55 protein-coding genes and 4 pseudogenes (1 of these 59 only partly in view) are annotated in these 55,734 nt (G+C 63.3%); 21 read left to right on the forward strand and 38 right to left on the reverse strand.

Annotated elements, in window-relative coordinates:
- The 3 genes from AC1DT6_RS04625 to AC1DT6_RS04635 all read right to left on the reverse strand — a co-directional run.
- On the reverse strand, positions 1-1,098 hold a 1,098-nt coding region (locus AC1DT6_RS04625; RefSeq protein WP_477111160.1), incomplete at its 3' end, for a porin.
- Between the two features lie 552 nt (positions 1,099-1,650).
- The gene (locus tag AC1DT6_RS04630; protein ID WP_441627889.1) at positions 1,651-2,493 is read right to left on the reverse strand and encodes a GntR family transcriptional regulator; all 843 of its coding nucleotides are present in this window, start codon (positions 2,491-2,493) and stop codon (positions 1,651-1,653) included.
- Positions 2,494-2,655: 162 nt separating this feature from the next.
- On the reverse strand, positions 2,656-3,699 hold the full coding sequence (locus AC1DT6_RS04635) for an AraC family transcriptional regulator (protein WP_441627891.1): 1,044 nt from the start codon (positions 3,697-3,699) through the stop codon (positions 2,656-2,658).
- Positions 3,700-3,828: 129 nt separating this feature from the next.
- Between AC1DT6_RS04635 and AC1DT6_RS04640 the strand changes: the two genes are divergently transcribed.
- Both AC1DT6_RS04640 and AC1DT6_RS04645 read left to right on the forward strand, forming a co-directional pair.
- The gene (locus AC1DT6_RS04640) at positions 3,829-4,740 is read left to right on the forward strand and encodes a TauD/TfdA dioxygenase family protein (RefSeq protein ID WP_441627893.1); all 912 of its coding nucleotides are present in this window, start codon (positions 3,829-3,831) and stop codon (positions 4,738-4,740) included.
- Positions 4,741-4,749: 9 nt separating this feature from the next.
- Positions 4,750-5,310 (forward strand): RBBP9/YdeN family alpha/beta hydrolase, encoded by a 561-nt coding sequence (locus AC1DT6_RS04645; RefSeq protein ID WP_441627895.1) that lies wholly within the window; start codon positions 4,750-4,752, stop codon positions 5,308-5,310.
- Between the two features lie 199 nt (positions 5,311-5,509).
- Here the strand turns inward: AC1DT6_RS04645 and AC1DT6_RS04650 are convergent, their stop codons facing one another.
- Positions 5,510-6,505 carry a Bug family tripartite tricarboxylate transporter substrate binding protein gene (locus AC1DT6_RS04650; RefSeq protein WP_441627897.1) on the reverse strand — a complete coding sequence of 332 codons (996 nt, stop codon included), beginning with the start codon at positions 6,503-6,505 and terminating at the stop codon, positions 5,510-5,512.
- Positions 6,506-6,660: 155 nt separating this feature from the next.
- Between AC1DT6_RS04650 and AC1DT6_RS04655 the strand changes: the two genes are divergently transcribed.
- Positions 6,661-7,245, forward strand: coding sequence for a hypothetical protein (locus AC1DT6_RS04655; protein WP_441627899.1), 585 nt, complete (start codon positions 6,661-6,663; stop codon positions 7,243-7,245).
- A 208-nt stretch (positions 7,246-7,453) separates the two neighbouring features.
- Positions 7,454-8,725: an MFS transporter gene (locus AC1DT6_RS04660; protein ID WP_441628023.1), complete on the forward strand. Its 1,272-nt coding sequence runs from the start codon at positions 7,454-7,456 to the stop codon at positions 8,723-8,725.
- A 75-nt stretch (positions 8,726-8,800) separates the two neighbouring features.
- Here the strand turns inward: AC1DT6_RS04660 and AC1DT6_RS04665 are convergent, their stop codons facing one another.
- Positions 8,801-9,754 carry a LysR family transcriptional regulator gene (locus AC1DT6_RS04665; RefSeq protein ID WP_441627901.1) on the reverse strand — a complete coding sequence of 318 codons (954 nt, stop codon included), beginning with the start codon at positions 9,752-9,754 and terminating at the stop codon, positions 8,801-8,803.
- Positions 9,755-9,805: 51 nt separating this feature from the next.
- On the opposite strand from AC1DT6_RS04665, the gene glaH reads away from it, so the two are divergent.
- Both glaH and AC1DT6_RS04675 read left to right on the forward strand, forming a co-directional pair.
- The gene (gene glaH, locus AC1DT6_RS04670; RefSeq protein WP_441627903.1) at positions 9,806-10,735 is read left to right on the forward strand and encodes a glutarate dioxygenase GlaH; all 930 of its coding nucleotides are present in this window, start codon (positions 9,806-9,808) and stop codon (positions 10,733-10,735) included.
- Positions 10,736-10,852: 117 nt separating this feature from the next.
- A complete protein-coding gene (locus AC1DT6_RS04675) occupies positions 10,853-12,088 on the forward strand; it encodes an alpha-hydroxy acid oxidase (protein ID WP_441627905.1) in 1,236 nt (411 codons plus the stop codon).
- Here the strand turns inward: AC1DT6_RS04675 and AC1DT6_RS04680 are convergent.
- The 6 genes and pseudogenes from AC1DT6_RS04680 to AC1DT6_RS04705 form a co-directional block, all read right to left on the reverse strand.
- Positions 12,043-12,162: pseudogene (locus AC1DT6_RS04680) on the reverse strand (IS5/IS1182 family transposase); the annotation flags it as partial. The gene AC1DT6_RS04675 and the pseudogene AC1DT6_RS04680 sit on opposite strands and share 46 nt — an antisense overlap.
- Positions 12,163-12,926: 764 nt before the next feature.
- A complete protein-coding gene (locus AC1DT6_RS04685; protein ID WP_276289740.1) occupies positions 12,927-13,907 on the reverse strand; it encodes a quinone oxidoreductase family protein in 981 nt (326 codons plus the stop codon).
- A 498-nt stretch (positions 13,908-14,405) separates the two neighbouring features.
- The gene (locus tag AC1DT6_RS04690) at positions 14,406-14,789 is read right to left on the reverse strand and encodes a Rieske (2Fe-2S) protein (protein ID WP_441627908.1); all 384 of its coding nucleotides are present in this window, start codon (positions 14,787-14,789) and stop codon (positions 14,406-14,408) included.
- Complete coding sequence (locus AC1DT6_RS04695; protein ID WP_441627910.1) at positions 14,782-15,483, reverse strand: DsbA family protein; 702 nt, start codon at positions 15,481-15,483, stop codon at positions 14,782-14,784. The genes AC1DT6_RS04690 and AC1DT6_RS04695 overlap by 8 nt, the downstream gene beginning before the upstream one ends.
- The gene (locus tag AC1DT6_RS04700; protein ID WP_441627912.1) at positions 15,470-15,691 is read right to left on the reverse strand and encodes an alpha/beta hydrolase; all 222 of its coding nucleotides are present in this window, start codon (positions 15,689-15,691) and stop codon (positions 15,470-15,472) included. Before AC1DT6_RS04700 ends, AC1DT6_RS04695 begins: the two co-directional genes overlap by 14 nt.
- Before the next feature lie 3 nt (positions 15,692-15,694).
- Positions 15,695-16,687 carry a Bug family tripartite tricarboxylate transporter substrate binding protein gene (locus AC1DT6_RS04705; RefSeq protein WP_441627914.1) on the reverse strand — a complete coding sequence of 331 codons (993 nt, stop codon included), beginning with the start codon at positions 16,685-16,687 and terminating at the stop codon, positions 15,695-15,697.
- Between the two features lie 193 nt (positions 16,688-16,880).
- Between AC1DT6_RS04705 and AC1DT6_RS04710 the strand changes: the two are divergent.
- A pseudogene (locus AC1DT6_RS04710) lies at positions 16,881-17,257 on the forward strand (transposase); the annotation flags it as partial.
- Positions 17,258-17,260: 3 nt separating this feature from the next.
- Here AC1DT6_RS04710 and AC1DT6_RS04715 read toward each other — a convergent pair.
- The 6 genes from AC1DT6_RS04715 to AC1DT6_RS04740 all read right to left on the reverse strand — a co-directional run bounded on the left by AC1DT6_RS04715 (position 17,261) and on the right by AC1DT6_RS04740 (position 22,252).
- On the reverse strand, positions 17,261-18,118 hold the full coding sequence (locus tag AC1DT6_RS04715) for a transcriptional regulator (RefSeq protein WP_441627916.1): 858 nt from the start codon (positions 18,116-18,118) through the stop codon (positions 17,261-17,263).
- A 579-nt stretch (positions 18,119-18,697) separates the two neighbouring features.
- Positions 18,698-20,020 (reverse strand): NAD(P)/FAD-dependent oxidoreductase, encoded by a 1,323-nt coding sequence (locus AC1DT6_RS04720; RefSeq protein ID WP_441627918.1) that lies wholly within the window; start codon positions 20,018-20,020, stop codon positions 18,698-18,700.
- A 185-nt stretch (positions 20,021-20,205) separates the two neighbouring features.
- Entirely contained in the window at positions 20,206-20,529 is a 324-nt protein-coding gene (locus tag AC1DT6_RS04725) for a hypothetical protein (protein WP_441627920.1), read from the reverse strand.
- 307 nt (positions 20,530-20,836) lie between these two features.
- Positions 20,837-21,076, reverse strand: a complete 240-nt coding sequence (locus AC1DT6_RS04730; RefSeq protein WP_441627921.1) for a hypothetical protein — start codon at positions 21,074-21,076, stop codon at positions 20,837-20,839.
- A 48-nt stretch (positions 21,077-21,124) separates the two neighbouring features.
- Positions 21,125-21,349 (reverse strand): hypothetical protein, encoded by a 225-nt coding sequence (locus AC1DT6_RS04735; protein WP_441627923.1) that lies wholly within the window; start codon positions 21,347-21,349, stop codon positions 21,125-21,127.
- A gap of 246 nt (positions 21,350-21,595) precedes the next feature.
- Entirely contained in the window at positions 21,596-22,252 is a 657-nt protein-coding gene (locus AC1DT6_RS04740) for a DsbA family protein (protein WP_441627925.1), read from the reverse strand.
- A 124-nt stretch (positions 22,253-22,376) separates the two neighbouring features.
- Here AC1DT6_RS04740 and AC1DT6_RS04745 point away from each other — a divergent pair, with 124 nt between their 5' ends.
- Positions 22,377-23,288: a LysR family transcriptional regulator gene (locus AC1DT6_RS04745; protein WP_441627927.1), complete on the forward strand. Its 912-nt coding sequence runs from the start codon at positions 22,377-22,379 to the stop codon at positions 23,286-23,288.
- Between the two features lies 1 nt (position 23,289).
- Here the strand turns inward: AC1DT6_RS04745 and AC1DT6_RS04750 are convergent, their stop codons facing one another.
- From AC1DT6_RS04750 to AC1DT6_RS04770, 5 genes are all read right to left on the reverse strand, one after another.
- Complete coding sequence (locus AC1DT6_RS04750) at positions 23,290-23,757, reverse strand: RidA family protein (protein ID WP_477114527.1); 468 nt, start codon at positions 23,755-23,757, stop codon at positions 23,290-23,292.
- Between the two features lie 603 nt (positions 23,758-24,360).
- Positions 24,361-24,780, reverse strand: a complete 420-nt coding sequence (locus tag AC1DT6_RS04755; RefSeq protein ID WP_477101719.1) for an organic hydroperoxide resistance protein — start codon at positions 24,778-24,780, stop codon at positions 24,361-24,363.
- Positions 24,781-24,864: 84 nt separating this feature from the next.
- A complete protein-coding gene (locus tag AC1DT6_RS04760; RefSeq protein WP_441627933.1) occupies positions 24,865-25,254 on the reverse strand; it encodes a hydroxyquinol 1,2-dioxygenase in 390 nt (129 codons plus the stop codon).
- Between the two features lie 436 nt (positions 25,255-25,690).
- Entirely contained in the window at positions 25,691-27,016 is a 1,326-nt protein-coding gene (locus AC1DT6_RS04765) for an ATP-binding protein (protein ID WP_441627935.1), read from the reverse strand.
- Entirely contained in the window at positions 27,013-27,753 is a 741-nt protein-coding gene (locus tag AC1DT6_RS04770; protein WP_441627937.1) for a response regulator, read from the reverse strand. Before AC1DT6_RS04770 ends, AC1DT6_RS04765 begins: the two co-directional genes overlap by 4 nt.
- Positions 27,754-28,229: 476 nt before the next feature.
- On the opposite strand from AC1DT6_RS04770, the gene AC1DT6_RS04775 reads away from it, so the two are divergent.
- Both AC1DT6_RS04775 and AC1DT6_RS04780 read left to right on the forward strand, forming a co-directional pair.
- Positions 28,230-28,931: a cytochrome c biogenesis CcdA family protein gene (locus AC1DT6_RS04775; RefSeq protein WP_441627939.1), complete on the forward strand. Its 702-nt coding sequence runs from the start codon at positions 28,230-28,232 to the stop codon at positions 28,929-28,931.
- Positions 28,932-28,934: 3 nt separating this feature from the next.
- Positions 28,935-29,462: a thioredoxin family protein gene (locus AC1DT6_RS04780; protein WP_477111161.1), complete on the forward strand. Its 528-nt coding sequence runs from the start codon at positions 28,935-28,937 to the stop codon at positions 29,460-29,462.
- 131 nt (positions 29,463-29,593) lie between these two features.
- Here the strand turns inward: AC1DT6_RS04780 and AC1DT6_RS04785 are convergent, their stop codons facing one another.
- Positions 29,594-30,646, reverse strand: coding sequence for an alpha/beta fold hydrolase (locus AC1DT6_RS04785; RefSeq protein ID WP_441628025.1), 1,053 nt, complete (start codon positions 30,644-30,646; stop codon positions 29,594-29,596).
- Between the two features lie 620 nt (positions 30,647-31,266).
- Here AC1DT6_RS04785 and AC1DT6_RS04790 point away from each other — a divergent pair.
- Complete coding sequence (locus tag AC1DT6_RS04790) at positions 31,267-31,977, forward strand: SDR family NAD(P)-dependent oxidoreductase (protein ID WP_441628027.1); 711 nt, start codon at positions 31,267-31,269, stop codon at positions 31,975-31,977.
- Between the two features lie 98 nt (positions 31,978-32,075).
- Here the strand turns inward: AC1DT6_RS04790 and AC1DT6_RS04795 are convergent.
- Positions 32,076-32,306 (reverse strand): annotated as a pseudogene (locus tag AC1DT6_RS04795) (alpha/beta fold hydrolase); the annotation flags it as partial.
- 16 nt (positions 32,307-32,322) lie between these two features.
- Here AC1DT6_RS04795 and AC1DT6_RS04800 point away from each other — a divergent pair.
- Positions 32,323-33,195, forward strand: a pseudogene (locus AC1DT6_RS04800) (redoxin domain-containing protein); the annotation flags it as partial.
- A gap of 40 nt (positions 33,196-33,235) precedes the next feature.
- Here the strand turns inward: AC1DT6_RS04800 and AC1DT6_RS04805 are convergent.
- Positions 33,236-34,171, reverse strand: a complete 936-nt coding sequence (locus AC1DT6_RS04805; protein ID WP_441628029.1) for a LysR family transcriptional regulator — start codon at positions 34,169-34,171, stop codon at positions 33,236-33,238.
- Positions 34,172-34,421: 250 nt separating this feature from the next.
- Here AC1DT6_RS04805 and AC1DT6_RS04810 point away from each other — a divergent pair, with 250 nt between their 5' ends.
- The 3 genes from AC1DT6_RS04810 to hmpA all read left to right on the forward strand — a co-directional run bounded on the left by AC1DT6_RS04810 (position 34,422) and on the right by hmpA (position 37,866).
- Positions 34,422-35,708 carry an MFS transporter gene (locus AC1DT6_RS04810; RefSeq protein ID WP_441627943.1) on the forward strand — a complete coding sequence of 429 codons (1,287 nt, stop codon included), beginning with the start codon at positions 34,422-34,424 and terminating at the stop codon, positions 35,706-35,708.
- 56 nt (positions 35,709-35,764) lie between these two features.
- Entirely contained in the window at positions 35,765-36,514 is a 750-nt protein-coding gene (locus AC1DT6_RS04815; protein ID WP_441627945.1) for a creatininase family protein, read from the forward strand.
- A gap of 140 nt (positions 36,515-36,654) precedes the next feature.
- Entirely contained in the window at positions 36,655-37,866 is a 1,212-nt protein-coding gene (gene hmpA, locus AC1DT6_RS04820) for an NO-inducible flavohemoprotein (protein WP_441627947.1), read from the forward strand.
- 112 nt (positions 37,867-37,978) lie between these two features.
- On the opposite strand, the gene AC1DT6_RS04825 is transcribed toward hmpA, so the two are convergent.
- On the reverse strand, positions 37,979-38,872 hold the full coding sequence (locus AC1DT6_RS04825) for a substrate-binding periplasmic protein (RefSeq protein WP_477114528.1): 894 nt from the start codon (positions 38,870-38,872) through the stop codon (positions 37,979-37,981).
- Between the two features lie 86 nt (positions 38,873-38,958).
- Positions 38,959-39,438, reverse strand: a complete 480-nt coding sequence (pedF, locus tag AC1DT6_RS04830) for a cytochrome c-550 PedF (protein WP_441627951.1) — start codon at positions 39,436-39,438, stop codon at positions 38,959-38,961.
- Between the two features lie 261 nt (positions 39,439-39,699).
- On the opposite strand from pedF, the gene AC1DT6_RS04835 reads away from it, so the two are divergent.
- Entirely contained in the window at positions 39,700-41,730 is a 2,031-nt protein-coding gene (locus tag AC1DT6_RS04835; RefSeq protein ID WP_441627953.1) for a sigma-54-dependent Fis family transcriptional regulator, read from the forward strand.
- Between the two features lie 28 nt (positions 41,731-41,758).
- On the opposite strand, the gene AC1DT6_RS04840 is transcribed toward AC1DT6_RS04835, so the two are convergent.
- Both AC1DT6_RS04840 and AC1DT6_RS04845 read right to left on the reverse strand, forming a co-directional pair.
- A complete protein-coding gene (locus AC1DT6_RS04840) occupies positions 41,759-42,694 on the reverse strand; it encodes an MBL fold metallo-hydrolase (protein WP_441627955.1) in 936 nt (311 codons plus the stop codon).
- Positions 42,695-42,717: 23 nt separating this feature from the next.
- Positions 42,718-43,647, reverse strand: a complete 930-nt coding sequence (locus AC1DT6_RS04845) for an alpha/beta fold hydrolase (RefSeq protein ID WP_441627957.1) — start codon at positions 43,645-43,647, stop codon at positions 42,718-42,720.
- 86 nt (positions 43,648-43,733) lie between these two features.
- Here AC1DT6_RS04845 and pqqA point away from each other — a divergent pair, with 86 nt between their 5' ends.
- The 5 genes from pqqA (at position 43,734) to pqqE (ending at position 46,964) form a co-directional block, all read left to right on the forward strand.
- A complete protein-coding gene (gene pqqA / locus AC1DT6_RS04850; protein WP_081862055.1) occupies positions 43,734-43,808 on the forward strand; it encodes a pyrroloquinoline quinone precursor peptide PqqA in 75 nt (24 codons plus the stop codon).
- 112 nt (positions 43,809-43,920) lie between these two features.
- Positions 43,921-44,838: a pyrroloquinoline quinone biosynthesis protein PqqB gene (gene pqqB / locus AC1DT6_RS04855; protein WP_441627959.1), complete on the forward strand. Its 918-nt coding sequence runs from the start codon at positions 43,921-43,923 to the stop codon at positions 44,836-44,838.
- Positions 44,835-45,527: a pyrroloquinoline-quinone synthase PqqC gene (gene pqqC / locus AC1DT6_RS04860; RefSeq protein ID WP_441627961.1), complete on the forward strand. Its 693-nt coding sequence runs from the start codon at positions 44,835-44,837 to the stop codon at positions 45,525-45,527. The genes pqqB and pqqC overlap by 4 nt, the downstream gene beginning before the upstream one ends.
- On the forward strand, positions 45,524-45,796 hold the full coding sequence (pqqD, locus tag AC1DT6_RS04865; protein WP_035862268.1) for a pyrroloquinoline quinone biosynthesis peptide chaperone PqqD: 273 nt from the start codon (positions 45,524-45,526) through the stop codon (positions 45,794-45,796). The genes pqqC and pqqD overlap by 4 nt, the downstream gene beginning before the upstream one ends.
- Positions 45,768-46,964, forward strand: coding sequence for a pyrroloquinoline quinone biosynthesis protein PqqE (gene pqqE / locus AC1DT6_RS04870; protein WP_441627964.1), 1,197 nt, complete (start codon positions 45,768-45,770; stop codon positions 46,962-46,964). The genes pqqD and pqqE overlap by 29 nt, the downstream gene beginning before the upstream one ends.
- Positions 46,965-47,117: 153 nt before the next feature.
- Here the strand turns inward: pqqE and AC1DT6_RS04875 are convergent, their stop codons facing one another.
- The 9 genes from AC1DT6_RS04875 to AC1DT6_RS04915 all read right to left on the reverse strand — a co-directional run.
- Positions 47,118-47,402 (reverse strand): c-type cytochrome, encoded by a 285-nt coding sequence (locus AC1DT6_RS04875; RefSeq protein WP_441628031.1) that lies wholly within the window; start codon positions 47,400-47,402, stop codon positions 47,118-47,120.
- Between the two features lie 152 nt (positions 47,403-47,554).
- Positions 47,555-49,297, reverse strand: a complete 1,743-nt coding sequence (locus AC1DT6_RS04880) for a PQQ-dependent methanol/ethanol family dehydrogenase (RefSeq protein ID WP_441627966.1) — start codon at positions 49,295-49,297, stop codon at positions 47,555-47,557.
- Positions 49,298-49,489: 192 nt separating this feature from the next.
- A complete protein-coding gene (locus tag AC1DT6_RS04885) occupies positions 49,490-50,422 on the reverse strand; it encodes a quinoprotein relay system zinc metallohydrolase 1 (RefSeq protein WP_441627968.1) in 933 nt (310 codons plus the stop codon).
- The gene (locus AC1DT6_RS04890; RefSeq protein ID WP_477114529.1) at positions 50,419-51,183 is read right to left on the reverse strand and encodes a quinoprotein dehydrogenase-associated SoxYZ-like carrier; all 765 of its coding nucleotides are present in this window, start codon (positions 51,181-51,183) and stop codon (positions 50,419-50,421) included. Before AC1DT6_RS04890 ends, AC1DT6_RS04885 begins: the two co-directional genes overlap by 4 nt.
- Positions 51,180-52,004 (reverse strand): ABC transporter permease, encoded by an 825-nt coding sequence (locus AC1DT6_RS04895; RefSeq protein WP_441627970.1) that lies wholly within the window; start codon positions 52,002-52,004, stop codon positions 51,180-51,182. Before AC1DT6_RS04895 ends, AC1DT6_RS04890 begins: the two co-directional genes overlap by 4 nt.
- Positions 52,005-52,022: 18 nt before the next feature.
- Positions 52,023-53,204 carry an ABC transporter substrate-binding protein gene (locus tag AC1DT6_RS04900; RefSeq protein WP_441627972.1) on the reverse strand — a complete coding sequence of 394 codons (1,182 nt, stop codon included), beginning with the start codon at positions 53,202-53,204 and terminating at the stop codon, positions 52,023-52,025.
- Positions 53,197-54,156, reverse strand: coding sequence for a PQQ-dependent catabolism-associated beta-propeller protein (locus AC1DT6_RS04905; RefSeq protein WP_477101771.1), 960 nt, complete (start codon positions 54,154-54,156; stop codon positions 53,197-53,199). Before AC1DT6_RS04905 ends, AC1DT6_RS04900 begins: the two co-directional genes overlap by 8 nt.
- Positions 54,157-54,203: 47 nt before the next feature.
- Positions 54,204-54,992, reverse strand: a complete 789-nt coding sequence (locus AC1DT6_RS04910) for an ABC transporter ATP-binding protein (protein WP_441627976.1) — start codon at positions 54,990-54,992, stop codon at positions 54,204-54,206.
- On the reverse strand, positions 54,992-55,734 hold the 3' portion of the coding sequence (locus AC1DT6_RS04915) for a tripartite tricarboxylate transporter substrate binding protein (RefSeq protein WP_441628033.1). It continues 241 nt past the right edge of the window; only the last 743 of its 984 coding nucleotides appear in the window; the start codon falls outside the window, past its right edge; it ends in the stop codon at positions 54,992-54,994. Before AC1DT6_RS04915 ends, AC1DT6_RS04910 begins: the two co-directional genes overlap by 1 nt.

Genomic DNA, 55,734 nt, shown 5'->3' on the forward strand with positions numbered 1-55,734 from the left:
GGAATCCAGTCCCAGACCCGCATTCTTTGAATATGCCGTGGTCAGGTAGACATCAGTCCGCTTGGAAAGCGTGTAGTCCGCGATAAAGGCAACTTGCCATGGGTTCGGCACCGACTTGTTGGCGAAGAAGCTCTTGACGTTGTCGTAGTTGTACTCAAGCGTCAGGCCAAGCGCCGGCGTCACCTGGTAGTTGGCGCCGATCCAGTAGAAGTCGTCGCGCTCGATCAGGCTGCCATTCTGGTCCTTGTTCTGACCCCAGCGGTAGCCGCCCATGATCTTTGCCGCGCCGAACGCATAGCTTGCCGCGACCGTCGCCTTCTTGAAGCTGCCGCTGCCGAGGGCAACAGCTGTTAACGGGTTGGAAATGGTTGGATTGAACTGGTCGTACGCAACGGCCACACCGACAGGGCCAGAGATATAGGTCAACCCTGCGCCATAGGCGGTGTCGCGGCGGAACTGGCCCGGCACTTCGCCGTTGCCGCCGAGCAATGGGCCGTTGGCCACCGTCGTCGGCAATGCCAGGCCGGTACCGAAGGACCAGTGTGCCAGTGCAGAGACCGAGCCGAACCGGCCGGAGTACTTGATGGTGTTGTCCTCGCGGAAGTTCGCACCTGTCAACATCACGATCGGTTCATACTGGGTGGCAAAGGCTGCCGGCACGAAGTTCGCGATGCTCTCGAACATCGAAGTGTACTGACGGCCGAAGGTCACCTGGCCAAACTGCGTGCTTTGGATGCCAACGTAGGCCTGTCGACCGAACAGGCGGCCGCCTTGCTGCGACGTGCCGGTATCCAGGTTAAAGCCACTCTCCAGTACGAAAACGGATTTCACGCCGTTGCCCAGATCTTCCACGCCGCGCAAGCCCCAACGCGAACCGGACAGGCCGCCGGAATCCATGCGGTAGACATTGTTGGACGGGCCCGCATTGAACTTGTTGGCAGCGGTGGGAACGGCGCCGACATGATTGGCGAACTCAACGTTTATATCCGCCACGCCATATAGCGTCACGCTGCTCTGTGCGTGTGCGCCGCCGGTGCAGATTGCGCCCGCAGCGATGAGTGCGTGATTAAGCTTGCTCAGCTTTCTCAATGATCCCATTGCCTCCTCTCCTTTAGGTTATTTTTTTCGCCTGTCACAAACGATGCCATCAGCCACGCGTGTCGTGGCCATGGCGAAGAACGCCCCGAGTTACCTAGGGCTTCCCTCAACAGCAACCGCACAGACAAATCGGTGGCTCGGTCAGTTCCTTGAGTCCATGGACTGTACACCAGATATATTATTGTCGACAACAATAAATTTGAGCGCGGCAAGCCAGCCATTGGTTTCCGGACCGATGCGTCGACGCACAAGAATGGTGAGAACAGCAGATGGGGCGCGAGGCGGCCTCAACCTGACGAGGCGAGCCGACAGCTTTGATGAAGTGCCACCCCGTGTGGATGATTGCAGCATCGCGAGGGTGGAGAGAGCCGTAGACGACGGTGAAGCCAGGCAAGCGCCGTCGCTCCACGCCGTCGTCGCCCCGCGGGTAATGCTTGACAGTGCTGCTTCGCGTAGCTACCGGGGTGGCCGCCACCGGCACGAAGCATCAACAGAAGGAACTGCGTACCGCAGGCATCAAACCAGTAACCCTGATGGCCCGCGTAGGTGCAACTAGGCAGCCTTGCGCCGCCTGGCTGTTTGCGCAGTCTGCTCCCGCGTGGCCGGGCCTTTGTCGTCCTTTGAGACTACCGGAACGCCGGGCTTCATCTTGAGAGCACGCAGCGCGGCATCCCTCGCCTCATCCAGCCGCTTCTGGGCAACGGAGAGCAGCAACTTCTCGTCACGCTTCTGCGCCGCGTTTTGAAGCGCACGCCAGGTCTTCAACGAAGCAGGAATGGATTGCGGAGCGGCAGATAGTCCAAGGCGAGCGTAGCGCAACGTGCGAAGCGATATGGATTGCAGCATGTCAACCAGCAATCTGTTGGCACACAAATCGACAATCGCAAAGTTCAGCAGAAAGCTCTCGACAGCATAGGCGTCGACCGACTCCTCCGCTGCCTTGGCAAGCTTCGGCATGCGCTCGTCGAGGACGTCCTGGAGCCCGTCCGAGTTCTCGCGCATAACCTGCTCCAGCATCGTAACGTAGAGTACTGCTCGAACCTTAAAGATATCGCGAAGCTCCATCTCGCCGGGCGCGGTGACGATGGCACCGCGCCTGGCCTGAAACTCGACCAGCCGGTCTCGTTCGAGGATGCGCATAGCCTCCCTGACTGGCGCGCGGCTTACATGCAGCACTTCGCTAATGTCTTTCTCAAGCAGGCGCTGACCCGACCGGATTAGATCGAGCGTGATCACGCCCGCCAGTCTGGCGGCGATCTGTTCAGCAATGGGCGCGGATGCGCGTGCCCAGTCCTGCCCTCTTAGCACAGCGTGCTCAACTGCCAGCATCAGCTGATTTTTTGGCGTGAGGAGGCTAGAGAGATCCGGGAGGTTTTCAGTCTTACTTCTGCTCATGGTTTCGAATACCGGTGTACTGTCCTGGACGCCGCATGGCTGCTGCGTAACTTCGGTATTCTATCCTTCCCCGGTCCTCGATCCGGCGCGACGCGCTGGCCAGACGGAAGATCTCCGCGATCCAGCGCAAGGAGCGTCCGTATGCCCTGGCCTTTTGAAGGCTTATGCCCTGCTCGCCGGCGGAGGTGCTGTCTGTCGGCGCACGGTGCCGCTTGCGGCCCGGCTCTCCTTGGGGCTGCAACCGAATTGCGCGTGATACCAGCGCGAGAATCCGCTTGGCGCGGAAAAACCTAGCAGGGTCGCCACCTCGGTCAACGGACGATCGCTCTCGATGACGTGACGCGCCGCGAGTTCCGTGCGGATGTCGTTAACGATCGACGAGAAGCTCCGCCCCTGTTCCGCCAGCCGGCGCTGGACCGTGCGGCACACCACGCCCAGGTGCTCGGCCACCTGTTCGATGCTGCAGCGCCCACTGGGCAACAGCAGAAGGATCGTGCGACGCACGTCCTCAAGCATGGTCGCCTGCTGCGGCATGGCGGACGCGTCTATCAACTGCTGCGCGTAGCGCACCATGGCCGGATCGGCCGACGGGTTGCGTGCATCGAGATCGGCCTTCGCGCAGACGATGCAGTTGAAGTCGTAGTCGAACTCGACGTGAGGGCCAAAAAACCGTTGGTGTGCACTAAGGTCGCGCGGCGCCGGGTGCTCGAAGCATACGCGCCGCGGCTCCCAGTCGGGCTTGAGGAGCTGGCGTATCAACCGCACCATTACCCCTAGCGCCAGTTCAACCCTTTGGCGTGTTGGCTGATGTGCGTTGCCAGCCATTACCGCCTCGCGAATAATGACCAGTCCTCCGCATTCCTCGACCGCCAGCGACAGCGCACCATTGAGCATCGCCTGGTAGCGCATCAGCATGCCAAGCGAGTCGCGCAGCGTTGCCTGGTCGCGGATCAGCAATCCTACCGCCCCAAGATTGGACAATAGGCGCGACTCGGCCATGCACAGCCCGAAACTCTCGTTGCCTGACATGGTCGCGGACGCCTGGAGCAGACGTCCAAAACGCTCGACTGGAATCATGAGGTCCGGCTCGCGCAGTACGCTCGGACTTATCCCTGCGTCAAAGAGCATTCGCACCGGATCCAGCCCGGCGGCACGAGCGACCTCGCTGTAGTTCGTGAGGGCCGCGGCGCGGACAAGTAACGACATCGGGGAACTGACGTAGGAGGGTGACATAGAATGATAAATGCCTGTCATGTATTGTCAAGCGGGAGAAACCCGCGACGCCCAAACTCGCCAGGATCGAAGGGCATAATCGGCAATGGGAGACAAACGTTCATGATTCAACGCCTCAATGCGGCACCCGCAGCGGTCCGCGCAACCTCTCTGGGCAACTCGATCCAGGTCGAGCCAGTCACTTGCACGATCGGTGCGGAGCTCGGCAACGTCAACCTGGGCGCGGCTGCCGAAGACGACCAACTGATGGCCGAAATCCGGGCCCTGCTCTTAAAGTATCGCGTGCTGTTCTTCCGCGACCAGGACATCACTCGCGCGCAGCACGTGGCCTTTGCGCGCCGCTTTGGCGAGCTGGAGGACCATCCTGTGGTGGGCAGCCATCCCGATTACCCCGGACTGGTTCAGATCTACAAAACCCCGGACAGCCCTCCCGAACGCAACGAGAATTCCTGGCATACCGATGCCACCTGGCGCGAAAAGCCTCCGTTGGGCTGCGTGCTGCGCTGTATCGAATGCCCGCCTGTGGGTGGCGACACGATGTGGGTCAACATGGTCGAGGCCTACAACCAGTTGCCCGAGGATATCAAGACGAAGATCGCCTCATTGCGCGCGCGCCACAGCATCGAGGCAAGCTTCGGCGCCGCGATGCCGATYGAAAAACGTCTTGCACTGAAGGCTCAGTACCCGGACGCCGAGCACCCGGTGGTGCGCATTCATCCCGAAACCGGAGAGAAAGTCCTGTTCGTCAACGGGAGTTTTACGACGCACTTCACAAATTACAACGTGCCGGCCAACGTCCGCTACGGGCTAGACAAGGCGCCGGGTGCCAGTAATTTGCTTAACTACCTGGTCAGCCAGGCCACCATCCCCGAATACCAGGTGCGTTTTCGTTGGAAGAAAAACAGTGTTGTGTTCTGGGACAACCGCTCAACCCAACACTACGCAGTGATGGATTACCCCCCGTGTCACCGAAAGATGGAGCGCACCGCCATCATCGGTGACGCGCCTTACTGAAAGATCGACGTGGCCTCTACGAAAACGACCGTTCTCATCGTCCCAGGCTTGCGTGACCATGTGCCGGAACACTGGCAGACCCTGCTGGCGGCGAAACTGCCTGGCGTGGTCAGCGTCGCCCCGCTTGAGCAAGACAAGCTGAGCTGCGCTGCCCGCGTCGACGCGATCGATCGCGCGCTAGCCACCATCGAGGGGCCGGTGATCATCGTGGCGCACAGCGCAGGCGCGATGATGGTCGCCCATTGGGCGGCACGAGGCGCCACACCCGAGATCCTCGGCGCACTGCTTGCAGCGCCCGCGGACCTCGAGACGCCCATGCCGGCAGGCTACCCGACAACCGACACACTGAGCGACCACGGCTGGCTGCCGATCCCTCGCGGCAAATTGCCGTTTCCGAGCATTGTTGCGGCAAGCAGCAACGATCCCCTGACGCGTCTCGATCGCGCCCGTGACCTGGCGCAGGCGTGGGGCAGTCGCTTCGTCGAACTCGGCGAGGTCGGGCATCTGAATCCCGCGTCAGGCTATGGCGAGTGGCCGCAGGCCGAAGCGTTCATTCGCGAACTCTCGTGACCGAAACACGGCCGAGTGCCATCGGCCGGGAAAAAAGGACCCGGACTGCGGAATTTGAAAACGACAGTGCCGCCAGGGACGACCGGACAGATTCAATGACCACGATCCGTATGCTTACCTGACGGCCGCGCCGGAACGGTAGTAACCCAGCCGGCCAGTTGCGCGGCCGGGCTACTACCGCTGCACCGGATATTTCCTATTATTCTGGCTGGTAGTTAATGGACTTCAGCAGCGCGGACTGTTGCTGGTACGCCTGCTTCAGGTCCGCCATCAACTCTTCCGAGGTGGCGCCCCCGCCCTGCTCCATGCCCATGTCCTTGACGCGATTCTGCACTGCGGGTTGCTTGAAATACGCCAGCGTCGCCTCGCGGATTTTTCGCTGGACTGCCGGAGCGACATCCGGGCGGGACCACACGGCGAACCAGCCTGCTTCCGCCAGTTGTGGGTAACCGAGCTCCTTGAAAGTCGGCACATCCGGCAATCCGGCAATCCGCGTCGGATAGTTCAGCGCAATCGCTTTGATCTTTCCGGCCTTGATCAGCGGCAATGAGGTCGTCACGCCATCGAACATCAGGGGCACATGGCCGCCCATCAGGTCGTTCAATGCCGGGGGAGAGCCCTTGTAGCCCACATGCCGCATTTGCACATGCGTGAGTTGCCCGAGCAGCATGCCCGAGGTGTGGCCCTTCAGTCCCGCAGCGTAAGAAGCGAAGACGAGTCCGTCTTTTTGCGATTTGCCGTAGTCCACCAACTGCTTCAGGTTGGAGACGGGCACATCCTTGTTGGCAACCAGCACCAACCCCGTGCGACTGATCTGGGCCAGGGGCTTCAGGTCCGCAAAGGGGTTGTAGTGGACCTTGTAGGCCAACGGCGCTTCGCTCACGACGCCGCCCTGGATGACCAGGAGAGTATGGCCATCCTTGCCGTTGGACTGCAAATCGCTGATCGCCAGCGCGCCGGCGGCACCGGGCTTGTTCTCTACGATGACCGGCTTGCTCAATGTCTTCTGCAGCCCTTCCGCCAGCAGTCGCGCCAACGCGTCGGCACTGCCGCCGGCAGGCCCCGCCACCACCAGACGAATCGGCTTGCTGGGCCAAGCCTCCTGGGCCTGGGCCATGGGGATCCCACCGGCGACACCAACACCGATCGCCAAGGCGTAACCGCGCCACCGGAAGTTATTGGTCTGCTTCTTCATGTCTATACCTTTTGATTGCTACGCTTTGCGTGTTTGGAAAGGTCTGTCGCCGATGACCTCGATGCCGCACTAAACCTTCAGGCCGGCGATCCTGTGGCAGGCTTTGCGATACATTCACCCTTTGTCCATTCTCGGATCGCACCGGGTCAACCGGCTTGACCGATTACGACAAGTTTTTGCCATTTCGCGCAAACAGCGGGAAAACCCTAGCAAGACATAGCGAGCGCACTTTCGAAGACGTCTCTTGCGAGCGCTGCCAGTATCAGCCGTGCAGGGATCAAGGTCTTGAGGTTCCATGGCTGCAAGGCCCCGTCGTCGTCGACACACGCGGCCAACGGGAGCGCATTGAACAGGGCAACGGGATACGGGTATGTATCGATGCCGTTGGCCTTGGCGGTGTCCACCAGGGAGTGCGGGTTGGCCGAAGCGCTGGCCCCGCCACGGTGTCGCAGAACAACCGGTTTCTTCTCTTCTGGAAGGGCTTCCATGGTCACCAGGCATGGCGCCTTGCAGATCTGATGCGCTACGGGTACCAACCGACTCCTCGAGGTGTGCCGAATCTGGCCCTTATGGTGATCCAGTGCTCCCTGCGTCGGCGAATTACTGTCGTAAATGGCCAAGTTCACGGCGTGCAAGGTAAAGCGGGAAGTAGCGCCAGGCTAGATGATCCGGTGCGAGAAGTCCTTACCGAGGATCGTGTCGTCGAACGTGATGCCACCGTGTTCGTGGGCCTTGACTGATCGAGCGTCGAATTCCAAAGCGCGCACGGCGACACAAAGAAAGCGCCCGGCAAAGCGCCCGGCGATGCTGATGGCCAGCAGCCACCACTGCCGCCCTGGCCCGAAGGCCTTGCTTCACACCGCCCACACGACAGCAGGCCGCACCAATAGCCATCAGTTTCGAGAATCACTAGAGGAGACAGAATTGAACCCATGTACGAGTAACGCGATGCCGGCTGAGCCGGCTGCGGCTCCCACTGGTGCCCGACCCTACGCGTGGGTCGTGTTTGCATTGATGTTTTGCCTGTTACTGTCCGACTACATGTCGCGGCAGGCGATCAATGCCTTGTTTCCACTCTTGAAAGTGCAGTGGCAGATTTCCGATACACAGCTCGGTTCGATTAGCAGCGTGGTGCCGTTGGCGGTTGGCGTGCTGACCCTCCCATTTTCCATAATCGCGGACCGCTGGGGACGAGTCAAAAGCATTGCGCTGATGGTTGCGGTGTGGAGTGTTGCCACGCTCGGGTGCGCCATTGCCAGCACCTACCACGAGATGTTCGTCGCGCGCTTGTTCGTTGGTGTCGGCGAGGCTGCCTACGGCAGTGTCGGATTCGCTATGCTCGTTAGCGTCTTTCCAAAGCATATGCGGTCCACCATTGCYGGAGGCTTTACGTCTGCCGCCGCTTTTGGGTCCGTGCTCGGTGTTTCGCTTTCCGGCATCATTGCGACGCACTTTGGCTGGCGCTGGTCGATGGGTCTGATGGCGATCATTGGCTTTGTGCTGGTGATCATTTATTACTTCGTGGTCACGGAAGAAAAGCTTGCAAGCGCGCAACCGGACAATGCGAACGGAACTCAGGTATACGGGCATGTGAAACTGACACCGCGTGCGCTTTTCTCCGGCCTGTTTCCGTCCCGTTCCGTCTTTTGCGCGTACCTCGGCTGCGCCCTGCAGATCTTCGTTCAGGGTACGCTTTTCGTGTGGCTGCCCAGCTACCTGAATCGCTACTGGGGCATGCCTGTCAGCCAGGCGGCCGTACTGGCGGCCGGGCTCGTCCTTGTCAGCGGCCTGGGCCAACTCATGTGCGGTGTGATGACCGATCGGATCAGCGGGGATTCGTCGCTCAAGCGGTGGAACATGGCCATTGGCTATTGCCTCGTGCTAGGCACTCTGCTGGCGATTGCGTTCCGCTTGCCACAAGGTAATCTGCAACTCGCGCTCCTTGCGCCCGGCGTGTTCTTCCTTGCGAGCTCGTTCGGCACATGCAGCGCGATCATTGCCGGAGCCACACCGCCAGCTATTCATGGCTCGGCATTTGCCACACTGACGTTGTTTAACAATATATTGGGACTCGCAGCAGGCCCCTTTATCACCGGTATGGTAGCGGACGCGGTCGGTCTTCAAGTCGCCTTGCGCTGGCTACCGCTCGCGGCAGTTCTGCCCTTCACCGTGTTCCTCATTGGCAGATGGTGTTACGTCGCGGAAACGCGACGCGGCTGAGCGCGCTGCCGGCACCCAACCCATCGTCCCCACGATCCTCCATCGCGGGGACGATGCAGGATCCCGTTGATCGATTCAGGCACGGCCATTGAATATCTCGGTTCCGAGTTGCACGAATGCCCGTACCGCCGGGGATATTTCCCGACGCCTGTGAGCTAGCGCCAGGTGCACTGAGAATTTAAAGTCGGCGATCTGCGTGTAAAAGATACCTGGCTGGGAGAAGTTCTGCATTGACTCAGGCACTATGGCCACTCCGTATCCCGCGGACGCGAGGCAAATCGCGGAGATGAAATCCTGGACGCGATATTCCAGATGAGGCGTGAACCCCCCGGCTTTGCCCAGGGCGGATAACGCAGACCCGAATCCTTCCTCGTCCGCAAACTGCGGGACGATAAAGGACTGATCTGCTAGCGCGCGCGCTGAAACCGTCCCTCGCTTTGCAAGGGGATGACTTCCTGTCATTGCGGCCAGCAGGCGTTCAGTCTGTATGACTTTCGTGATGACGCCGGCCGGATAGAGCCGTCTTGGCCTGACAATTCCCACATCGATCTGGCCATCGCTGAGCGCTTCGAGCTGCCTTGGCGTTTCCATTGGCACGACTTCGATCCGGACCATCTCGTGTGATTTCCGAAACTCGCTCAGCATCATGGACAAAAGGCCGCTGCTTACGCCAGATGCCACATAGCCGACACGGATGACGCCAGCCAGCCCTCGGGCAGCCAAGCGTCCCACCTGGTCGGCTCGCTCAATGTGCCGCAACGCCGCCACAGCCTCGGCATGGAACAGGTGCCCCGCGTCGGTAAGTGACACCGGCTTCCTTTTGTTGCGATTCAAGAGCGTGACCCCCAAATCTTGTTCAAGGCGCTGGATCTGGGTGCTGAGCCCTGATTGGGCGACACCCAGGCGATCTGCCGCCTTCGCAAAGTGAAGCTCTTCCGCCACGGCGAGGAAACACTGCAACTGGCGAACGTCAATCATCGTTTTAATCTCGATTTCGGAACAAAGATTACTGTCTTCCATCTGGATCATATCAAAGAATCCAGATGAAATAGCGCCATACAACATCCCGGAGAGCTATCGATGAATGCCCCGTTTCCTGCCGCAGTGCTTGCCAGCAATGACGAGCCCCGTTTCCAATTATCTGCCCACGCAGATCACCATCGCATCCTGCATGTGACCGTTGAGCGCGAGGCCCTTCTTGGGTTCCTGCACGACGTACGCAAGGTCGATGTTCAGAACCTCGAGTATGTCCCCTTCATGCGCTACGAGCTCGCGGATGTACTCGCGAAGCACGTCGGCGAGGACTTCGCTACAACCATCAACGGCATTGTGAAGGATCGGCAGCATGGTGGCTTTACGGTAGGCCTCCAGGGACTGACGACGGACGCCGACGATTTCGTTCGCTTCGGCACTGCCATTGGGCACCTCCTTGGTCCCAGCAACCACGATGCGATGTCGGGCAATTACTATGCTCGCTTCGTGGTCAAGCACACGGACGATAGCGACTCCTATTTGCGCCAAGCCTATCGACTCTTCACGATGCACACCGATGGCACCTTCGTTACCGAAGCGACGGACTGGCTGTTGATGATGAAGTTTGCAGAACAGAATGCAATCGGCGGCGAGTCCCGATTCCTGCATCTGGACGATTGGGAGGCGCGTGACCGGTTTGTCAGTCACCGTCTCGGGACGCAGCCTTTCCTCTACAAGGCACCGGGGTCCAAGAATGTCGGCGATAGAGTCGAGCGCCCACTCTTCTTCCAGAATGAGTTTGGGTTGTCGATGTCCTTCATCGATCAGTTTGTACAGCCTCGCAATCGCGAGGAGGCTGCATTTCTCAACGACCTGTCGACTTCCATGGAGGCTTCGCCGGGAACAAAGGAAGTGTCGCTACCCGTCGGCGATCTGGTTGTCCTGAACAACTACTTCTACCTCCACGGGCGTGCGCCGTTCGAGAAGAACGAGGCGCTGTTCCGTGAGCTGATGCGCCAGCGAGGCACGTTCGCCTAATGATCGATGTGATCCGGCGTGGCTGATAGTGACAGCGGTTGGGCCTGATAGACGCTTCAAATCAAGATGACATCTCAAACAGAAGTTGCAGAAAGCCAAGCCGTTCCGAGCGCTGGAATGCCCGCCAAGCCTGCCTATGGCGCCAACCGTCAGATTCATAGACGACTGCGGCCGATCCTCTCGCTTGCCGATTTTGAAGTCGCGGCAAAGAGAGTGCTTCCGCGCCCGATCTTTGGCTACATCGCCGGTGCCGCGGAGGATGAAAAGTCGCTTGCCGCGAACAGGACGGCATTCGACGAGGTCAAGTTTCGTCCCAAAGTTCTTGTCGACGTGTCGGGACGGTCGCAAGCGACTGAGATCTTTGGGCAACGTTACGCGTCTCCCTTTGGCGTGGCGCCCGTTGGAATCAGTGCGATTGCCGCTTACCGCGGCGATGTGGTCCTCGCGCAAACGGCGCGGGAAGAGCGGATACCCGCAATCATGAGCGGCACGTCCTTGATTCCGATGGAAGCCGTTCAGGCGGCCGCGCCAGGTACGTGGTTTCAGGCCTACCTGCCAGGTGACGCCGCGCGCAGGGATGCCCTGATTGAGCGGATTGAAGCGGCCGGGTTCGCTACGCTTGTCCTTACGGTTGATATTCCCGTTTGGGCCAACCGGGAGAATAACGTCCGTACTGGCTTCTCTTTGCCTTTGCGACCATCTGTCCGCCTGGCATTCGATGGCGTGTCTCGGCCGCGTTGGCTGGCCGGGACGTTCGCCAGAACCCTCGTTTCGAGTGGGATGCCGCATTTTGAGAATTCTTTTGCGTCTCGCGGCGCGCCGATCCTGTCGGCCTCCGCCATTCGCGATACGACGGGACGCGATCACCTGAGCTGGACGGATATCGAGCGAATCCGGCAAAGATGGCGCGGCAACCTGGTCATCAAGGGCATTTTGCATACGTCCGACGCCGCACGCGCTGTCGCCTTGGGCGCCGACGGCATCATTGTCTCGAATCACGGCGGGCGCCAATTGGACGGTGCCGTGGAACCGCTTGCTGTATTGCCGGAGATTTGTGAGGCAGTCGCGCACAAGACAACCGTCATGATGGACAGCGGTATCCGGCGAGGCGGTGATGTTCTGAAAGCGTTGGCACTGGGAGCCCGCTTTGTCTTCCTGGGGCGACCTTTTGTTTACGCTGCGGCCGTTGGGGGAGCCGAGGGCGTTCGCCACGCCATAACGCTCCTGCGCGATGAGGTCGACCGAAATATGGCCATGCTGGGCGCGACGACCATCGCGGACGTGAACAATAGCGTCATCGTCCAGGGCCACAGAACCCGCCGAATTGCATCGCGCTTCTCTACTCCCGTGTAGCCCGCATCGCCAAACGCATGGTCCTCGTGGCCATGCGGCAATGCCTGCGCCTGCGATACGTCCGACTCGTCGGCCCCTGGGGTAGTTTGGCTAGAGCGCCGCTATCGGCCGCTGCCACGGCACAACGCTTTTCATCGCCGCCAGGAAGTGCTGCCGGCGCGTTAACCTGCCCTTACGCTTCCGCAAAACTGATTTGACGCTTCATTCCCGTACCTGACTTTTACACATGCTCATGACAACGCGCTCAGCCGATGTCGCGACGACTCGCGCACCGATTTGATCGGCACTTTCCCGGCGTCATGTGATCGGGGTTGAGCACGCGTGCCCAAACCGGCGCACTCACGCCGCGCAGAGTCATTCGGAATTGAAGGGTGCAGATCGCAGGCAGATGATCGGAAGCCGTACGTGCATTCAGGGGGGAGGCGGCATTCACATCGTGGCTATGCCTGGTTCCGGGCAACATGATCTCTGTCGGCAAGATACTGCCGTCAAAGACGCGCCGCTCGCCCAGCAAGGCCTCTGCCGCGCGGCATCTTGTTGCCGTCGCATTCGGCGAGCCGGATACCACGCCGAGCGACTTTTACCGACGGCGGTCGGCGCGGATCGGCGACGCCAAGGCGATCGCTATCACCGCTACCGCCACCGTTAATGAGATCGCGGCGCTCTTCTGCGACACACAGGGCCATGGCGTGGGACATGTGGATCCCGAGGCCGCGTACAACGAAGAACGCTGCCGACAGCGGGTCCTGAACAACCTGACCCGACTGCCAAATCACTGGGTTACGCTTCGCCGACCAATGCAGCCTGACGGCTCGCGTTTCCCAGGAAGCGGGAACACTCAAATCTCGAAAATGGACGAACCCGTGGTCTTTCGAGCTTCCAGGTCCCGATGCGCCTGCACGGCGTCCTCCAAGGCATAGCGCTGATTGATCTCGATGCGGATGCGGCCTGCCGCCACGTGGCCGAACAGCTCATCGACCAGTGCCGCCTTCTCGGCCGGATCGGCGATGTAATCGGCCAGGCCCGGGCGGGTCAGGTACAGCGAGCCCTTGCGGGCCAGAATCTGCGGATCGAACGGCGGGATCGTGCCGGAGGCGGTACCGACGCAGACCATCAGCCCGCGGCGCTTGAGGGAGTCCAGCGAGGACATGAAGGTGGCCTTGCCCACGCTGTCGAAGACCACGGACACACCCACTCCGTCCGTCAGTTCCCGCACGCGCTTGGCCACATCCTCATGGCTGTAGTTGATCGTGTGATCGCAGCCGTGGGCGCGCGCCACTTCGGCCTTGGCATCGGTCGAAACCGTGCCAATCACCGTCAGCCCGAGCAATTTGGCCCATTGCGAAACGATCAGGCCAACACCGCCCGCTGCGGCATGCAGCAGCACGGCCTCGCCCGCCACGAAAGGATAGATCCGACGCACCAGGTAAGCAGCGGACAAGCCCCGCATGGTCATGGCCGCCGCGGCTTCGCAACTGATGGCCTCCGGCAGTTTGATCAGCAGTGCGGCAGAAATCAGCCGCTCAGTGCTGTAGGCGCCCAGCGTGTTGATAAAACCTGTGTAGGTCACACGGTCGCCGACCGCCAACTGGGTCACGCCGGCACCAACTGCCTCGACCACGCCGGCTGCCTCGTTGCCGACGCCGCTGGGCAGCGGAACCTGGTAAATGCCACCGCGGAAGTAGGTATCGGCAAAATTCAGGCCCACGGCCACGTGGCGGACGCGGACCTCTCCCGGTCCCGGTTCACCAACCTCAACGTCCTCGAAACGAAGGACCTCGGGCCCACCCGTTTCGTAGAATTTAACGACTTTTGCCATGTTGTCTCCTGTTCTGTATCAAATATGACAGTTCGCCTGCGGCTTGCCGCTTGCACTCGCCAAAGGACAAATGAATTTGGTGGCACAGTTGGTCAGGCTGCAGAAAATTTGCCATGGGCGGCTTGGGAAAGCCACCTATGGCCTCTCCCGGCTAGCAGTGATGCTCAAGCGGGAACGGCTTGGATTGCTGCTGGGCTCCGGGCGTTCAAGCGTCGCTGCGTATCGGCCTTGTGATGTAACCATTGCGGTCCGTAGGGCGCGGCTTGAATGACCAGAGGCTGCTGGTTTTCAGGCAGAAGAGAGTTGTCCAGAAGTGCATTTGCATCTCGCTTACCCGGTTGAAGTCAGAGTGTCCTTCGCGATGAGTGAATCATCTGGCCTGGCGCCACTTCCCGCTTTACCTTGCGCGCCTCGAACTTGTCCTTTTATGACAATGGTCCGCTGACGCGGCAGCACTGGATCGCCGACTACCGCAGCTTCGATCCGGATGGCGAGTCATCAGCAGGCTGCAACCACCTCGGCCGGACGTCTGCGCGGCAATAGCACCCGACCAGCCTTCAAGCATTCTGAYGGGCGTAGCCAAAGTTGCTTGTCCTCCACGACGACTTCATAGGTGCGGATACGCAAGCCCGGAGATGCGGTGCACTGGCCGTTGCGAATGTCAAATCGCAAGCCGTGTGCAGGGCAGCTGATAACGTGCTCAACACACGAACCTCCTGCCATGGAGGCTCCCGCATGCGGGCAACTGTTTTCCATGGCAAAGAACTGGCCGGCAAGGTTGAACACGATTGCCGATTGACCGTCTTGCAGCAAGACCAGTTTGCGCGCGCCTGGAGCCAGCGACTCCGGAGGCCCGACCAGAATCCATTCAGAATCAGGCATCGGATTTGCACTCGCAGTTCAGACGCCTGGCCGCCACGGCTTTCTGCATGATCTGAATCAACTCGCTTGCTGGAACTGCGCCAGTGACCGGCCACTGGCCATTGAAGACGAGATAAGGAACCCCTCCTGCATGGCCGGCCCCCATTGAAGACCGGAGCGGAGAGCACGCCCTGGCATCCCAACTGAACCCTGACGATTGAGCCAGGGCCTGCAGTGTCTCGGTCGAACCGATGTCTTGCCCCTGGGAGAAGAATGCACGGTAGATGGACTCTACCAACTGGTACATGGACTCCGGCACAAGCCTGGACTGGGCCGCATTGACCAGGGCACATGCCAGCGCCGAATTCGGGAAGGTCGCAATGGCTTCGAAGTTCAACGATAGATCAACCGATGCGGCCACAGCGCGAATCTGTGCGCGGCGCATCGCCACAGCCCGCTGGCCACCAAGCCTTGCTTCATAGAATTCTTGGTACGGAATGCCTTGCGCAGGAATCTGCGGCAGCAAGGCATTGGCATGCCATATCGTCTCCAGCACCAACCCAGGATGCTGCTGTCGAATGCTTGCCCATGCTGAGCGCAGATTACGCAATCCAATCCAGCACCAGGGGCAAATCAGGTCAAGGTGAAAATCAACGCGCAGGGTTTGCGGCGATGTGGCGGCAGGAACCGCACCCGAAAGTTCAGAGCAATTCACGCAATAATTCCTTAGCGCCCGGCCAGGGGCCGTATCCAGATGCAGGGTCGATGTGACCGCCATTACCAAGATCGACAAGGCGAGAACGCCGGTCACCCGCCAAATGAACGACCCGCTCGAAGCTGGCCAAGGGATCCGGACGGCTGGCTGCTATCGGGCCGGGAATGGCGGCTTTGTCCGGGGCAGCCCGCAATGCCGCGCACGGCACATCTTATTCCTCGAGCCTGATTCCTGCGTCGTTGGCGATCTTCGTCCAGACTTGCAGATCATTCCGGACGATCTCGCCCAACTGCGCGGAGGACTTTACAGGAGGCGGCTCGAAGTTCAGTTTCTTCATCAGGGCCGCGATCTCCGGCAACGCCTGCACCTTGTTGACCTCATCGGCCAGCCGCTTCGCGATCGCCGGACTAGTTCCGGCCGGCGCGAACATGCCGAACCATCCCACCGTGCTGAACTTGTAACCCTGTTCACCCATCGTTTTGACGTCGGCGAGCTGGGGAGACCGCACGTTGCCCACAATCGCAATGCCGCGCACCTTCCCGGATTGCAGGAACGGAACTGCCACGCTGGGATCGGTCCAGCCGATCTTCAGCACCCCCGAGGATAGTTCGGTGAGCAGTTGACTGGAGGTCCGATATGCGACGTGTTCGGTCTTCATGCCGGTCTGCTTCTTTAGCCACTCCATCGTCAAGTGCGCGGACGAGCCGGTGCCCCAGCTGCCATAGCTGTACTTATCCGGATTCGCCTTCACGAGCGCAATGAGTCCAGGCAAGTCGTGCACCGGCAGATCCGGGCTCACCAGCAGCAACACCCCACCCACCGCAGTCTGCGCGATCGGCACGAGGCTCTTTCTTGCCTCCTGGGAAATGGGCTTGATGACAGCCGGCGCAACCACCATGTTGGATGCCGTTGTGTAGAGAATCGTGTAGCCATCCGGCGCCGCCTTGAGGACGGCGTTCGTCCCGATCACCCCACTGCCACCCGGCCGGTTCTCCACGACCACAGATTGCTTCAGCGATTCGGAAAGGCGGCGCGCCATGACCCGCGCCAGCGCGTCGGTTCCCGATCCGGGAGACGACGGCACGATCATTTGAATCGGGCGCGCGGGCCAGGCTTCCTGTGCCTGGAGCGGACCTGCCGCGCACAAGGCAATGATTGCCTCGGCGCACAGCGCCGCTGCGAGCAGCTTTTTCAGTAATGACATCGTCTCCCCCATGTTTTCTGGACTATCACCCAGCTTGCCAGGTGGTTGTTGCCTCACCAACCAACTGCGCAACAAGCGATTTCTACCGGCCCAGGCTATCTTGAGCACGATCATAGCAGCGTTAGAATTTAATGTCGACATTATTGTATTTGTGCGATGCACGCGACGCGCTGCCACCGGCTCCTCGTGGTGCTTGATGGTGAACTTGACGCCTGCGGGCATCGCCGACAGCACAGGGGCGTTGGCGGTTCTGGAGACGCTAACGAAGTGCCGGCCGGGACTGGGGATCTGTTTGCAGATGGTGCGTACGATCGTCGCACTTTGATGGATAGAGCCGCGACGCTCGATTTCGTCGTGCAGGTGGTGCGCCGCCACGAGGATCAGGTTGGTTTCGCGGTGCTACCCCGGCGTTGGGTGATGGAGCGTACCTTCGGATGGAGGGACTACGAGCGGCGTCCTGATGCGTCCGAGACCATGGTCTATATCGCAATGGGCGGGCTGCTACTGCGCAGAGTCGCCCATCCTTCAGTTTTCAAACGGGCTCCTGGTGCAGCTGCCGAGTCGTTTTAACCATTAAACTTTCTCCAATGGCGAAGGGAAATCGGTGGCGGCCAGCCATTGCGCGGTGAAGCGCCCCATCGCACTTAACAATACGTCGGAGTTGAGGCCTGCCACGCCTCCAAACGCCGGCGAGATGACCAACGTCGTATTGTCCTGGGTGAACACCTGCAATCTCACGGGTAAATCCGCTGGCTGCAGTATCGCGTCCGTACCTCTCGCATTGGAGAACTCGAATGCGCGCAGAAAGTCGTCCGCATGGCATGCGCCTATGCAGACAATTACCTTGGGCTGCATGCGTTGCCTCAATTTCGCAATGAAGCGGAAACGGCCACCCGTCCGGCATAGACTGAGGTATCGACTCTGGGGATTAAGCGCCGGTTGGTTCCGGTACACCCTGGCCCAGCATCTGTTTCCGTTTGCGCCCGTGGGCAAAGGAAACAGACTGATCCTGAATTCCCCGCCGGAGGGACCGTAAAGGTGGCGCATGAAGTAATGCTTCCAGTCGCATGCTTCTGCGCCAAATGCCGCCGAGCGTGCTGAGGAAATGAGCTTTGCCGCTTTCTGATGGCTTTGCCAGCGCATCATATTTTCCTGATTCCGCTGTCGAAAGTATTTGTCCCATACAACTGGCTCGTGCAAAGGATTGAGCGGTGCTGTCAGCGACTTGCCATCGGTATTTGGCGTAATGTCGCAGAGCCAGACGGGTGCGGCGGGATTTCCGTACATGCCGACATAGGAAGCAAGGTAAGCATCTACCTCCTCACTGGAGAAACCAACAATACTTGATGGGTTTCCTTGAACCGCATTCCGAATGCCGTCGCTCGGCGCAACCCCGCTCCATCCAACGGCAAGCGCAGCTAGTGCGTTCATGCTTCACGCCTCTTATTGGTTATAAAAACTATAACGATATGAGGGGAGCTTAACCACTTCCAACAGCTTTGCAAGCCCGAGACCTGTCCGATGTTGACGGGGCGCAACACTCGAAAACGCAGGCGCCAGCTGCGTGGCGCCATATCTTCCCCGCCTCTAACGGCACGCAAAATCCGCTGGTGCCGCACGCAAGTGTGCAAAGAAAAAACGGCCTGCCGTCGTCTGGCTCTCCCGGCATCGTCCGGCGCATCCAACCGGCCTCCGGACATGTGTGTCTCCGAGGTTCCCACCGGATATGATGAAAGCCTCACGTGACGGACCTCAAATCACTATTCAGCGTTGGCTGACAACAACATGAGAATTAAGCGACATCTATTTCAGATGTAGATGTGTTTAAATTCACCCTTCGCAGCGTCGCTGCACCACTTACGCGCACGCTGCGCGAAACCGGAATGGGCACCCCCGCACAGTTCCGGTTTTTTTTCACATCCGCGTTCCCATGCGGCAGGCGGGAAGCCCTCCACGGGGCTGCAAGCGATATTCCGTCGCCCCCACGGAGGCCCGGCTCCGCAGGCACCCCTAGACATCCCCTCCTGCACCCGCCACTTCACGCCTGAGTCGAAGCGATGCACCGATGCGCTTGAAAGGTTCAGGCGGCATCCAGCCTGGACGGCTGTTTGCCATGATGAAGTCAAGCTCCCTGCTCCGCATGCCGTTCATGTACTCGGCCATGAAGTGGCCGAGATACGTGCCCTTGACGAGGCCGACACCATTGCACCCCACGGTGCTGAAGAAGTTGTCCCCATCCTTGCGGAACACGGAGTGATGGTTGAGCGTCATGCTGATGAGCCCGCCCCATGTGTATTCGAAGCGCTTACCGGCAATGAAGGGAAAACGCGCCTCGAATGACGTGCGGTGGTTTGCCCATGCGGCCTGCAGGCAGGTGTCGCTGCTGCGCAGCGCAGGCTGAAGGTGAAACGTGTTGCGCACAAAGATGCGCCCGTCAGGCGTGTAGCGGACGGTGGTTCCGGCCGGGTGCGCCGATGTGGTACCCCAGGGCCGTACCCCGCTGAAATGGGTCGAGACTTCGCTGCCGGATAGCGGTTCGGTCAGGCTCGCATAGGTGAAGAGTGAAGCCAGCCGGTTCCCGGCGCGGCCGAATGCCTCGCTGAAACTGCCGACGGTTAGCGCCAGCACGTCAGCGCGCAAGGTGCCGTCCAGGAACTTCAGGGTATGGACTGGCCCGTAGTCGCAGGCCACTACCGGGCTCGCCGCGAACAGCGTGACTGATTCCGGTAGCGCAGCGGCCAGACCGCGAACCAGGGCCGCCGGGTTTACCAGCACGTTGCCGGGTGTATAGACCGCCGCCTTGTAATAGCTTGTGCCGAGCCGCCGCGAGAGGGCCTGTCCTTCCACGACTTCATATTCGAAGCCAGCGGCCTTCAGGGCGTCGGCAAAACACGCGAGCCTGGCTAGATTGCCTTCCTCGTGCGCCGACATGTATTTCCCCGCGTCGTGCCAGCCGCAATCGATGCGGTATCGTTCTTTCAGGCCGCGCAACTGGCTGATGGCAAAATTGTTCAGCGCGAACAGCTGGCGCTCGTATTCGGCGTCCGGCTGTCCACCATCCACGTTGTGCGGCACATCGATCAGGAAGCCAGCGTTGCGGCCCGAGGTGCCCTGGCCGATCTCAAGTGCGTCGATAAGGGCGATCCTTGCCTGCGGACGGATCTCCGCCAGCCGGCGTGCCAGCGAGATGCCGGTGAAACCGGCCCCTACGATGGCAACATCGAAATGCTGCTCCCCCTTGAGGCGCGCTCCGAGACCGGAATGACGGGAAGGTGATGATTCATACCAGCCGAGATCACCGTCGATGGCTGGTCGTTTGCGTATGGATTGCATTGATAAATTGGCTGCCCGGGAAGGGCAGCCGCTATTCTATACACATAGTGGGCCTGACATGGCGACTGGCAGCGGGAATCAAGACTGGCCGGCCACGGCCGCCCGGCACATTCCCGAAGCGCCCGGGGATGTCGGGCCTTCTTGGCCCGAAAATTCAGCACTCTGGCCGGCGCCGGCGCCACCGCTCACAGCGGCCCGGGAAGTGCCTTCAGGCCGATCCAGAGCACAACGATGACGACGTTGACCGGCACGCTGAGCACACCGGGCACGTAGAAGAGCGCCGACAGGCCAGGCGCGCGCAGCATCAGTTCGACCACGCCACCCAGGGCGCAGAAGGACAGCCCGCACCAGAGCCAGCGCCGCATATAGGTCAGCAGCCAGTGCGCGTGCGCCTGGTTGAAACGCCAGGCGACGGTACGTTCGACGAGATTGCCCCGGCTGACGTCGCGGAACAGCCAGCCGAAGAAGAAGTAGCGGTACAGCATGGTGCGAAAGGCAAGCTCTTGCATGATGACTCCTTCAGCCGCGCCTGTCCGTAGTTCGCCTGGCCCGGCGCTGAATGGCGCCGGGCCCTGCATCTCCGCCCCCACCTGTGTCCGGGACGCAATAGCGGAGAAGATACGCACGGCCAAAAGCGCTTCGGGCTGCCTCGTGCCTGGGCTTCCACGCCCCAAGTACACGCTGGTCACCCCTGGATAGTGGTGTCATACCCCATATGACCTGGCCGATACCGGTTAGTCGCACGGCAAGTGCCATCATTGCACGGCCCATGATCGACCATGAAGCAGGCGCAGCGGCCGGGAAAATGGCGTGAGACTACAGCCCCGTCTGCGTGTTCTCGACGCAAGCCTTTGCGTAGGCAATTGCTTCGCGGATCGCTTCATCCTTGCTGCCGAACCGGTTTTTCATCTTGTGCCGCAAGCCAGGGATGAACTCGTTGGTGTGATCGATCTTTCGCTCGAACAATACTGATGCCTGCCAAATCCCGCCATGTGACTCCCAGACCGTGCAGTGGCAGTGGTAATCCCCTTCTTCGACAAAGACATGGCTCGACACGGCAATCTCCCATCGTTACTCATGGATCATGGAGTGGGCAGAAAATCACTAGCCATTTTCCTTCTCATCGCCCAAGCCAAACAGATGCACGGTGTCCCGGTGTCGCCGGTGAGCTACCAGCGCCAAGCACAGGCCTGCGATTGAGAACCCCAAGGCCCAGCCGATAGTGCGCCGCATCTTCGCGGCCTGTTCGGCCCGGTAGCGGGAGTCCGCGGCTACGCGCACGCCCTCCCAAAACTCGGTTTCCTGGTTGCCGTTTTCGACTATCGCCATGTCTGCCTCCCTTGATGGATGTCGGAGAGATTTATGGAGGAAATCGTAGCATGTAGCACCTGACCACGCAGACCATCCACTACCACTCCGGCACCTGATGGACCTGCCCCCGCTGTCGGGCAGGCTGCGCGTCAGCTCGCCCCGCGAGAATCCGGCATCTCAGGGGGCGATATTGCCGGGACCGCTACGATCCATGCAGCGAAATTGGATTGCCAACACATGGCCCCCGGCCGTGGAGACAACGTTTCATTCATGCCGCGCAAATGCGCGCTCGCCCAATACCTTGTTCAATCGATTGTTCAAAATATCCAGGGATGTGAACCCCGTCGCCAGAAGTTGCAACTGTCCTCGATCTTCGACGAGCAAACTCGGGAAACTTGATATACCCCAGCTACGGGCGAGGGAAAAATCCGCCTGCGTCGCTTGCTTCACATTATCGGATTCGAAGAGATCGCGAAATGCCTGCTTCGATACATCGAGGCCGCTGTCTGCCAGGGCGCCGGCTGCCACTTCGACCAGGACATCCGTTGCCGTGGTATCTCGGGCATCAATGTAGAATGCTCGCTGCAGAGTACGAAATAGCGGAAGCGGATTCTGTCCTGGAGCAAATGCGCGCGCGGTTACCACCGCTCGGCAGATGGGTTCCGTATCGTATACAAAGCCTTCGCGAGCCAGGAACCCCTTGCGGTTGAATTGAAGACCGCTAGCCTGCTCCACGCGCGTCCAGTGTTGAAGGCGGAAGCGTTTGCCGGCGTCGTCCAGAATGTCCGTTGCCCCTGCGCGTATGCCGCCCACTACAATTTTCAGGGGCAGGTCCGGCCTTGTTTCCGTGAGTTCCGTCAAAATATTTCCAAATCCGTAACACCACGAACACATCGGGTCGCCAACGTAGATCAACTGCATCGAGTTCTCCTGAATGAAGGGCTGATTGCAATGCGTGTCCAGCCCGGGGACTCCAATCTATTGGATGGGCCGGCACCGATAAACGCCCCTCGCGACATAACAGTCGTTACATGCCCGCAAAACGATGAAACGCAAATTCGATGACCTTCAGCTCGGCAGCATCGAGCTCTTCTGTCTCGCCGCAGAACTCAGCAGTTTTACGGCAGCAGCGATTGCCACCAGCGTGACGCCGGCAGCAGTAAGCCGCTCCGTTTCCCGCCTGGAATCGCGTCTGGGTGTACGCCTCTTTGTCAGGACGACACGCCAGATAAGGTTGACGGATGAAGGCCGGATCTATTTCGAGCAATCTCGCAACGCGCTGGCGCAACTGGTCGATGCCGAGCGGCAAGTGAGCGGTCAACACGGGAGTCCGGCAGGTCTGCTGCGCATCAGCCTGCCAACCCCATATGCGCACTACCGGGTGCTACCGGTGCTGCCGGAATTCCATCGGCGCTTCCCCGATGTTTCCGTCGAAACCCATATCAGCAATCGCAACGTCGAATTCGCAGACGACGTCTACGATCTGTCGGTCCGTGGCAAGGCGCCCGAGGACTCCACGCTCATCGCCAGGAAACTGGAGGACGCGGAACTCGTGGTCGTCGCTACGCCGGGCTATCTCAAGCGCGCGGGCAAACCGACTACGCTTGACGAGTTGCACACGCACGAGTGCATTCAGTTCGATATTCCCAGCAGTGGACGGCGGTTGGCCTGGACCTTCAGTCATGAAGGGAAACACATCGACATCGCGACAACGGGAAGCTACGGATGCTCCGAGGACGTGCTCGGCGGCGCTACGCTGGCGCGCGCAGGAGCGGGATTGTTTCAGACCTATCGATTCGTGGTGGAGTCTGACCTGCGCGAGGGGAATCTGGTGGAGGTGTTGCCGGAGTATGGCGGGGCCACCCGGCCGTTCATCCTGCTCTACCCGCACGCGCGCCATTTGTCGCTGCGCGTGCGAACCTTCGTCGATTTCCTGGTGGAGAAGTTCGCGCACTGAGCTACTGCGCCGGCCTTATCTTCGCGATGACTACCAGCACGACAGCGGCGTTGGCAGGCAGCTGGTTATGCGAGAACGCCGAACGTGCATGGCCGGCCTTTTCACCCAGCACGGCGGCAAACAAATCCGAGGCGCCGTTGATCACCGCGGGTTGATCGAAATAGCCCTCGGCACTGCTCACATGGCCTTCGACGCGCACGATATGATCCAGCCGCTCAAATCCGCCAAGGTAGTGCCTGATTTGCGCCAGAACGTTCAAAGCGGCCAGTTCARCCGCCTGCTTGCCTTGCTCCACGGTCAGGACTTCGCCAACGCGCCCTTGAAAAATGACGCGGCCCTCCCGAAGCGGGAGTTGCCCCGATATAAAAAGAAGGTCGCCTGCTTCACTGGTCGCGGTGTAGCTGCCCAGGGGCTGCGGCGGCTGCGGCAGCGCAAGGCCAAGATCTGCGAGTTTGGATTCCACGGACATTTCGGCTCCTCAATGGTTACGGCTGAACAAAGACATCTCAAGAATGATTGATTAATTGATTGGCTCGGCATGGCGGCCGTAGATGCCACCGCTTTCATTGTTCAACAACGGGAACCGCCTTGCCGCGGATGCGGAATCCGATCCTCCATGCCGGACATATGATGTAGACGATCGGCATTCCGCTTTGGCTAAACTATAGGCTCCGGTGCCGCCCCGATAAGCCGCCGACGTGGAACATCACTTGCTACACGACGGAATAAATCCGAGTGGCCTTCACCCTCGCGTCCAGGACTTCGCCGGCCACAGTAACTTGACGCCTCACGGGTCTTGCATGGCTGAGGCCCCACACGGCGCCCGCGCGCCAGTCTCCGATCGGTTGCGTTATCCCTTCCAGCGCCGCCAGGGTCACGCAGGCCGGTCTATTCCATGGACAAGAATTTCGTCCGCGCGTAACGCATAGGGTTTTGCCTGGAACCGGGTTCCAACAAGCCCGCTCGATTTCGAATCATCTGGAAGTCGAGCGTTCTGGTGCGAGTTCAAGAGGATGTGGAAAGGTTGCCTGCCCGATAAGCACGGGCAGGCCGGATTTATGAAAACGCTGGCTCAGACCAGGTTGATCACGACGTTGATGTTGCCGCTTGTGGCTTTGGAGTACGGGCACGTCTGGTGCGCGGCGTCCACCAGCGCCTGGGCGACTTCGTGCTCCAGACCCGGGAGGCTGACATTGAGACGCGCTTGAAGGAAGTAGGCGCCGCCGGCTGTGCCCAGGTCCACTTCCGCGTCGATGGCCAGGTCGGCCGGGAGAGTGACCTTCATTTTGCCAGCCGCGATCCCGATCGCACCGATAAAACAGGCCGACCAGCCAGCGGCAAACAGCTGCTCCGGATTGGTGCCGCTGCCGGCGGTGCCGGGAGACGAGAGCTGAATGTCCAGGCGGCCATCAGAGCTGCGGGACGTGCCGTTCCGCCCACCGGAGGAGGTGTGGGTTTTGCCGGTGTAGAGTACATTTTCGAGTTGGGTCATGATGGATTTCTTACTGGAAATTTAAAAGGCTGTTTATCAATCGTATGCGATCAATCCGGGCGGTCATCGGAGTGACGGGACGTGCTATGCGGCCAAGCGGGGATCTGCAGCGTGTTCGCTTTCGGTATAGCCGTCACGGTTGCTGATGCGGGCGAGCATGGCAGCGCTGTCGGCAGCGGCATCTGAGCCGCGGGCGGGCGAAGCGGAGACGCCAACGCGATCCAGGCCCGCGACGAATCGCGCGGTGCCATCGACATAACGGGCGCCATCCGTGTAGACGTCACGCTCGCCACTACGCGCGCCGTCAGTGAACGGGTCCCGCTCTACGCTGCGCGCGGCGGCTGCGCTTGGGCCAGCGCCATGATCCGAAGCCAGCTCGGCTGCGGACACAGTCTGTACCCCACCGGCGGCGGCCAAAAGGGCAACGATCGAGACAAGGCGCTTGGCAAAGATTGTGACGTTGATGATTTTCATGATGCTTATCCAGGTTCGTGTAGGGCAGTTGCGCCGGTGTCCGGCGCGGACGGTGTTGCGGCGCGGGCGGGATGATCTGGTCTTGGTTGCCGCCGCCGCGCTACAGGAAGCATTTAAGGCGACCGATGTATCTGGCCCGTAGCGATTTCGCCGTGGCACTGTGAGCACACGTATCGCACTGGGCAAGCGATACAAACGAATACAAAATCGTCCGTCGCGGCAGCGAGGAGGAGGGAATGAAGAAACGGCGGCCGAGGGCGGAGAGACTGGACCCGGACCGGAGGACGGCACGGACCGCACCTTGTCGGGACGCGGCACGAAGTGCTTCATGCCAAACACCAGACACCAAACGCCAACCGCTAAACGCTAAACGCGACGTGCAGCCCACCCAGCCTGCCGTCGCTGGAAACGAGGCGCCGCGCGCCGGAACAGCCCGCTATGCCTGTGCAGGCAGGGTGAGCCTGGCCTGAAGGCCGCCCTCTTGCCGATTGGAGAGTATGAGCCGCCCGCCAAGGGCCTGCGCCAGTTGCTGCGCAATCGCCAACCCCAGGCCCGTACCGCCCGTCCCCCTGTTCCGGGACGTCTCGAGGCGATAGAACGGCTGCATGACCCGTTCAAGCTCGGCTTCGGGAATGCCGGGACCGCGATCCCGCACTGCAATGGCAAGACTGCCTTCCGCCTCCCGGAACACAGCAATATCCACGTCGCCGCCGAACTTGAGCGCGTTGTCCACGAGGTTCGTCAGGATGCGACGCAGCGCCTGTGGGCGCGTCAGTACCGGTGCGCCGACCTTGCCGTCCAGGGTAATCGCATGCCCACCGTCCCGATAGTCACAAGCCAGGCTGTCCAGCAGTGCATCGAGGTCCACGCGGGCCAGCGCTTCCGCGCTGCCATGCAGCGTGCGCGCATAGGCGACACCCTCGCGGACCAGATGCTCCATCGCGCGAAGATCGCTGTAAAGCTTGTCCTGCGTCTCGGATCTCTCCATCAAGTCCAGGCGCAACCGCATTCGCGTGATGGGCGTCTGCAAGTCGTGGGAGATCGCCGCGAGAATTTGCACGCGCTCGGCGAGATACCCGGCGATGCGCTGCTGCATGGCGTTGAAGGCCGCCGCGGCGTGTACGACCTCGGCCGGCCCGCGCTCGGGGATAAGGTCGGCCTTCAGATCGGGCCCCAGATTCTCCGCGGCTGCCGCCAGTTGCTTCAGCGGCCGCGTTACCAGGCGCACGGCGATCCAAGCGCAGCCTGCCAGCAGCGCCAGTTGAACGCACAGGAGCACCGGCAACCAGGCCGACAATCCCGTTGGCGCCGGATGGACATCAATGGTGAGCGGACTGCCGTCGCTCAGGCGCAAATGCACCTGGAATTGCGCCCCATCTGCAGACAGTGTATTTGCCGTCACATCGTAACGCTCCCCCAGTGCCTCTGCGATCGTCGCGACGGCTTCCTGGGATAGTTGCAAGGCTGGCGGGTCGCCGCCGGCCGTGCCGGCGTTGAGCAGATAGCTGTAGTTTCGGCGCCCCAGCCGATCGAGCCAGGCCGGCCGCTTATCCGCCGGCATCATGTCCAGGATGGCAACGGAACTGGCCACATCGCGCCCGAGGTTGCCCAGCATCAACCTGTCGGCGACCTGCGAACGCTCCCGCAGCACGAGGCTGAAGGCAAGCCCTTGCGCCAGCACGAGGCCGATCAGCAGTATCACCATCAGGCGAGCAAACAACGTGCGCGGCCATCCTCGCAGGATCCCGTCCGGGCGGCTCATGTGCGCGCCTCCCGAATCTCCACCATCGCCGCGAACACATAGCCCTCGCTGCGCACCGTCTTGATATAGCGGGGCTCCTTGGCATCGTCGCGCAGACGCTGCCGCAGGCGGCTCACCATCAGGTCGATGGAGCGCTCGAACAGTTCGGCTTCGCGTCCCTGCGTCAGGTTGAGCAGTTGGTCCCGGTTCAGCACGCGCTGCGGATGGTCGAGGAAGACCCGCAGTAGCCGGTACTCCGCGCCGCTGAGGGCGACGATGACGTCGTTATCGTCGAGCAGGTGCCGCGCGGTCGTATCCAGCCGCCAGGGGCCGAAAGCCAGCACGGTAGCCGCTTCGGTGATCTGCAGGTTGGGGGGCAGCATGCGCGTGCGCCGCAGCACCGAACGTATCCTGGCCAGCAGTTCGCGCGCCGCGAATGGCTTGACGAGGTAGTCGTCCGCGCCCATCTCAAGCCCCAGGATACGATCGGCCTCCTCGTTGCGGGCAGTAAGCATCAGCACTGGCATGTTCTTGCGTTCGCTTGCGCGCAAGTCCCGGCACAACGTCAGTCCGTCTTCGCCGGGAAGCATCAGGTCCAGCACGACGAGATCCACCGCGCCCTTGTCCAAGGCCGCGCGCATCTCGCGTCCGTTCGCCGCAAGGGTCACACGCATCCCGCTGCGTTCGAGATACTCGGCCGCCAGCGTACGGATCTCCCGGTCGTCGTCCACGATAAGGATATGGTCAGGCTGCGTCATGGCGCACCGTCAGATTGGCAGGGTGGTTGCCGGTCACAGGGCGAACACGCCGTCGCCGTGCGGCGCCCGTCAGGCGCAGAACAGGCGGTCTGGAGAAAGCCCATCGGCAGGTCGCACCTGCGCGAAGCTCATACGCGAGTGCGGACAAGATCATCGTGGCGAGCAGCAGTGAACGCTTCATTTTCGTTTCCCCTCCAGGATCGCGGCGCGCAGCCCGCGCCTTGATGCCATTGTGCCGTTGCCTCCGTGGCGCTTTGTATCGTCATGTATCTGGACCGCCCGCGGACAAGAAACATTTCATTTCCGGCCGTTTCCCGAAACATCCGGCATACGCGCGAGCGTTGCAATAGCGCCATCGCGTCAACACCGGAGGCATTCGTGACTTCAACAACCGCCACCCTACCCCATTTACCGCAGCGGCGCCGCAGAGCGGAAATCACCGGGCGCGCCTTGCCGGGGCTTTGCCGGAGCCGGCCATGATCGAACTCATACTGGCATTTTCGGCCGGCGTGCTGACGATCGCGTCCCCATGCGTGCTTCCCGTGCTGCCGATGGTGGTGAGCACGTCCATCGGCGAGCAAAATCCTCTGCGTCCGCTGTCAATCGCATTGGGGTTCGTCACCGCGTTCTCCTCGGTGGGCATTGCATTCAGTGCACTTTCGAGCTCTCTCGGTGACGTGCACGGCCTGATCCGGGATGTCTCCATCCTGATTCTGTTCGCATCCGGGCTCGCTCGAATCTGGCCGCGGCTATTCGACCGGCTCATGACGCCGTTTGGCGCCGTGATCGACCGCCTTGCCGGCGTCGGTGCCCGGGCAGGCAATGGCATGGTTGGCGGCTTCGTGCTAGGTACGACGCTGGGCGTGGTCTGGACGCCGTGCGCGGGGCCGGTACTGGCTTCCATCCTCGCACTGGTCGCCAGGGCGCAGGACCTGGGGCGTGCCGCAAAGCTCCTCACGCTGTTCGCCGCGGGCGCCGCGATTCCCATGCTGGCCATTGCCTACGGCGGCCGGTTCGTGACCACCCGCGGCCGCAAGGTCGCCCGCCATGCACATCATTTGCAGCGCGGCTTTGGCGCGATTGTCGCCGCAACCGCCGTTGCCATGTACTTCCAGTATGACGTGATTGCCGTAGCCTGGCTGACCAACTCTTTCCCCTCAATCCACCTCGGAGTCTGACTCATGCACCGCTCGATTCGTGCCTGTATCGCAGCCGTATCCCTACTCGCAGCAACACACGGCAGTGCGATAGCCCCCTCGCCTGCCGACCATGGCAAGGCGCCGGAGTTTCCCGCCAACGCGAAGTGGCTGAACACCGAGCCGCTGACAATCTCCGCACTGCGCGGCAAGGTGGTGCTTGTCGATTTCTGGACCTACACCTGCATCAACTGCATCAACACGCTCCCGCACGTCAAGCAGTGGTACGACAAATACCGGGACAATGGGCTGATGGTGGTCGGCGTGCATACGCCCGAGTACCCGTTCGAGAAATCGACCTCGAACGGACAGGCTGCTCTCAAGCGCCTCGACATCCGGTATCCGGTCGTGCAGGACAACGCGTATGTCATCTGGGACGCCTACAGGAACCAATACTGGCCCGCCCTCTATCTTGTCGATGCCAGCGGCAAGATCGTCTACCAGCATTTTGGCGAAGGACACTACGAGGAAACGGAAGCGGCCATACAGAAGCTCCTTTCCGATCGCAAATAACCCTGTGCAAGCCCGGATCACGCCAGCAACCGCCGCCCCCCGGAAAAACAGATCGACGCGGGGGCCGCGCCGATCCACGAGAGGGACCGTCCCGGCACAGGCGATCCGGAACGTCCCCCGACCCGCGCCCGCTAGTAGCGGGCGACTTCGATTACGGCATCCGCAAAGGCCTTTGGCGCTTCCTGTGGAAGGTTGTGGCCCGCACCTTTGACAATCCGATGCGCGTACTTGCCTGTGAACCTTTTCGCGTAAGTACTACCATCCGTAGCCGGTGCGACGCCGTTCGAATCTCCGTCGATCGTGATCGCCGGCACCGTGATCGCCGGGCCTGTGGCCAGGCGCTTCTCGATACTGTCGTATTGGGGCTCGCCCCCGGCAAGACTGAGTCGCCAACGGTAGTTGTGAATCACAATCGCCACATAGTCCGGGTTGTCGAAGGACGCCGCCGTACGGTCGAACGTTGCATCATCAAAGTTCCACTTAGGGGAATTCTCCTTCCAGATAACCTTGGCGAAATCACGCCGGTTAGCCTCGAGGCCGGCCTTGCCGCGTTCCGTAGCGAAGTAGAACTGATACCACCATGCGTGCTCGGCGTTCGGCGGCAACGGGCGCTTGTTGAACTCAAGGTTATTGATGATGTAGCCATTGGCGGAAACAATGGCTTTGCAACGCTCCGGCCACAGCGCTGCGATGACACAAGCCGTCCGCGATCCCCAGTCGTATCCGGCGAGAACCGCCTTGTCGATCCTGAGTGCGTCCATCAATGCAATGGTGTCGAGCGCAACTGCCGATTGCTGGCCATTGCGGAATGTCTTGTCGGAGAGAAACCGCGTCGTGCCGTGACCGCGCGTATGCGGAACAATGACCCGGTAGCCAGCGGCTGCCAGATGCGGGGCCACATCGACGTAACTGTGAATGTCGTACGGCCAGCCGTGCAGCAGGATAACGACGGGACCATCGTGCGGTCCAACCTCGGCATAGCCGACGCTGAGAACACCGGCTTCGATCTGCCTGAGGTTGCCGAACGACGCACCGGACGTCGCCGAGGCGGCGACTGGAACAGACTGCCCGGCAGGACTCGACTGCGCACGAGCGAGTCCGGTCAGGCCCAACTCCAAGGCACCGATTCCGACAGCCGCGGCACCAAGGAAGCGACGACGGTCAGGGTTAATCTCTTCAGACATGCTTAATTCCCCTTTTTTGAGGTTGGCTTTGATTTCCAGGATACGAATTACTTGTATCTGGGATGTGTCCGGGTTGGGTGGCAGGTCCGACGATGGCATCGCGCCGGGGGCCCGGTCGGAGCTGCGCGGCACGCACTGATTCCTCACATGAGCGGGGTGCCGCATTTCCAACGAAGCGGATGACTACCCGTCGTCCGTGCGGAAAATATAGGTTCAATCGGTCCGCCGATTAGCCCGCCGCACAGCACATGGGTTGTTACATGGTGTAAATCGAAATGCGCCGGGCTTCCGGCCAACGTGGCATCCGCAGTTCCCGATGCCTGCTATCCGCGTTGGCAATCGCAAGGCGCACGGCATGTGGCGCACCCCTTGCGCGCCGCCGTTCCTGCCATCTCCCGGCCCGTGAGACTGTCGAGCCGGTGCGCCGGCGTTCCCGCACGCTCAACAGACGGACAGATCGGTGCGGGCACTGGCTTTGCGCCTGATTTGTTCCCGTCAGGCAAGACTCTTTGTCCATGGCGGGTATTCGAACTCAGCATCGATTCAACTAGATTTAGGACCAATCGGTGCCGCCGGCCCGATCGGCAAGAGAGCCGAATCAACTTGTATCGAGGTTTATCATGAGCACATCGCAAAAAGTCGTCGTCGTTACTGGTGCATCGCAAGGTATTGGCGCAGAGGTGGTCAAGGCTTTCCGCAAGCGCGACTACCGCGTTGTTGCAACGGCGCGATCCATCAAGCCATCGGATGATGACAACATCCTGACGGTCGCAGGCGACATCGCCGATCCGGCCACCGCCCGGCGCGTCATCGCCGAAGCCGTGGCACGCTTCGGCCGCATCGACACGCTGGTCAACAACGCCGGCATCTTCATCGCGAAGCCCTTTACCCAGTACACCGCCGAAGACTACGCGGCGAAAACGGGCGTGAACCTCGCGGGCTTCTTCTACATCACGCAGCTCGCCATCGCCGAAATGGAGAAGAGGTCGAGCGGCCACGTGATCAGCGTCACCACCAGCCTGGTCGACCACGCCATCAACGGCGTGCCTTCTGTACTGGCATCGCTGACCAAGGGCGGACTGAACGCGGCCACGAAATCGCTCGCCATCGAATACGCCAAGAGTGGCATTCGCGCGAATGCCGTCTCGCCGGGAATCATCAAGTCCTCGATGCACCCGCCGGAAACCCATGCCGCGCTCGGGGCACTCCATCCGGTAGGCCGTATGGGCGAGATGAGCGATATCGTGGACGCCATCCTGTATCTGGATTCGGCGCCCTTCGTAACTGGCGAAATCCTGCATGTCGACGGCGGGCAGAGCGCTGGTCACTAGAGCACGCCAGGGCGCCATTGAACGCCGCCCGGCCCGCGTGGGCGGGGCGGACATCTCGTGCGCCAGTCAGTCCAATGCCGCCTGCCTTCGCGCGCCACTCACGTGCGCCATCTGCCGCCGCGCACGAGTTCTGTCACCGCGTCGGCAAAGGCCTCGGGTGCTTCCTGCGGCAAGTTGTGGCCGACACCCGGAATCTGCCGATGAATGCGCGGCCCGGCAAACCGTGCGGCGCTGGCTTTGCCGTCGGTTGCCGGGACGACGCCATCGGCCGTGCCATCCAGCGTGATGGCGGGAACCGGGATCAGCGGAATCGCCGCCAGCTTCCTTTCCGTTGCCTCATGCTGCGTCCTGGTGGATTTCTGGACGTACTCCTGCATCAACTGCATTCGCACGCTCCCCTATATCCGCGCCTGGGCGGAAAAATACAAGGACCAGGGGCTGGTGGTCATCGGCGTGCATACGCCCGAGTTTGCCTTCGAGAAGCGTGTCGGCAACGTGCGCCGGGCCGTGGAGCAATTCAAGATCCGCTACCCGGTCGCGGTGGACGGCGACTTCCGGATCTGGCGGGCGTTCGGCAACAGCTACTGGCCGGCGCTGTACTTCATCGATGCCAGCGGGCAGATTCGCCACCACCAGTTCGGCGAGGGCGGCTATGAACAGTCCGAGGCTGTCATTCAGGCTTTGCTGAAGGAAGCCGGTGCGCAAAAGGCCGGCACCGCGCCGGTCAAATTCGACACGTCCGGTGCGCAAGCGGCGCCAGACCTGGACAACGTGCGCTCGCGGGAGACCTATATCGGCTACCAGCAGGCATCCGGCTTCGCGTCGCCCGAGGGCCTGCGCGCCGGCACCGCACGCGACTACACGATCGCCGAGCCGCGCCTGAATAGCTGGGGCCTGAGCGGCAACTGGACCGTGGACGCCGAACAAGCCACGCTCAACCGCGCCGGCGGCGGCATCGCCTACCGCTTCCGCGCGCGTGACCTGCACCTCGTGCTCGGCCCCGGCGCCGACGGCACGCCGGTGCGCTTCCGTGTCTTGGTCGACGGCAAGGCGCCCGGTGCCAGCCACGGTACCGATACCGACCCGGATGGCAACGGCACCGTCACGCAGACCAGGCTCTACCAACTCGTTCGCCAGCCGGGAAAGGTCGGCGAGCACACCTTCGACATCCGTTTCCTGGACCCGGGCGTCCAGGCCTTCGTCTTCACTTTCGGATAACCGTTTCCGTCAAGGGAATCTGCCTTGCCGGCTCCGCCGGCTACTGCTTGTCCGATGCCTTCCGGCTGGCGGCAAACATCGACATGCGGCGCGTAATGTGCTCAAGGAACTCGGATGCCGCAGCAGGCAGGGGCCGGCCGGTCTTCACAAGCAACCGCGCCTGGGTGCCCCTGAGCAATGGATGATTGATCGGTACGGTGACCAGGCTCCCGGCAGCGATCTCGCGATACGCCGCGAATTCTCCGATCAGCGTAATGAAGTTCTCATAGGCGACAAATTGCTTCAGCGCCGTCAACGAGTTGGTGACGAGCGTCGGGCGGATCTTTATGTTCTCCGCGAACTCCAGCATCTTCGCGGCGTGCCCGATGCCAAAGGACTCCGGCATCAGCGCGAGCGGGTATGACAGCACATCGCGGATGCTGGCTTCGCCGCCGCGCAACGCCAGCGGGTGATCGGGACGAACCAGCAGCACCACGGGCTGCGGAGAACTGGCACGGTACTCGATGCGCGGGTGAGGCGGTGGATTGTAGGCAAGGCCGATGTGGGCGCGGCTTTCAGCGACTTCGTTCAGGACATCGTCGACTGGCAGGATCTCCATGCTGATATCCAGCATCGGGTACCGCGCGCAAAACGGCGCAAGGACTTCGTTGACGAGCGCATCGACATAGCCCTCGCTCATGGCCACCTGGACCTTGCCCTGCTGCAATCCCTTCAGCGCGTGCAGCTGGTCCTCGAGATTCTCCTGATGCGAACGGTAGCCGCGCCAGAACTCGAGCAGATGCGCGGCCGCCTCCGTCGGTTTCACACCGCGCGACTGGCGTTCGAACAGCGTAGCGCCCAGTTCTTCTTCAAGCAGCCTGATCTGTCGAGTGATCACGGAGGGTGACGTATTGAGGCTGTCCGCCGCCCCGCGAATGGTGCCGTGCGCCAGAACCTCACGGAAGTATCGTAATCGCAGCTGATTGATCTCTCGCATGTCGAAACACAATTGAGCCAATGTGATGGGCAGGAGGCAACCATACATGAACTTCATCGCGCCTGCCCGGCCATCCCCCGCCATGACGACCGGGCCTGACTCCGGCCATCTTCACCATGCGATACGGATGGGTTGCGTTGCTCAGATTAGAACGAAGCGTGAGCCCGCTTACTGTTGGTCGGAACCCCCGGCTCTGTCACCATCGGCGGACTGGATAAGCGGCATCAAACACAACGCACTGGAGACCGGCATGTTAGTCATTCCGAACGAAAGCGCCGTCGACGACACTTCGACGCTCTACAACAAGATCAACTGGCGCCTGCTGCCGTTCCTCCTGATCTGTTACCTGTTTGCCTATCTCGACCGGGTCAACATCGGCTTTGCCAAACTGCAGATGCAAAGCGACCTCGGCTTCTCCGACGCCGCTTACGGCGTGGGTGCAGGCATCTTCTTTCTCGGCTATGTACTGTTCGAGCTGCCAAGCAACCTGCTGCTGCCTCGCGTGGGCGCGCGCAAGACGTTCAGCCGGATCCTCGTGCTGTGGGGCATCACGTCCGCCTGCATGCTCTTCGTGCGTGATGTGCCAACGTTCTATGCCATGCGCTTCCTGCTCGGCATCTTTGAGGCAGGCTTTGCCCCGGGCATGATCTACTACCTGTCGTGCTGGTACGGACCGCAGCGCATGGGGCGCGCCATCGCGATCGTCTTCCTGGCGGGACCGATCGGCGGCATTGTCGGAGGACCCGCTTCGGCGTGGCTGATAACCACCATGTCCGGCACCGCCGGCCTCGCCGGCTGGCAGTGGATGTTCTTGATCGAGGCCATCCCCTGCGTATTGCTGGGGTTCCTTGCACTGTCGCTCGTGCCGAACCGCCCCGCGGATGCGGCCTGGCTGACGGACCAGGAAAAACGTTTTCTGGCAGCTGAGCTCGGGGTATCCGTCGCGCACAAGCACTCGTTCATGGCGGTGGCACGGGATGCGAGGGTCTATGTGCTCGCCCTTGCGTACTTCTGCATTATCGCGGCCATCTATGCCATGAGCTTCTGGCTCCCGACCCTGATCAGGGCGCAGGGCGTGGCCGATACCGTGCAGCTCGGCTGGTACACCGCATTGCCATACCTTGGCGCCGCATTCGGCATGTACTACATGGGGCGCCGCTCCGATCAAAAGGGCGAGCGCCGATATCACAGCGCAGTGCCCGCCTTCTTCGCTGCCCTGTTGCTCGCCGGGTCGGCACTCGCAGACGGCAATCTCGGTCTGTCGCTTGTCCTGCTTACGCTCGGCACCACCGCGCTCTGGATGACTTACACGGTGTTCTGGGCCATGCCGGCCGAGTACATCAAGGGCCCGGCGGCAGCCGGCGGCATTGCGCTGATCAACACGATCGGCTTGTCCGGCGGCTTCTGGGGCCCGGCCATCATCGGGTGGGCCAAGACCGCGACCGGCAGCCTGCATCCTGGCGTGCTGGTCATGGCGTTGATGCCGCTGATCGCCTCGCTGATCCTCCTCGCCAACAAGTTGCCTGAGCGCCGGTAGTCCACTGCAAACCACATACAAGGTTCCGAGAGGAACACACGAAAGAAGGAGCAACCATGCTTTTACATCTATCCACCTGGGCCGAAGTCGAACAGTTTCTCAAGCGCAGCCGCGTGATTGTCGTGCCAATCGGTTCCAACGAGCAGCACGGGCCAACGGGGCTTCTTGGCACCGACTGGCTTTGCCCGGAGATCATTGCGCGCGAGGCGGAAAAGACAGCCGATATCCTGGTGGCGCCGACGTTCAACATTGGCATGGCCCAGCAYCACCTCGGCTTTCCCGGCACCATCTCGCTGCGCCCGTCGACCTTCATTGCCGCGATCGGTGACTGGACCCGCTCACTGGTGGGGCACGGATTCGAGAAAATCCTGTTCCTCAACGGCCATGGCGGCAATGTGGCCTCCATCGAGGCCGCGTTCTCCGAGATCTATGCCGAAGCCAGTTTTTCCCGGCGCCGCGCCGGATTCGCACTGAAGCTGTGCAACTGGTGGGACCTGGCAGGCGTCAACGAGCTCGCGCGCGAGCAGTTCCCGACCGGCCATGGCTCTCACGCCACGCCTTCCGAGATTGCCATTACACAGTGGGCCTTCCCCGCCGCCGTGAAGTCGGCCCGCTATACACCCCAAATCGCCCCATCGGGTCCCATCCGGGAGGCGCTCGACTTTCGTGCGCGGTTCCCGGACGGGCGCATCGGTTCCGACCCGGGACAGGCGACACCGGAAAAGGGACGCGCACTGGTCGAACTGGCCGCGCAAAGCCTCGCGCGCGAGCTTGAAGCATTCGGGGGTGAGCCAATGCCCCTCTGATACGCGCGCGATCGCGAGTTCGCTACGGCGTACATGACTGGCTGCACAAGGGTTGCCGCATCCCCCCCGAAGCCGGGTGAGGTATAGACTTTGAACGGGTGTGGTTCACACCTGTTGCCAATCTTCGAAGGAACGATGCAATGCTCACCCAGAAGACCAAGGACATCGTCAAATCCACCGCCCCGGTGCTGGCGGAACACGGATACGCCATCATCCAGCGTTTCTATAAACGCATGTTCGAGGCGCACCCGGAACTCAAGAACGTCTTCAATATGGCGCACCAGGAACAAGGGCAGCAGCAGCAGGCCCTGGCGCGCGCAGTGTATGCCTACGCCGCGAATATCGAGAATCCCGAGAGTCTCTCGGCCGTTCTGAAAAACATCGCAAACAAACACGCAAGTCTTGGCGTGCGGCCGGAGCAATACCCGATCGTCGGTGAACACCTGCTCGGCGCGATCAAGGATGTTCTCGGGGATGCGGCGACCGGCGAGATCATCTCCGCCTGGGCGCAGGCGTACGGGAACCTGGCTGACATCCTGATGGGTATCGAAAGCGAGTTGTACGAGCGCTCCGCCGAGCAGGATGGCGGCTGGAAAGGCTGGCGCACATTCATCGTCCGCGAGAAGCGGCCTGAGAGCGACGTCATCACCTCGTTCATCCTGGAACCGGCCGATGGCGGCCCGGTGGTGAATTTCGAGCCTGGCCAGTACACCAGCGTCGCGATCCAGGTGCCCTCTCTTGGCCTGCAGCAGATTCGGCAGTACAGCCTCTCCGATGTGCCGAACGGGCGAAGTTACCGGATATCGGTGAAGCGCGAGAGTGGCGGCACGACGCCGGCGGGTTATGTCTCTTGCCTGCTGCACGATCACGTCGGTGTTGGCGACGAGGTCAGGCTCGCCGCGCCGTACGGCAGCTTCTACATCGACGTAAATGCCAGGTCCCCGATCGTGCTGATCAGCGGCGGCGTAGGGCTGACCCCCATGGTCAGCATGCTGAAGAAGGCGCTTCAGGAACCGCCGCGGCAGGTAGTGTTCGTGCATGGCGCCCGCAATAGTGCGGTGCAGGCCATGCGCAACCGTCTGCGCGAAGCATCGCATGAGCACGCCAACTTCAAGCTGCTTGTGTTCTATAACGAGCCTCTCCCGGAAGACGTCCAGGGTAAGGATTTCGATTACGAGGGTCTGGTCGACGTCAGTTTGATCAAGGATTCCATCATGCTGCCGGACGCTGACTACTACATCTGCGGACCGATCCCGTTCATGCGGATGCAGCACGATGCCCTCCAGAACCTGGACATCCCGGAGACGCGCATTCACTATGAAGTGTTCGGGCCGGACCTGTTCGACGAGTAGCGCTGACCAGCGGCCAACCTAAGTCGCTGCTTGAGATTGCGTAGCGCCTGACCGGGGACCACGCCCCACTTGACGCCCGGTTTCATACCGCACGCCCAGCCGCTGGAGAATCTCACGGCGTTTGCAGCGACACACCGTACTGGGCAAAGATCTGCTGCAGCTCGCCGCTGCGGCGGATCGCGTCCAGCGCGTTCTGCAGCGACTCCGCGAGTTCGCCCTCGTCCGCCTTGACCGCCATGCCGATGGCCCAGCCGCGCGCGGGCAGCAGCGGCGAGGCAACGTCCACCGTGGCGAAGCGCGCGGCGGACTGGCCGGCCGCCTTGAGCGCGCTTTCGTATTGCGAGCGCGTGACCATCGCCGCGGCGATCTCGCCGGCGAACAGCGCGCGCAGCGTTTCGTCCGGCCCGGCATAAATCTTGACGTTGTCGCGCAGCGCGCCCTGCGCCCCGGACAACAGGGCATTGGCACCGGCGGAGCCCGCTTCCGCGCCGGTAGGCTGGCCGGCCAGATCCTCCAGCTGCCGGACCTCGGAGACACGCTCGCGGTCGTGGACCAGCACGAACATCTCGCGGTGATAAGGCGCGAAGATCAGCGCCTTGTCGTTCGCGCGCATGAACGCACGGTCCACCGGCACATGCAGCATCACATCCGCCGGGCCATAGCCCAGGTAATGGCCACGCCACACCATATTGCGCAGGTCATCCGACATGTTCTCGTCAGCATCGAACGGCAGCAGCGACACCGACAGCCCCATCTGCTTGCTCAGGGCCTTCGCCAGCGCCACGTCGATGCCCGGCAACGGGTTGCCCGCTGCCGTGGAAAATGGCGGCAGACTCTTATAGACGGCCACCTTCAAGGTCCCGCTCTGGCGGATCCTGGCCATATCGGCCAGCGACGGCTGGACGCAGACGAGCGCGGCAAGCGCCAGCAGTGCGCCGGCCAGGCGATGGGAGCCGGCGGGGGCCGGCAGGGAGGGAGCGGCGTCCCGGAAAGGGCTGGCGCGCATGGGAGGTCTCCTGGTTTTCTTGATCTTTGTGTTTGTGAATCAGGGAATGCGGGAATGCGGTGGAAGCGCGGGCGGGCCCGCAGCCCTTACTCGTGCCGCGATTCGAGATAGGTCTTGATGGACCAGACCGCTTCTTGGCTCAGCACGCCATCGAACGGTGGCATGTAGACCCGGCCGTCTCGCGTGCGCCCCTTGCGCACGGTGGTGGTGAAGTACTGCGAGACCTCGCCCATGCATTCCTGCTTCTTCCTGGCGTTGGCCAGCGACGCGCAATCGCTGTCCAGCTTGCGCAGGTCCGGCGCGATGCCGCCCGACACCGCTTCCAGCCCATGGCAGCGCGCGCAGTTCTGGTTGTAGGCCGAGGAGCCGATACGCAGTGCTTCCTGCTGCGCTTCGCCCGTCCTGTATGGATTATCCGGACGCCATTCTTCGCCGAGTTGCGGTAGTGTCTTGGTGTCCACTGCTTGCGGTGTGACGTCCCCATGGGCCGAGGCCGCTTGGGGTAGCGCCCCGGCCAGAAGCGTGCAGATGGCAATCAGGGCAAGTGTGCGGCGTGGTGTTTTCATCAGTGTCACCTCCAGTTGTTGAACTATGTTTTGAAGGTGACTTCCGCAAAAGCCATACCAAGCGCAAAGTGGGCCATAAACCGGACGAGGCCCCGGCAAATGGCAGGCGTGTGACACAGCACGCCGGAACCAGTGCCCTGGAATGCAACACCCTGGCAAGCGTTTTGCTTCATGAAGCAACACTTCGGGCCATGTCGACCACGCCAGGACCCGGAGCGACCCGTGCACAGATCGCGGGCGACTTCCACAGGAGACAGAAAAATGACTTTCCAAGCGGCCGGCGTCCCGCCGGCGGCAACGGGCAACCCGGCGGAGGGCGACCGGCCAGACCTGATCGCCCAGGCCCACCTGCGATCCGAAGCCTATGGCTTGCGGCCCTATGAATCGCCAGACTTCTGCCCGGTGCTGCAAAGCGAGCTGAAAACGCAGATAGAGCGCAGCCAGTCGCTGTTCACCCACGCGCTGCCGGTCATGGAGACGCTCTACGACCAGATCGTCAACACGCAGAGCATGGTGATCCTGACCGACGCCGCCGGCCTGATCCTGCACTCGCTGGGCGACGACGACTTCCTCGCCAGGGCCAACAAGGTGGCCTTGCAGCCCGGCGCGCTGTGGTCCGAGGAAAGCCGGGGCACCAACGCCATCGGCACCGCGCTGGCCGAGAGCAAGGCCACGCTGGTACACGGCGCGGAGCATTTCCTGGAGGCCAACCGCTTCCTCACCTGCTCCTGCATGCCCATCCTCGATGCGTACGGCAAGACAGTCGGCGCGCTCGATGTGACGGGTGACCAGCGCGGATTCCACAAGCACACCATGGCGCTGGTGCGGATGTCGGCGCAAATGATCGAGAACCAGCTTTTCGCCAATGCCTTCCAGGACATGGTGTGCGTGCGTTTCCACTCGCGCGCGGAGTTTATCGGCACCCTGGTCGAAGGCATCGCCTCCTTTACGCCGGGCGGACGCTTCCTGTCGGCCAACCGCAGCGCGCAGTTCCAGCTTGGGATGTCGGTCGGCGCCTTGCACGCGCACACCTTCTCCTCGCTGTTCGGCCTGTCGCTGTCGCAGTTGTTCGACGCCGAGCGCAAGGCCCCGGGGGGCGTCGTGCACCTGCCGCTGCCAAGCGGCGTCAAGGTCAGCGCACGCGTCGAGTGGAAGGCGCCTGCCGTGTCCGTCCCGGCGGCTGCCATCGACAATGGCAGCGCGGAGGAGGCGCACTGCATGCCTGATGCCGCCTCCCTGCCCCGCCGTGCGGGCGCGCAACCGGCCCGGCGCCCCGCCGGGCTGGACGACCTGGACACCGGCGACGCCCAGATCAAAGGCGTCATCACCAAGCTGCGCAAGGTGATCGGCAAGGATATTCCCGTCATGGTGCTGGGGGAAACCGGCACCGGCAAGGAACTGCTGGCCCGCGCCATCCACGCCGACAGCCCGCGCAATGCCGGGCCTTTCATCGCTGTCAACTGCGCCTCGATACCCGAGACGCTGATCGAATCCGAGCTGTTCGGCTACGAAGAAGGCGCCTTTACCGGCGCCCGCAAGAAAGGCGGCATCGGCAAGATGCTGCTGGCCAACGGCGGCACCCTCTTCCTGGATGAAATCGGCGATATGCCCTTGCACCTGCAGGCGCGCATGCTGCGCGCGCTGCAGGAGCGCGCGGTCACGCCGCTGGGCAGCAGCCGGGTGATCCACGTCGACGTGTCAGTGATCTGCGCCACCAATCGCAATTTGCGCGAGCAGGTGGCCAACGGCCTGTTCCGGGAAGACCTCTACTACCGCCTGAACGGCCTCGTGGTGCGCCTGCCGGCCTTGCGCGAGCGCACCGACCTCGATGTGGTGGCCGACAAGCTGTTACGCGAGGGCCAGGCAAACGGGGGACCGCGCATCAAGGATTCGGTGATGGCGATGTTCCGCAGCTATCACTGGCCGGGCAATATCCGCCAGCTTGGCAACCTGCTGCGCACCGCGCGCCTGATGGCCGAAGGCGAGGCGGAGATCACCGAGGACCACCTGCCCGACGATTTCCTGGAAGACCGGCTGGCGCGCCAGGCCACCCACCCCGCGCACGGCGCCACGCTGGAAGCCGATGCCGCGCCGGCCGGCGGGCGCGCCCCGGAGGTAGCGCCCGGCCCACAGCCCACCCGCCTGGCCGACGTCGAGGTGCTGGCCATCGTCGCCGCGGTCAAGGCGCACCACGGCAATATTTCCGCGGCGGCCAAGGCGCTCGGCATCTCTCGCAATACGGTCTACCGGAAGCTGGACGAGGCCAACGCGCTGCCGCAGCAAGATGGCTGAGACGGCAGCCGTGCGCGCCGGCTGGCGCTCAGGCCAGCGGCTCGCCGTGCATCCACAGGTCTTCCAGCTCGCGCCAGGCGTGCTGCACATTCAAGGGATGGCGCGAAGCGAAGTAGCGCCAATGGCGGTACGGCCCGGCGGTCGCCGGGCTGAGCACGCGCGCCGCATCGCCACCCGCTTCCAGTGCGGCGGCAACGCCGCCGGCCAACGCATCCAGGTAGGCCAGCGTGGGCGCCAGCGTTTGCGCCGGCGTGCCCGGCGCGGTGCCCACCACGAGATCGGCGGGTAGCGCCGACACGGCCCGCAGCGCGCGCCGCCAGCCTTGCAGGGAAGCCTCCTGCATCTCCGGAACGCGGTCGCGGTAGGCCAGGCCGCCCACGCATAACAGCCGACGCCGCGGCGCATGCAGCACAGTATCCGAAACGCTATGCGCCCCCGCGTGGACATGCACCTCCCACGCGGTGGCGCCGGTCTGCAGGCGATCGCCATGCCGCAAGCCGGGTTCCGGCAGCACGATCCGCGTGCCGCGCATCGCGGCTGGCCCCAGTTGCGCGGCCAGGCGCGCCAGGCACGCCTCGCAGCGCTGCCGCATCAGGCTGGCGGTGGCGGCAGAGGCCAGGAACGCGGGGCGCGGCCGCAAGCGCGCAAAGGCCGCGTTGGCCAGCACGTTCTCGGGATGCGCATGGGTGTTGACCACCCAGCGCACCGGCTCGGGCGTCACGGCCCGGATCGCCGCCAGCAACCCGTTCCCCCAGGCCAGATGCGGGCCCGGGTCGACCACCAGCACCCCGGCTCCGGTCACATGGACCAGGGTCGGCACCACCTCCCCGGCATTGGTCCGCGCCACCTCGGCATTGGCTGCGCTGGCCACATACACGCCAGGCTGCAGCCTCGCCAGCACCACGCGGCCAAGTGCGGCGGCCGGGCCCGCGCCGCCGAGCGCCATCGCCAGCAGGGCGCCCATGAATCCGCGCCGGGTGGGATCCGTCACCGCCGGCAGCCCGCCGCACCGATGGCGGCCCGCAGGGCCTCGGCCATGGCACCGGCAGGCAAGTGTCCGCCGGGCACCCAGACCAGCCGCGCCTGGGGCATGACCGCCTTCAAACGCAGGGCGTTGGCCGGCCGGCAGACCTTATCGGCACGGCCATGCAGCAACGTCACCGGCACGTCGCGCGCACCGATCTGCGACGCCGCCTTCAGCAACGCCGGCTTGCCCAGCCCGGCGCGGCGGCGCAGGTAATGCGCCTGGATCCGGTATTTGTCCACCGCCGCCATGCGCTCGCGCCACGGCTGCCGCCCCGGCCGCGTCTGGCCAAGGCCCAGCATCCGCCGTTCGGCGCGCTGCCACTGTCCGGCAGTGTCCAGTTTTTGAACAGTCGTGCCACTTTGCAACACTTGCGACACAGTGAGCAGACGAGCCCGGGCATCGGACAACCGCTCGCCCCTCCCCATGACGCGCCGCAGCATCGCGCCGCCGCGCGGAGAAAAAAGCCGATGGATATCGTCGCGGCCTGTCAGGAAAGCGCCCCGCAGGACCAGAGCCGCCACCGCGCCGGGATAGCGCGCGGCGTAGGCCAGCGCCAGCGCTGCCCCCCACGATCCGCCCACCACGCTCCAGCGCTGGACGCCAAGCGCCTCGCGCAACTGCTCCAGGTCTGCCAGCAGCGCGCCCGCCGTATTCCGGCGCAGCGTCCCGGCGGGCCGCGAACGGCCCGCGCCGCGCTGGTCGGGCATGACCACACGGTGCCGCAGCGGATCGAACCATGCCGCCATCGACGGACTGCAGCCGCTGCCCGGCCCGCCGTGAAGCACCAGCCACGGATCGCCGGTGGCCGGGCCCGCCTGCCGCACGTGCATGCGGTGGCCATCCCGCGTACGGAGAAAAAAACACTGGGACGGCAGCGGCGCTGCGGGCATGGATGTTGCCTCGGAAAGAACGCGGCGACGTTCGCCGCAAGAAGACGCGATGCATTCACTAACTATGCCACCCCCGAGGAGGAGACATGAACTGGAGTACCCCCGCCTACAAAGAACTACGCCTGGGTTTCGAGATCACGATGTACATAGCCAACCGCTGAGCACTTTTGCCTGAATGCCCCGATCTGGCAAGGCCCGCCCCCGCGGGCCTTTTTTTCTCGCTGGCGGGCTTTTTGCTCTTCGACTCCGTAACGAACCCTATCGATACGCGCCATGACAATACTCCGGGTCCTGGGATCGGCCGCAGGCGGTGGCTTTCCCCAGTGGAACTGCAATTGCCGCAATTGCGATGGCGTACGCAACGGCACGCTGCGCGCCACGCCGCGCACGCAGTCGTCGATCGCCTTGAGCGACGAGGGACAAGACTGGGTGCTGGTCAACGCCTCCCCCGACATCCTCGACCAGCTGCGCCACGCGCCGGCGCTGCAGCCGGCGCGCCAGCCGCGCGACACAGGTATTGCCGGGGTGGTGCTGATGGATGCGCAGATCGATCACGTCACCGGCCTCCTGATGCTGCGCGAGCACCGGCAGGCGCTGCCGGTCTACGCCACCGCGGCGGTGCTGCAGGATCTCGGCACGGCGTTCCCGCTGACACGCATGCTGTCGCACTACTGCGGCCTTGACACGCACACGCTGTCCCTGGACGACGCGCCCTTCACGGTGCCGCCGCTGCATGGCGTGATGCTGACGCCGGTGCCGCTGGAGAGCAAGGCGCCGCCCTATTCCCCCAACCGCAACGCGCCGCGGCGTGGCGACAATATCGGGCTGCGCATCGTCGATGCCGCCACCGGCCGGCGCGCCTTCTATGCGCCCGGGCTGGGCCGCATCGAGCCGCACGTGCTCGACGAACTGCAGCGCGCCGACGTGGTGCTGGTGGACGGCACCTGCTGGCGCGACGACGAGATGCAGCAGCTTGGCTTCTCCGCCAAGACCGCGGCGGACATGGGGCACCTCGCCCTGTCCGGCCCGGGCGGCATGATCGAAACCCTCGACCGGCTGCCCGCGGCACGCAAGATCCTGATCCACATCAACAACACCAACCCGATCCTGGTGGACGACTCGCCGCAGCGCGGCCTGCTGGCGGACCACGGCATCGAGGTAGCCTACGACGGCATGGAGATCACGCTATGACGCAAGCCACGGCATGGAGCGCGGCCGAATTCGAAGCACGCCTGCGCGCGAAAGAAACGGGCTATCACATCCACCACCCGTTCAACCTGCGCATGGCGGCCGGGCAATGCACGCCGGAACAGATCCGCGCCTGGGTGGCCAACCGTTTCTACTATCAGACCAGCATCCCGCTCAAGGACGCGGCAGTCCTCTCCAACTGCCCCGACCGCGCCACGCGCCGCGAATGGGTCGTGCGCATCCTGGACCATGACGGCACCGAGACCCAGGAAGGGGGCATCGAAGCCTGGCTGCGGCTGGGCCAGGCGGTGGGACTCGAGCGCGAGGCGCTGTGGTCGCACCGGCACGTGCTGCCCGGCGTGCGCTTCGCCGTCGACGCCTACGTGAATTTCGCGCGCCGCGCGCCCTGGCAGGAGGCCGTGTGTTCCTCGCTGACCGAGATGTATGCCCCGGAGATCCACAAGGAGCGCCTGGCCGGCTGGCCCGGGCACTATCCGTGGATCGAAGCGCAAGGCCTGGACTATTTCCGCTCGCGCATTCCGCTTGCGCAGCGCGATGTCGATCACGGCCTGCGCGTGACGCTCGGCTACTTCCGCACGCCGGAGCAGCAGCAGCGCGCGCTGGACATCCTGCAATTCAAGCTCGACATCCTGTGGTCGATGCTCGACGCCATCCAACTCGCCCACCCATGACCCCGACCGAAGCCGACCTGACCAAGCCCACGCTGCACCGGACCTTCCGCCTGCAGTGGGAAGACGCCCAGCAGAGCTGGATCCTGCTGTATCCGGAAGGCATGGTCACGCTCAACGACAGCGCGGCCGCCATCCTGCAGCGCTGCGACGGCAGCCACACCCTCGACATGCTGATCGACGACCTGCAGTCCGCCTTCGGCGTGCAGGGCATCGCACCGGAGGTACACGCCTTTGTCAAACATGCCATCGAACGCGGCTGGCTGGTCTGAGCCGCCGGCAGCCATAGCACCGCCCGGGCCGCCGCTATGGCTGCTGGCGGAACTGACCTACCGCTGCCCGCTCCACTGCGCCTTCTGCTCCAACCCGGTGGACTATGCCCGGCACGACACCGAACTCGACACCGCCCGGTGGCGCGACGTTTTCACGCAGGCGCGCGCGCTGGGCGCCGTGCAACTGGGCCTGTCGGGCGGCGAACCCCTGCTGCGCAAAGACCTGGAAGCACTGGTCGAACATGCCCACGGGCTCGGCTTCTACACCAACCTCATCACCTCCGGCATCGGCCTCACGGATGCCCGGCTGGCCGCCTTGCGCATTGCCGGGCTCGATCATATCCAGCTATCGTTCCAGGACTCCACGCGCGAACTCAACGATTTTCTCTCCAGCACCCGCACCTTCAACCTGAAGCAACGCGTGGCCCGCCTGATCAAGGCGCACGGTTATCCGATGGTGATGAACTGCGTGCTGCACCGGCACAACCTCCCTCATGTGGGCGCCATCATCGAGATGGCGCTGGAGATGGGCGCGGAATACCTGGAACTGGCCAACACCCAATACTATGGATGGGCCTGGGAGAACCGGCAGGCGCTGATGCCCACGCATGAGCAACTGTGCGAAGCCGAAGCGGTCGTGAAGGCATACCGCGCCCGCATCGGCAACCGGTGCAAGATCCTGTTCGTGGTGCCCGACTACTTCGAGCAACGGCCCAAGAAATGCATGAACGGATGGGGCACAACCTTCCTTGGCGTGGCGCCCGACGGCGTCGCGCTGCCCTGCCATGCGGCCCGCATGCTGCCCGGGCTTGACCTGCCGAACGTCACCACGCGATCGCTACGTGAGATATGGCGCGAGAGCGAGGCCTTCCAGCGTTTTCGCGGCACGCACTGGCTGCCGGAGCCTTGCCGATCGTGCGACTCGCAGGCGGAAGACCATGGCGGGTGCCGTTGCCAGGCGTTCCTCCTGACCGGCGACGCCGCCGCCACGGATCCGGTTTGCGATCGGTCTGGAGACCATGGGAAGGTCGCGGAGATCGTGCTGCAGGGCAGGCTGGCCGAGGTGCAGGCGCGCGGACGGGAGAGCGGGATGGTCTTCCGCAGCGATGGGAATTCGCTCAGGCTAAGCAGCGACGGTAGCTGCGCTGATAGCAAAAAACGGAAGTAGAAAATTGAGAACAAAAAGAGCAAAGACGTTTCACGCCGTGCCTGGGCTGCCGGGCGGGCCGATGTGAAGCGTCTTTGCGAATCCTTCCTTCGTATCCGGTTTCTATCCGACCGTCAGGCCTGACACCGGTCTCTTCCAATGCTCATCCGGTGCTCAACCGATACTCAGCACCCACTCTGCCAGCCTCCTGGCATCCGCTTCACTGATACTCTCGTGCGACGGCATGGGAATCCGTCCCCAAACACCTTTTCCGCCCTCACGGATCTTTTTCGCCAGCCGCTCGGGCGCTTCCCCATCTCCCTTGTACTTGGCCGCTACCTCGGCAAAACCCGGCCCTACCACCTTGGCATTCATACTGTGACAAGAAAAGCAGCCGCTCTTGTCTGCCAGCGCCTGCATATCGGGCGCCGCTTCGACCCGGGCGGCACACAGCACCATGGCCACCGTGGCCGTCAACGACAGGTATCCTTTCGCCTTCTGCATATCTACTTCCCAATGCTCTGATCATCGACCAGCCCTTGCGCGTGCCGGCTTCGGTGTGCGAGGCCGGCACGCGCAGGGCAGCTTCACTACATGGTGTCCGGCAACGTTCAGCTCTTGTGCAGCTTGAACACCCACACCGATCCGCCCTGCTCCAGGAAATTCACGCGCTTGGCAACTTCCCCGCCCCACAGCGGCACCGCGCCGCCCCAGCCCGACACCACCGCCACATACTGCTCGCCGCCCTCCTCCCAGGTAACCGGAGGCGCCACCACGCCGCTGCCCGTCTGGAACTTCCACAGTTCCTTGCCGGTTTTGGCGTCCGCGGCCTTCAGGTAGCCCTCCGGCGTGCCCCAGAACACCAGCCCGCCGGCAGTGGTCATCACCCCGCCCCACAGCGGCGCGTAGTTCTTGACCTCCCACTCGATCTTGCCGGTCTTGGGATTGATCGCGCGCAGCGAGCCGATGTAGTCCTCGTTGAGCGGATGGATGGTGAAGCCGGCGCCGAGGAAGGCGGCACCCTTCTTGTAGCCCACGGGTTCGTTCCAGATATCCATGCCCCATTCATTGGCCGGTACATAGAACAGGCCGGTCTGCGGGCTGTAGGCCATCGGCTGCTGGTTCTTGCCGCCGAGGAAGCCCGGCGCGGCGAACACGGACTGGCCCTTCTTCGGATCGCTGCCCGCGGCCGGGTCGCCCGGCCGGCTTTCCGCGATCATGTTGGGGCGCCCGGTCTTGAGGTCGATGCTGCTGGCCCAGGTGATCTTCTTGACGAAGGGAAAGGCGTTCACCAGCTTGCCGTTGGTGGCGTCATTGACGTAGAAGAAGCCGTTGCGGTCGGCCTTGCCGCCCAGGCGCTTCCCATCCTGGTCGAAGGTCACGAACTCGTTGACGCCGTCGAAATCCCAGCCATCGTTCGGCGTGTTCTGGTAATGCCAGACGATCTTGCCGGTAGTCGGGTCGAGCGCCACGGTCGAGGCCGAATACAGGTTGTCGCCCTTGCGCATGTGGCTGTTCCACGGCCCCGGGTTGCCGGTACCGAAGTAGGCCAGGCCGGTCTTCGGGTCATAGGTGCCGCCCAGCCAGGTGGCCGCGCCGCCGGTCTTCCAGGTCTCGCCGGGCCAGCTGGCGTTCTGGGTACCGGTCACACCGTCTTCGGTCTTGTTGCCGTCCTTGTCGTACTTGTAGCCCATATGGCCTTCCACCACCGGCCTGGACCAGACCAGTTGCCCGGTCTTCGCGTCGCGTGCCTCGACCCGTCCCACCACGCCGAACTCGCCACCGGAGACGCCGGTCAGCACCATGCCTTTGACGATCAGGGGGGCTGCCGTGTAGGAATAGCCGGCGGCATAGTCCTCGATCTTGTCCTTCCACACCACCTTGCCGGTCTTCTGGTCCAGCGCCACCAGTTGCGCGTCGAGCGTGCCAAAGATCACCAGGTTGTCGTACAGGGCCGCGCCACGGTTGACCACGTCGCAGCAGGGCATGATGCCTTCGGGCAGGCGATGCTCATATTTCCAGAGCTTGCTGCCGGTCTTCAGATCGAGCGCGTAGATGCGCGAGTACGAGGCCGTCACGAACATCTTGCCGTCGTGAATCAACGGCTGCGCTTCCTGCCCGCGCTGCTTTTCGCCGCCGAACGAGAACGACCAGGCCGGCACCAGCTGGCTGACGTTCCTGGTGTTGATGCGGTTCAGCGTGGAAAAGCGCTGGCCTTGCGGGCCCATCCCCCACGACAGCACGTCGCCCGGCGACTTCGCGTCATTCTCGATCATGGCATCGGTCACCGCGGCCTGCGCCGCCAGGCTCGCGGCAGCCGCCGCGAGCACCATCATCACGCGTAACGTCCTCATTGTCTGCTCCTCTCTCTTGTTGTCGATCTTCACCAGTGCGCCTCGCACACCAGACTGACTCTTGGCAATTCCCATGCCAATGGAAAACACCTGCATCCGGCCCCGCGGCGGCCTGTGGATGCCGGGATGGCGTACCAGCGCGGAACACTCGGTTGCCGTTGTTGCGGAATTGAACAGCACACCTGTCCGGACTCAGCGTCTCAACGCCGCGTCCTCATACGCCGGGTAGAGGTGCGTCACATTGCGCAAATACTCCGCCGGCATGGCGCCCCAGCGCGCGTAGGCGTCCGGCACCGGCATGGCAAGCACCTCGGCCAGGTCGCGGCCCTGGGAGGCCGCCTGGGTCATGCGGGCGTCCAGCCACTGCAGGTAGCCGCGTGTCTGCGCGATGGCGTCCGCGCTGCCGAGCGCCGGTCCGTGGCTGGGGATCAGCAGCCGTGCGCCGCTGTCGCGCACCAGCGCCTGCAAATGGTCCAGGCTGGCCAGCCAGCGCTTGAGATCCGCATGCGGTGTGGTCGGCACGCGCTCGCGAAACGCCACGCCGCCCGCGAAGACCACGCCGGCGCCGCGATCCACTATCACGAGGTCGTCGGCGGTGTGACCGTCCATCCGGATCAGATCGAAGGTGTGCCGGCCGATCGTGCGCCGGCCCGGGGTCAGCACGTGGCGCGGCGGCGCCGGTTCCGTGTCGCGCATCCAGTTGCCGCACAGCCGGTAGAGGTTGTCGGCATATGCAGGCCCTTCGCGCCGGGCGCCGTCGATGGTGCCGGCCAGCGCGCTGCCGCCCACGTCGGTATAGGCCTGGTTGCCGAAAAAGTAGTCCGGATGCAGGTTCAGATTGAGCACCAGCCGCACCGGCGCCGCCGTGACCGAAGCAATGGCGCGGCGCTGCTGCTCGCCGTACTGGTGCGACGGCCCGGTATTGATCACCACCACGCCGTCACCCGTGTCGATAAAGGCGGTGTTGATGATGTTGCAGCCGTTGTCCGGCGCGAAATCCGCATTGGCCCCTTCCAGCAGCCACACGTCGGCGGCGACCTGGCGTGGCGCCAGGCGATAGTCCCCTGCCTGCGCCAGCGCCGCCTGCGCTGCCAGCCATAGCAGGATCCCGAGCGCGCGCTTCATGGCGTCACCTGCGCCGCGAACCGGTTGCCGTTGTTATCGCGTCCGCTCACCGTCATGCCGCGCTCCATGGCTTCGCGCAGGTCGAAGGAGAAGATGGGGTTCTCGGCAACCGGTTCGTACAGCGTCAGCCGCAGCATCGCTTCCCGGGTGGCGTCGAGCAGGCTCAGCGACTCCACATGGAAGGCCGGGATACCCGCCACCAGCCCGGTGTCCATCGGGTGCATCACGCGTAGCCGCACCCGGCCACCGTTGCCGCCGAGGCCGGGAAACACGCGCGATTCGACCCGGTTCAGCGTGGTGCTCCACGAACCGTCGCGGCGCGTCGCGCCCGGCACCRTGCAGCCGCCGCCGCTGGCATCCACCATCACCCCGCCCACGTGCCACACGCCGTCCCGCGTGCGGGCCGCCACGCGCACCGGCGAGGCCTGCTCCAGCTTGAAGCGGAACGACAGCGAGGGGCGCACCCTGAGCGGCTCGAACTCCAGCACCTTGCGGATCGGGTTGCGGTCCACCGCCACCACGATGCGATCCACCTCGCCGAGCGCCGACGCATCAAAAGCGATCGGCACCCGCATCGGATCTTCGGCAAAGGCCGGCCCGGTGACCTTGACGCGGCTGTCGAACACGTACGGCGCCTGCCGCAGCGCTTCCTTGTGCACCAGCGGCCATTGCGGCGACTGCAACGGATCGCGGCTGTCCAAGGCCCACGCACCCGTTGCGGCCAACGCCAGGCAAGCTGCCAGCGGCACGGCATGCCTCATGCCGGACCCCCGGCCTGGCGCACGCGGCGAGCCATCCCGCGCTGAGGGTCGTAGCCGAGCAGCGCCAAAGCGAAGAACACGGCCGTGCAAGCGGCCACCACCGCGAGACTGACTGGCGCGGCCTGCCCGTACAAGGCGAAGCGGATCGCTTCCACGGCATGGGTAAAGGGATTGAAGCGCGCGAGCTGGTAGACTACGGTGGCGCCGGACTCCTCCAGCTTCCAGAGCGGATACAGCGCCGAGCTGATGAAGAACATCGGGAAGATCACGAAATTCATGGTGCCGGCGAAGTTCTCCAGCTGCCGCACATGCACCGACAGCAGCAAGCCCAACGCCCCCAGCATCAGCGCGGCCAGCACCATCACGGCCAGCGCGCCGGGCAGGCATGCCGGCGCGAATGTCACGTCGAAGGCCATGGCGACAAGCAGGAAGGCGACCATCTGCAGCAAGGAAAGCAAGGTGCCGGCGGCCAGCTTGCAGGCGAGCAGCCAGGCCCTGGGCAGCGGCGCGGTCAGCAGCAGGCGCATCACGCCCATCTCGCGGTCGTACACCATCGCCAGCGAGGACTGCATGCCGTTGAACAGCGCGATCATGCCGAGCAGGCCGGGCGTGACAAAGACCTTGTATTCGACATAGGTGTCGTAGGGCGGCACGATGGCGACGCCGAGCGCGTTCTGGAAGCCGGCCGCGAATACCAGCAGCCACAGCAGCGGCCGCGCCAGCGACGAGCACAGCCGCCCGGGCTGCCGGAAGAACTTATGCAGTTCGCGCCCGGCCACCGCGCGCAAGGCGCGCCAGGCGTGGATCAGGGTGGTAGTCATGGCCTGGGCGTCGCTCCCCTATTTGCCTGGACGGCACGCGGTGTCGGCCGCGTCTGCGCCCAGCGTGTCGAGATTGTTCTTCGGATGCAGCACACCCTCCACCGGCGCCACGCCGACCACGCCGTCGGGATGCGCCAGCAGGACCGGCTGGCGCAACTGGCGGTCCCAGCGCCGGAAGGACAGCGGCGGACCCTTGAAGCCATCCACCACCACCGCCTCGGAGACCAGCGCCTCGGCCTGCCCGGCAAAGCCGCCCTTGGGCTGCCGCGCCACGCTTTCGGCTATCGCCTTCACAGCCACCCACGCGGCCCAGTCATAGCCGGTCATGGGACGGCCCGCCGCCTTGATGAAACGCCGGTTCAGCTGCGGCCCGCCGTTGCGCTCCCAGGCCCAGTGCCAGGCCTGGCCGGTCAGTCCGCTGGCACCTACCACCGGGCGGGGCAGCTGGGTGGCATAGGGCACGCCGCGCGCGAACTCGCCGTCGGCATCGGCGACCACCACCACGTCGTAGTCCACGCCGGCAGTCAGCAGGCTGAGATTGTCCAGCTCGCGCTCGCGCGGATCGTTCGACAGCTTGAACGCGCGCTGCGCCGACCAGGCAATGCCGAAGCGGCGGGCAGCCTGCGTGAGCACGGCGCGCTGCGCCGCGTCTTCCGGCGACGGGCCGCTCAGCAACAGCGCACGGCGCCACTTGCGCAGCGCCAGGTATTGCATCAGCGCGTCCGCCTGCATGCGCCGGCTGGGCAGCGTGTGGAGCAGGTGCGGCGCGCAGCCGGCGCCGCGCAGTTCATCGTCGTCGGCGGAAACGTTGAACAGCAGCGCTTCGCCGGGCTTGACCGCACGCGCCGCCAGCCTGACCGCCGGAGCCGGCAGGTCCAGCAGGATAAAGCGCGTGCCCTGGCGCGCCAGCGCGGCTACCATCGGCCCCACCTCGGCCTCGCCGCTGGCTTCCTGCGCATCGAGCCGCAGGACCTGCCCGGCGGCTTCCAGCGCAAAGCGCGATTCCGCCACCGCCACGCGCGCGCCGTCCACGGGATGGCCTTGCGGCTGGCCGGGGTAACGTTGCTCCATCCGCCGGGGTGCATAGCGCGCATCGCCGGCCATGGAAACCACGGCCACCCGTACGTCAGCCGCGTGCGCGGTGGCTGCCAGCCACGCGAACACGGCCAGCCAGCGCAGACCGGTAGCCGGACTAGTCATCGATCGCCACCGAATGCGGCACCCTGCCCGCCTTGAGCGTGGTCACGGCCTTGTTGCTTGCGGTGTCGACCACGCTGACGTCATCGGACAGTCCGTTGGCCACATAGAGCAAGGCGTTGTCGCGCGTCAGCGCCAGGCCCCAGGCGCGGCGGCCCACCAGCACGTAGTCCAGCACCCGGCGCGAAGCCACGTCGACCACGGCCACGCGATTGGCGCGGCCCAGCCCGATATAGGCGCGCTTGCCGTCGCTGCTGGCGGTCAGTCCGACCGGGGTCACGTCCTCCGCACGGAAGCCCTTGGGCGTGAAGGCGATGGTGTGTACCACTTCCAGCGTATCGGTGCGGATCACGCTGACGCTGGCGGCCAGTTCATTGGTCACCCACAGCTCCTTGCCGTCCATGGCCAGCAGCAGGCGGCGCGGGCGGTTGCCGACCCGGATATTCCTGATCAGCTTGCGCGATGCCACGTCGATCACATGGACCAGGTTGGCGACTTCCGAGGTGACGTACACCCGCTTGCCGTCCGGGCTGGCCTTCACACCCTCGGGCTCTTCGCCCACCTTGATGGCAAACACCTTCTTGCCGGACGCGATGTCGTAGGCCGACAGCAGTCCGTCCTCCTCGTTGGAGACGTAGAGCGTGCGGCCGTCGGGACTGAGGTCGAACAGTTCCGGGTCGTCGCCGACCGGCAGCGAAGCCACGGTCTTGCGGCTCGCCACGTCGACCACGTCCACCCGGTTATCGTCGCTGCAGGCCACGTAAAGGCGCCGCCGGTCCGGCGACAACTGCAGGTGGCGCGGGCGCTTGCATTGCCGCCAGACGGCGATCAGTTGCCTGCTGGCGGCGCCATAGGCGGCCACGGCATCGTCTTTCTCGCTGGAGACGAAGACCTGCCCGGTGGCGTTGCGGCTTTCAGCGGCGCCGGCCACGCCGGCGGCGATCAGCAGCAACATGGCGGCCAGGGTGGCGCAGGCGATAAAGCCAAGGGTGGGCGGCCTGTTCATGCCGGGACACGCTCGGTAGCGCGCGCGGTGGCACGGACAGGCGATGCGGGGAAGCTGGTCAGGGCCAGGAAGGCCTGCTCCAGGCTGTCGCACTCGGCGGCGCCGCGCAGCGCGGCCGGCGTGCCATCGAAGCGCACCGCGCCCCGATGCAGCACGATCACGCGGTCCGCCTGCTCGACCTCCTGCACCAGGTGCGTGGCCCACAGCACGCCGGCCCGCGCCTGCGCGGCAAGCCGGCGTGCATCGGCAACGATCTGCGCGCGCGAGGCCGGATCGAGCCCGACAGTGGGTTCGTCCATCAGCAGCACGGCGGGCTCGTGCAACAGCGCGCGCGCCAGTTCCACCTTGCGCCGGTTGCCGCCCGAGAGCTCGCGCACGGATGCCCCTGCCCGCTCCGCCAGGCCGAAATCCTCCAGCAGCCGGGCAATCCGCCCGGCGGCAACGCGGCGCGGCAGCCCGTGCAGGCCGGCATGGAAATGCAGGTTCGACAAGACCGACAAGTCCAGGTCGATGGCCGGCTGCTGGAACACGATGCCGAGGCGGGCCAGCGCACGCACCGGGTGGCGCCGCATATCCACCCCCATGACCGTAACCCGCCCCGCGTCGGCCACGAACAAGCCGCTGAGGATCTGGAACAGCGTGGTCTTGCCAGCGCCGTTGGGACCCAGCAGCGCGACAAATTCACCGCGCCGCACGTCGAGCGAAACGCCGTCCAGCGCGTGCTGGTTGCCAAAGCGCTTGCGCACGGCTTCACAGCGCAGCGCCAGCGGGGATTCCGGGGCCATCACAGGTGCTCCTTCGGCTGGGCCGTGCCCACCCGCTCGGCGAAGCGACGCTCCGCCTCCCAGGCGCGCTGCAGGTAGGCCTCGTACCGGGCGGTGTTCAGGTAGGTCAGTTCCTGGTCATACCTGGCCAGCTCGGCCACGTGGCGGGGCTGTTGCATGGCGATGCGGAACGCGTCGTGCAGGCGGTTGACGATCAGCGGGTCGGTGCCGCGCGGCACGCCGATGCCATAGGGCGAGTTGTGGATCGCGTTGTCGAAACCCAGCTCGCTGACGGTCGGCACCTCGGGCCAGCGCGCCGATCGCTGCGCGCTGAACACGGCCAGAAGGCGCATCCGCCCGCTCTCCACGAAGGGCGCGAAGCCGGTCGAATTCACGCCCGCCATCAGCGAGCCATTGGCCACCGCCAGCATCTGGTCAGCGGTGCCGCGGTAAGGCACGTGCACGTAGCGCACGCCGCTGCGTCCGAGCACATCCTCCATGGCGAGGTGGGCGGTGGTGCCGATGCCGGTCGAACCCACCGTCAGCGCGCCGGGATGGGCACGGCCCCAGGCAATCAGGTCATCCAGCGTGTGGAAGGGGCTGTCCGCGGGCACCACGATGCCGAAGGTGTAGCCGGAGATCATCAGCACCGGCTGGATGTCGCGCAGCGGCTGCCACGCGGTTTTCTGCTGATGCGGGAAACGATAGACCGTCAGCGGCAACTGGCCGATGGTGTAGCCATCCGGCCGCGCGGCGGCAAGCG

It is taken from the genome of Cupriavidus sp. 01L45 (genome assembly GCF_056399885.1).

Bases quoted from the DNA above. Each gene is read 5' to 3' on its own strand.
- AC1DT6_RS04630 (WP_441627889.1), bottom strand. From the start codon at position 2,493: ATGAGCAGAAGTAAGACTGAAAACCTCCCGGATCTCTCTAGCCTCCTC.
- AC1DT6_RS04635 (WP_441627891.1), bottom strand. From the start codon at position 3,699: ATGTCGTTACTTGTCCGCGCCGCGGCCCTCACGAACTACAGCGAGGTC.
- AC1DT6_RS04650 (WP_441627897.1), bottom strand. From the start codon at position 6,505: ATGAAGAAGCAGACCAATAACTTCCGGTGGCGCGGTTACGCCTTGGCG.
- AC1DT6_RS04665 (WP_441627901.1), bottom strand. From the start codon at position 9,754: ATGATCCAGATGGAAGACAGTAATCTTTGTTCCGAAATCGAGATTAAA.
- glaH (WP_441627903.1), top strand. From the start codon at position 9,806: ATGAATGCCCCGTTTCCTGCCGCAGTGCTTGCCAGCAATGACGAGCCC.
- AC1DT6_RS04675 (WP_441627905.1), top strand. From the start codon at position 10,853: ATGCCCGCCAAGCCTGCCTATGGCGCCAACCGTCAGATTCATAGACGA.
- AC1DT6_RS04685 (WP_276289740.1), bottom strand. From the start codon at position 13,907: ATGGCAAAAGTCGTTAAATTCTACGAAACGGGTGGGCCCGAGGTCCTT.
- AC1DT6_RS04705 (WP_441627914.1), bottom strand. From the start codon at position 16,687: ATGTCATTACTGAAAAAGCTGCTCGCAGCGGCGCTGTGCGCCGAGGCA.
- AC1DT6_RS04715 (WP_441627916.1), bottom strand. From the start codon at position 18,118: ATGAACGCACTAGCTGCGCTTGCCGTTGGATGGAGCGGGGTTGCGCCG.
- AC1DT6_RS04720 (WP_441627918.1), bottom strand. From the start codon at position 20,020: ATGCAATCCATACGCAAACGACCAGCCATCGACGGTGATCTCGGCTGG.
- AC1DT6_RS04725 (WP_441627920.1), bottom strand. From the start codon at position 20,529: ATGCAAGAGCTTGCCTTTCGCACCATGCTGTACCGCTACTTCTTCTTC.
- AC1DT6_RS04735 (WP_441627923.1), bottom strand. From the start codon at position 21,349: ATGGCGATAGTCGAAAACGGCAACCAGGAAACCGAGTTTTGGGAGGGC.
- AC1DT6_RS04740 (WP_441627925.1), bottom strand. From the start codon at position 22,252: ATGCAGTTGATCTACGTTGGCGACCCGATGTGTTCGTGGTGTTACGGA.
- AC1DT6_RS04745 (WP_441627927.1), top strand. From the start codon at position 22,377: ATGAAACGCAAATTCGATGACCTTCAGCTCGGCAGCATCGAGCTCTTC.
- AC1DT6_RS04755 (WP_477101719.1), bottom strand. From the start codon at position 24,780: ATGACCCAACTCGAAAATGTACTCTACACCGGCAAAACCCACACCTCC.
- AC1DT6_RS04760 (WP_441627933.1), bottom strand. From the start codon at position 25,254: ATGAAAATCATCAACGTCACAATCTTTGCCAAGCGCCTTGTCTCGATC.
- AC1DT6_RS04765 (WP_441627935.1), bottom strand. From the start codon at position 27,016: ATGAGCCGCCCGGACGGGATCCTGCGAGGATGGCCGCGCACGTTGTTT.
- AC1DT6_RS04770 (WP_441627937.1), bottom strand. From the start codon at position 27,753: ATGACGCAGCCTGACCATATCCTTATCGTGGACGACGACCGGGAGATC.
- AC1DT6_RS04775 (WP_441627939.1), top strand. From the start codon at position 28,230: ATGATCGAACTCATACTGGCATTTTCGGCCGGCGTGCTGACGATCGCG.
- AC1DT6_RS04780 (WP_477111161.1), top strand. From the start codon at position 28,935: ATGCACCGCTCGATTCGTGCCTGTATCGCAGCCGTATCCCTACTCGCA.
- AC1DT6_RS04785 (WP_441628025.1), bottom strand. From the start codon at position 30,646: ATGTCTGAAGAGATTAACCCTGACCGTCGTCGCTTCCTTGGTGCCGCG.
- AC1DT6_RS04790 (WP_441628027.1), top strand. From the start codon at position 31,267: ATGAGCACATCGCAAAAAGTCGTCGTCGTTACTGGTGCATCGCAAGGT.
- AC1DT6_RS04805 (WP_441628029.1), bottom strand. From the start codon at position 34,171: ATGCGAGAGATCAATCAGCTGCGATTACGATACTTCCGTGAGGTTCTG.
- AC1DT6_RS04810 (WP_441627943.1), top strand. From the start codon at position 34,422: ATGTTAGTCATTCCGAACGAAAGCGCCGTCGACGACACTTCGACGCTC.
- hmpA (WP_441627947.1), top strand. From the start codon at position 36,655: ATGCTCACCCAGAAGACCAAGGACATCGTCAAATCCACCGCCCCGGTG.
- AC1DT6_RS04825 (WP_477114528.1), bottom strand. From the start codon at position 38,872: ATGCGCGCCAGCCCTTTCCGGGACGCCGCTCCCTCCCTGCCGGCCCCC.
- pedF (WP_441627951.1), bottom strand. From the start codon at position 39,438: ATGAAAACACCACGCCGCACACTTGCCCTGATTGCCATCTGCACGCTT.
- AC1DT6_RS04835 (WP_441627953.1), top strand. From the start codon at position 39,700: ATGACTTTCCAAGCGGCCGGCGTCCCGCCGGCGGCAACGGGCAACCCG.
- AC1DT6_RS04840 (WP_441627955.1), bottom strand. From the start codon at position 42,694: ATGGGCGCCCTGCTGGCGATGGCGCTCGGCGGCGCGGGCCCGGCCGCC.
- AC1DT6_RS04845 (WP_441627957.1), bottom strand. From the start codon at position 43,647: ATGCCCGCAGCGCCGCTGCCGTCCCAGTGTTTTTTTCTCCGTACGCGG.
- pqqB (WP_441627959.1), top strand. From the start codon at position 43,921: ATGACAATACTCCGGGTCCTGGGATCGGCCGCAGGCGGTGGCTTTCCC.
- pqqC (WP_441627961.1), top strand. From the start codon at position 44,835: ATGACGCAAGCCACGGCATGGAGCGCGGCCGAATTCGAAGCACGCCTG.
- pqqD (WP_035862268.1), top strand. From the start codon at position 45,524: ATGACCCCGACCGAAGCCGACCTGACCAAGCCCACGCTGCACCGGACC.
- pqqE (WP_441627964.1), top strand. From the start codon at position 45,768: ATGCCATCGAACGCGGCTGGCTGGTCTGAGCCGCCGGCAGCCATAGCA.
- AC1DT6_RS04875 (WP_441628031.1), bottom strand. From the start codon at position 47,402: ATGGTGCTGTGTGCCGCCCGGGTCGAAGCGGCGCCCGATATGCAGGCG.
- AC1DT6_RS04880 (WP_441627966.1), bottom strand. From the start codon at position 49,297: ATGAGGACGTTACGCGTGATGATGGTGCTCGCGGCGGCTGCCGCGAGC.
- AC1DT6_RS04885 (WP_441627968.1), bottom strand. From the start codon at position 50,422: ATGAAGCGCGCGCTCGGGATCCTGCTATGGCTGGCAGCGCAGGCGGCG.
- AC1DT6_RS04895 (WP_441627970.1), bottom strand. From the start codon at position 52,004: ATGACTACCACCCTGATCCACGCCTGGCGCGCCTTGCGCGCGGTGGCC.
- AC1DT6_RS04900 (WP_441627972.1), bottom strand. From the start codon at position 53,204: ATGACTAGTCCGGCTACCGGTCTGCGCTGGCTGGCCGTGTTCGCGTGG.
- AC1DT6_RS04905 (WP_477101771.1), bottom strand. From the start codon at position 54,156: ATGTTGCTGCTGATCGCCGCCGGCGTGGCCGGCGCCGCTGAAAGCCGC.
- AC1DT6_RS04910 (WP_441627976.1), bottom strand. From the start codon at position 54,992: ATGGCCCCGGAATCCCCGCTGGCGCTGCGCTGTGAAGCCGTGCGCAAG.